The 40,940-nt window shown below is 41.5% G+C and carries 41 protein-coding genes, 1 pseudogene and 1 riboswitch (1 of these 43 only partly in view); of the genes and pseudogenes, 16 read left to right on the top strand and 26 right to left on the bottom strand.

Annotated elements, in window-relative coordinates; translation table 11 throughout:
• The first annotated feature begins 501 nt into the window (after positions 1–501).
• From E2R51_RS16745 to E2R51_RS16710, 8 genes are all read left to right on the top strand, one after another.
• Positions 502–888, top strand: coding sequence for a GntR family transcriptional regulator (locus E2R51_RS16745; RefSeq protein WP_133378231.1), 387 nt, complete (start codon positions 502–504; stop codon positions 886–888).
• Positions 881–1,783: an ABC transporter ATP-binding protein gene (locus tag E2R51_RS16740; protein WP_133378230.1), complete on the top strand. Its 903-nt coding sequence runs from the start codon at positions 881–883 to the stop codon at positions 1,781–1,783. Before E2R51_RS16745 ends, E2R51_RS16740 begins: the two co-directional genes overlap by 8 nt.
• A complete protein-coding gene (locus E2R51_RS16735) occupies positions 1,755–3,713 on the top strand; it encodes a hypothetical protein (RefSeq protein ID WP_133378229.1) in 1,959 nt (652 codons plus the stop codon). The genes E2R51_RS16740 and E2R51_RS16735 overlap by 29 nt, the downstream gene beginning before the upstream one ends.
• Positions 3,714–3,795: 82 nt before the next feature.
• Complete coding sequence (locus E2R51_RS16730) at positions 3,796–4,488, top strand: ABC transporter ATP-binding protein (protein WP_133378228.1); 693 nt, start codon at positions 3,796–3,798, stop codon at positions 4,486–4,488.
• Positions 4,485–5,828, top strand: coding sequence for an ABC transporter permease (locus E2R51_RS16725; protein ID WP_133378227.1), 1,344 nt, complete (start codon positions 4,485–4,487; stop codon positions 5,826–5,828). Before E2R51_RS16730 ends, E2R51_RS16725 begins: the two co-directional genes overlap by 4 nt.
• A gap of 443 nt (positions 5,829–6,271) precedes the next feature.
• Complete coding sequence (gene mgtE, locus E2R51_RS16720) at positions 6,272–7,633, top strand: magnesium transporter (RefSeq protein WP_133378226.1); 1,362 nt, start codon at positions 6,272–6,274, stop codon at positions 7,631–7,633.
• 87 nt (positions 7,634–7,720) lie between these two features.
• Entirely contained in the window at positions 7,721–8,113 is a 393-nt protein-coding gene (locus E2R51_RS16715) for a DUF2512 family protein (protein ID WP_240733121.1), read from the top strand.
• 174 nt (positions 8,114–8,287) lie between these two features.
• Positions 8,288–9,553, top strand: coding sequence for a M48 family metallopeptidase (locus E2R51_RS16710; RefSeq protein ID WP_133378224.1), 1,266 nt, complete (start codon positions 8,288–8,290; stop codon positions 9,551–9,553).
• A 156-nt stretch (positions 9,554–9,709) separates the two neighbouring features.
• Here the strand turns inward: E2R51_RS16710 and E2R51_RS16705 are convergent, their stop codons facing one another.
• Entirely contained in the window at positions 9,710–10,045 is a 336-nt protein-coding gene (locus E2R51_RS16705) for a L,D-transpeptidase (RefSeq protein WP_133378223.1), read from the bottom strand.
• A 211-nt stretch (positions 10,046–10,256) separates the two neighbouring features.
• On the opposite strand from E2R51_RS16705, the gene E2R51_RS16700 reads away from it, so the two are divergent.
• Positions 10,257–11,090: a glycerophosphodiester phosphodiesterase gene (locus tag E2R51_RS16700; protein ID WP_133378222.1), complete on the top strand. Its 834-nt coding sequence runs from the start codon at positions 10,257–10,259 to the stop codon at positions 11,088–11,090.
• A gap of 91 nt (positions 11,091–11,181) precedes the next feature.
• Here the strand turns inward: E2R51_RS16700 and E2R51_RS16695 are convergent, their stop codons facing one another.
• Together E2R51_RS16695 and E2R51_RS16690 are read right to left on the bottom strand one after the other, a co-directional pair.
• Positions 11,182–11,814, bottom strand: a complete 633-nt coding sequence (locus tag E2R51_RS16695) for a YczE/YyaS/YitT family protein (RefSeq protein ID WP_133378221.1) — start codon at positions 11,812–11,814, stop codon at positions 11,182–11,184.
• Positions 11,815–11,957: 143 nt separating this feature from the next.
• Positions 11,958–12,593: a YczE/YyaS/YitT family protein gene (locus tag E2R51_RS16690; protein WP_165967252.1), complete on the bottom strand. Its 636-nt coding sequence runs from the start codon at positions 12,591–12,593 to the stop codon at positions 11,958–11,960.
• Between the two features lie 292 nt (positions 12,594–12,885).
• On the opposite strand from E2R51_RS16690, the gene mbcS reads away from it, so the two are divergent.
• The gene (gene mbcS, locus E2R51_RS16685) at positions 12,886–14,457 is read left to right on the top strand and encodes an acyl-CoA synthetase MbcS (RefSeq protein ID WP_133378220.1); all 1,572 of its coding nucleotides are present in this window, start codon (positions 12,886–12,888) and stop codon (positions 14,455–14,457) included.
• A 307-nt stretch (positions 14,458–14,764) separates the two neighbouring features.
• Here the strand turns inward: mbcS and E2R51_RS16680 are convergent.
• The 13 genes and pseudogenes from E2R51_RS16680 to E2R51_RS16620 all read right to left on the bottom strand — a co-directional run bounded on the left by E2R51_RS16680 (position 14,765) and on the right by E2R51_RS16620 (position 27,278).
• Positions 14,765–15,225: pseudogene (locus tag E2R51_RS16680) on the bottom strand (acyl-CoA thioesterase).
• Between the two features lie 153 nt (positions 15,226–15,378).
• A riboswitch (cobalamin riboswitch) is annotated at positions 15,379–15,554 on the bottom strand.
• Between the two features lie 106 nt (positions 15,555–15,660).
• Positions 15,661–16,995: a copper amine oxidase gene (locus E2R51_RS16675; protein ID WP_133378219.1), complete on the bottom strand. Its 1,335-nt coding sequence runs from the start codon at positions 16,993–16,995 to the stop codon at positions 15,661–15,663.
• 183 nt (positions 16,996–17,178) lie between these two features.
• On the bottom strand, positions 17,179–17,664 hold the full coding sequence (locus E2R51_RS16670; RefSeq protein WP_133378218.1) for a FixH family protein: 486 nt from the start codon (positions 17,662–17,664) through the stop codon (positions 17,179–17,181).
• 14 nt (positions 17,665–17,678) lie between these two features.
• Positions 17,679–19,100 (bottom strand): PepSY-associated TM helix domain-containing protein, encoded by a 1,422-nt coding sequence (locus E2R51_RS16665; protein ID WP_133378217.1) that lies wholly within the window; start codon positions 19,098–19,100, stop codon positions 17,679–17,681.
• Positions 19,101–19,350: 250 nt separating this feature from the next.
• On the bottom strand, positions 19,351–19,923 hold the full coding sequence (locus E2R51_RS16660) for an SCO family protein (RefSeq protein ID WP_240733120.1): 573 nt from the start codon (positions 19,921–19,923) through the stop codon (positions 19,351–19,353).
• On the bottom strand, positions 19,916–21,286 hold the full coding sequence (locus E2R51_RS16655; protein WP_240733119.1) for a sensor histidine kinase: 1,371 nt from the start codon (positions 21,284–21,286) through the stop codon (positions 19,916–19,918). The genes E2R51_RS16660 and E2R51_RS16655 overlap by 8 nt, the downstream gene beginning before the upstream one ends.
• 66 nt (positions 21,287–21,352) lie before the next feature.
• Positions 21,353–22,027, bottom strand: a complete 675-nt coding sequence (locus E2R51_RS16650; protein WP_133378214.1) for a response regulator transcription factor — start codon at positions 22,025–22,027, stop codon at positions 21,353–21,355.
• Between the two features lie 331 nt (positions 22,028–22,358).
• Positions 22,359–23,081: an amino acid ABC transporter ATP-binding protein gene (locus E2R51_RS16645; protein ID WP_133378213.1), complete on the bottom strand. Its 723-nt coding sequence runs from the start codon at positions 23,079–23,081 to the stop codon at positions 22,359–22,361.
• A gap of 14 nt (positions 23,082–23,095) precedes the next feature.
• Positions 23,096–23,764, bottom strand: coding sequence for an amino acid ABC transporter permease (locus E2R51_RS16640; protein ID WP_133378212.1), 669 nt, complete (start codon positions 23,762–23,764; stop codon positions 23,096–23,098).
• A 27-nt stretch (positions 23,765–23,791) separates the two neighbouring features.
• Positions 23,792–24,631: a transporter substrate-binding domain-containing protein gene (locus E2R51_RS16635; RefSeq protein ID WP_133378211.1), complete on the bottom strand. Its 840-nt coding sequence runs from the start codon at positions 24,629–24,631 to the stop codon at positions 23,792–23,794.
• 75 nt (positions 24,632–24,706) lie between these two features.
• A complete protein-coding gene (locus E2R51_RS16630) occupies positions 24,707–25,552 on the bottom strand; it encodes a MurR/RpiR family transcriptional regulator (protein WP_133378210.1) in 846 nt (281 codons plus the stop codon).
• 251 nt (positions 25,553–25,803) lie between these two features.
• Positions 25,804–26,370, bottom strand: a complete 567-nt coding sequence (locus E2R51_RS16625; protein ID WP_133378209.1) for a GNAT family N-acetyltransferase — start codon at positions 26,368–26,370, stop codon at positions 25,804–25,806.
• Positions 26,371–26,444: 74 nt separating this feature from the next.
• Complete coding sequence (locus E2R51_RS16620) at positions 26,445–27,278, bottom strand: SDR family oxidoreductase (protein ID WP_133378208.1); 834 nt, start codon at positions 27,276–27,278, stop codon at positions 26,445–26,447.
• A gap of 130 nt (positions 27,279–27,408) precedes the next feature.
• Here E2R51_RS16620 and E2R51_RS16615 point away from each other — a divergent pair, with 130 nt between their 5' ends.
• The 4 genes from E2R51_RS16615 (at position 27,409) to E2R51_RS16600 (ending at position 29,819) form a co-directional block, all read left to right on the top strand.
• On the top strand, positions 27,409–27,639 hold the full coding sequence (locus E2R51_RS16615; protein ID WP_133378207.1) for a hypothetical protein: 231 nt from the start codon (positions 27,409–27,411) through the stop codon (positions 27,637–27,639).
• Positions 27,636–28,058: a GNAT family N-acetyltransferase gene (locus E2R51_RS16610; protein ID WP_133378206.1), complete on the top strand. Its 423-nt coding sequence runs from the start codon at positions 27,636–27,638 to the stop codon at positions 28,056–28,058. Before E2R51_RS16615 ends, E2R51_RS16610 begins: the two co-directional genes overlap by 4 nt.
• 395 nt (positions 28,059–28,453) lie before the next feature.
• A complete protein-coding gene (locus tag E2R51_RS16605; RefSeq protein ID WP_133378205.1) occupies positions 28,454–28,801 on the top strand; it encodes a PadR family transcriptional regulator in 348 nt (115 codons plus the stop codon).
• On the top strand, positions 28,788–29,819 hold the full coding sequence (locus E2R51_RS16600; RefSeq protein ID WP_133378204.1) for an HAAS signaling domain-containing protein: 1,032 nt from the start codon (positions 28,788–28,790) through the stop codon (positions 29,817–29,819). The genes E2R51_RS16605 and E2R51_RS16600 overlap by 14 nt, the downstream gene beginning before the upstream one ends.
• Positions 29,820–29,986: 167 nt before the next feature.
• On the opposite strand, the gene E2R51_RS16595 is transcribed toward E2R51_RS16600, so the two are convergent.
• The 8 genes from E2R51_RS16595 to E2R51_RS16560 form a co-directional block, all read right to left on the bottom strand.
• Positions 29,987–30,460: a divergent PAP2 family protein gene (locus E2R51_RS16595; RefSeq protein ID WP_133378203.1), complete on the bottom strand. Its 474-nt coding sequence runs from the start codon at positions 30,458–30,460 to the stop codon at positions 29,987–29,989.
• 215 nt (positions 30,461–30,675) lie between these two features.
• Positions 30,676–31,020 carry a hypothetical protein gene (locus E2R51_RS16590; RefSeq protein WP_133378202.1) on the bottom strand — a complete coding sequence of 115 codons (345 nt, stop codon included), beginning with the start codon at positions 31,018–31,020 and terminating at the stop codon, positions 30,676–30,678.
• On the bottom strand, positions 31,007–32,893 hold the full coding sequence (locus E2R51_RS16585) for a DUF6792 domain-containing protein (RefSeq protein WP_133378201.1): 1,887 nt from the start codon (positions 32,891–32,893) through the stop codon (positions 31,007–31,009). Before E2R51_RS16585 ends, E2R51_RS16590 begins: the two co-directional genes overlap by 14 nt.
• A gap of 15 nt (positions 32,894–32,908) precedes the next feature.
• The gene (locus E2R51_RS16580) at positions 32,909–33,499 is read right to left on the bottom strand and encodes a hypothetical protein (protein WP_133378200.1); all 591 of its coding nucleotides are present in this window, start codon (positions 33,497–33,499) and stop codon (positions 32,909–32,911) included.
• A gap of 214 nt (positions 33,500–33,713) precedes the next feature.
• Positions 33,714–35,108: a DUF6792 domain-containing protein gene (locus E2R51_RS16575; RefSeq protein WP_133378199.1), complete on the bottom strand. Its 1,395-nt coding sequence runs from the start codon at positions 35,106–35,108 to the stop codon at positions 33,714–33,716.
• Positions 35,105–35,698, bottom strand: a complete 594-nt coding sequence (locus E2R51_RS16570; protein ID WP_133378198.1) for a hypothetical protein — start codon at positions 35,696–35,698, stop codon at positions 35,105–35,107. Before E2R51_RS16570 ends, E2R51_RS16575 begins: the two co-directional genes overlap by 4 nt.
• Positions 35,699–35,844: 146 nt before the next feature.
• A complete protein-coding gene (locus E2R51_RS16565; protein ID WP_133378197.1) occupies positions 35,845–36,873 on the bottom strand; it encodes a phosphotransferase enzyme family protein in 1,029 nt (342 codons plus the stop codon).
• A 182-nt stretch (positions 36,874–37,055) separates the two neighbouring features.
• Entirely contained in the window at positions 37,056–37,451 is a 396-nt protein-coding gene (locus E2R51_RS16560) for a YhfM domain-containing protein (RefSeq protein ID WP_133378196.1), read from the bottom strand.
• A gap of 148 nt (positions 37,452–37,599) precedes the next feature.
• Between E2R51_RS16560 and E2R51_RS16555 the strand changes: the two genes are divergently transcribed.
• On the top strand, positions 37,600–38,268 hold the full coding sequence (locus E2R51_RS16555) for a haloacid dehalogenase type II (protein WP_133378195.1): 669 nt from the start codon (positions 37,600–37,602) through the stop codon (positions 38,266–38,268).
• A gap of 147 nt (positions 38,269–38,415) precedes the next feature.
• Here the strand turns inward: E2R51_RS16555 and E2R51_RS16550 are convergent, their stop codons facing one another.
• A complete protein-coding gene (locus E2R51_RS16550; RefSeq protein WP_133378194.1) occupies positions 38,416–39,147 on the bottom strand; it encodes a MerR family transcriptional regulator in 732 nt (243 codons plus the stop codon).
• Positions 39,148–39,373: 226 nt separating this feature from the next.
• On the bottom strand, positions 39,374–39,943 hold the full coding sequence (locus E2R51_RS16545; RefSeq protein ID WP_133378193.1) for a cysteine hydrolase family protein: 570 nt from the start codon (positions 39,941–39,943) through the stop codon (positions 39,374–39,376).
• A 377-nt stretch (positions 39,944–40,320) separates the two neighbouring features.
• Here E2R51_RS16545 and E2R51_RS16540 point away from each other — a divergent pair, with 377 nt between their 5' ends.
• Positions 40,321–40,940: the 5' portion of a citrate synthase/methylcitrate synthase gene (locus tag E2R51_RS16540; RefSeq protein ID WP_133378192.1), read on the top strand. 481 nt of this gene lie beyond the right edge of the window; 620 of the gene's 1,101 nt are visible here — the first part of the coding sequence; the start codon lies at positions 40,321–40,323; its stop codon lies beyond the right edge, outside the window.

Genomic DNA, 40,940 nt, shown 5'->3' with positions numbered 1-40,940 from the left:
TTTTCGGAAGAAGTAGAAAATTTGTCATGAAGCGCGGATTAGAGGCATCCACCTTTCGATTCGGCAGCTATACCCGCGGATTGAACACCAATACCCTTCGATCCAGAGCCTGCACCCGCGGATTCACTCCACCAACGCTTCGATTCACACACGCCACATTTAAAATACAGGAAACTTGAAACGGATCGAGTGCGTCCAGTTTATTAGGCAGGAAATTAGTCACTAGGCGCGGATTGGAGGCATCCACCCTTCGATTCGGCAGCTCTACCCGCGGATTGAACACCAATACCCTTCGATCCAGAGCCTGCACCCGCGGATTCACACCACCAAGGCTTCGATACTCGCACGCCAATTGACATGCTCGTTGCACAGCATTCCACCCTCCATCCCCCCGCGCCAAACTTCCAAGAAAATAATTACAATTTTGCCTATTGACCATCCGTACTAACCGTATTACAATAGGTAGTACAGATAGTACATTTTAAGATGAGGAGGGTGCGGATGTTTACGTTAGACACCAGAAGCCGGATCCCTATTTATGAACAGCTGATTGACCAGCTTAAAAAATTAATGATGCGTGATGTGATGCAGGTGGATGAACAGCTTCCTTCTGTTCGCAGCTTGGCCCAGGAGTTAACGATTAATCCGAATACAATTCAAAAAGCGTATCGGGAGCTTGAGCGTGAGGGCTTTATCTATTCAATTCCTGGTAAGGGAAGTTTTGTGGCACCATTCCAGATTGATGCGAATAAGGAGCGATTGGAGATGCTTAAACAGGATTTAGAAAAAATCGTGAGTGAGATTTTGTTTTTGGGCGGTTCTAAGGATGAATTAATTGAAATGATTGAAAAAGTGAAAGTGGCAGAGAGGGAGGATAAGCATGATTAAAGCAACAGCTGTTGATAAAAAGTTTGAAGATCTGCAGGCGGTCAATGACCTCTCCCTTCATGTTCGAAAAGGTTCCATCTACGGGCTGCTTGGATCAAATGGAGCGGGCAAGACGACGCTTTTAAAAATGATTGCCGGCATTTACAAACAGGATAAAGGAGATATAACCGTTTCTAATCAGCCTGTTTATGAAGTGCCTGAAAGCAAACAGCGGGTTTTGTTTATCCCTGACCAGCCCTACTTTCTTCATCAAACTTCACTTAACAACATGGGTACTTTTTATCAGCAGGTATACACGAAATGGAATCAAAAACGATTCAAACAGCTTACCACCCATTTCCGAATGGATCCTGATAAACATTTAAATCGTATGTCAAAAGGGATGCAGCGCCAGGCTTCTTTCATTCTAACTCTTTCCACAATGCCTGATGTGCTGATTTTGGATGAGCCATTTGATGGTTTGGATCCTGTCGTGCGCCAGCAAATGAAAAACCTGATTTTACAGGATGTGGCTGAACGCGGATTGACTCTTTTGGTTTCTTCCCACAACCTTCGTGAAATGGAGGATTTTTGTGACTATGTAGGCATCATGCATAAAGGTGCACTTTTGTTTGAACGGGACATGGATGAACTTAAAACGGATATTCACAAACTGCAAATTGCCTTTAAAAAGGTGCCTGACAAATCATTCCTTGATGGCATGGATGTTCTTCATTATGAAAAACGTGGCAGTGTGGTGCTTTGTATCGTTAAAGGAAAAGTAGAAGAAATTACCTCTTATGTAGAAACATATAATCCAGCTATTTTTGATTTACTGCCACTGACATTAGAAGAAATTTTCGTTTACGAACTGGGAGGTGTCGGCTATGAAATCCGGAATCTTATCGTTGAATAAAGGACTGTTTCAGCAGCAGGCCCGCTCGGTCAGCTGGATCGGCATCTTTTTTGCACTCGCTCTTATCATTGTGCTGCCGCTTAGTATTCTGATTCGCCATTTAACGATCTCAAACTCTTATTACGGGGGTCCAAACACATTTGCCTTTAACGCGGTTTTTGATTTTTCATTTCCGTTTCAGCTAATGGCATATGCTTCCTTCCCTGTATTACTGGCAATTATTTTAGTGAACTTTACCACTAAAAAGGCTGCGACCGATTTTATGCACAGTCTTCCTTTTACCCGGCAGACCATTTTAACGAACACCTATGTAGTTGGAGCGGCTGCATTGCTTATGCCGATTGTTCTGACAGGAGGTCTTTTATCGCTGTTGCGTTTTGTAATTACGGATAAATTTTATTCATTCCCTGAAATTGCCGAGTGGATGGGCATTTCTTTCTTGATTGTTCTGTTGATTTTTATTTTCACCATTATGATTGGCATGTTTGTTGGCAGCGGGCTTTTGCATGCAGGCTTAACATATCTAATGATTGTTGTTCCTGCTTCTCTCGTCGTACTCGTTCTTGTCAATCTTCAGTACTATGTAAATGGCCTGGCATTAAACCAGTATACTGATAAATTATTGACCAATGGGATCTTTCTGGTGCGGATGGCAGAATTGAATAATCGCCCCTTCACCGGACTGGAATACATGATTTACACATTGCTGGCTGCTGTGTTTGTAGCTGTATCCTATTTTGCTTACACAAAACGCCCTTCAGAAGCAACCGAGCAATCCATTGTGTTCCCGCTTTTCCGCTATGTGTTTTTATACGGTCTGACACTTTTTGTCATGCTGATCGGAGGCTTCTATTTCAGCGAAATCCAGCAGGGCGATTTTCTCTGGACAATCATTGGGTATTTACTTGGAGCTTTTATTGGCTACACCATACTTCAAATGATTCTGCAAAAAACACTTCGTCTTTCCTGGCCCTGGAAAGGATTCATTGTATATGGGGTTATCATTACGCTCTTGATTATTCCGGTTAATTTTGTGGCTGGATTTTATGAAAATGCTGTACCGGAGCCAGATGAAGTGGAATCGGTTGCTTTAAATGAACAATTTTCCGAACCAAAAGACCGCAAAACTTTGAATGATGAAACAGCGATTAATCAGGTTATTGATATTCATAATGAGCTAATTCATCATAAGCGCAGTGATATTTATAACTCTGTGAATATCTTTATTAAATATAATCTTAAAGATGGCAGCTCCATAAGTCGTGAGTATGAGGTAGATACTGCCTATCTGGAGGAGATATCACTTGACCTCCGCTCTAACGAAGCTGTCAAACAAACGTATGACCCGATTTCTCAGTTAAACAGTTTAACAGATCTAACTTTTGCTACGATATACGATAATTCATCTGCAAGGCCTGCCCGAATTTCTGACTTAGGGGAACTGGACGAATTAATTCAGGCACTCGAAAAGGATAGTAAAAACCTTCCGAGTCAATATTTGCTGCTTAATGCCCCGCGTGAATTTTTAGGGGACATCACCTTCTCCCGGGCTAAAGGAGAAGATATCTTTATCTCTCTTACTAAAGACTATGAACATACAATTAGCTGGCTGAAGGAAAACGGGTACAGTTCCTCTCTAATGCTGACTGAAAACATCGACAGCGCCACAATTGTAAAAGTTGCAGGTAACGAAAGCAAGATGGGTGAAATAGAACCTATTGTATACGAAGGGCGTGATCCTTCCCTCCTGCCAGAGCCAAAGATAGAAACAGTTGATAGCGATGAGATAAGTGAACTGCTAAATATTAGCCAGCCAAATTACTACGGAGAGTATATCGTGGTGTTTTCAATGGATGGAAATACGAATTATCAGTTTTACGGATTTGATCTTGCCGATGCTCCTGCTTTTATCACCGAATCTTTACAATAACGCTTTACTTAACTAAAGAAGGGATTCTCTCGTACGAGTCCCTTCTTTTTTATTGCCAAATTTAGCTTAGGAGGAATTAAAAATGATAAATGTAAATCAAATTACCCATCATTTCGTTTTAGGAAAAAAGGGTAACAAAACGATTGTGCCTGTTCTAAAAAATATTTCATTTCAGGTAAATCAAGGTGAAATCGTTACGATCGTAGGTAGAAGCGGATCCGGAAAATCCACTCTGTTAAATCTGATCAGCGGGTTTATTCATCCAACAGAGGGCGAGATTATCATTCAGGATAAAAAAGTAAGTGAGTTTAATGAGACCGAGTTTGCTGACTTCCGCCTGCAGCATATGGGGTTTATCTTTCAAAACTTTCAGCTCATTCCAAGCATGACTGCTTTTCAAAATATCGAACTGCCGCTGATTTTAAAAGGAATGAGCGAAAATGCCCGGAGAAAAACGACGGCAGACATGCTAAAAAAAGTTGGGCTTGAAGACTTTGGAGAGCATTATCCCAGTGAATTATCCGGCGGCCAGCAGCAGCGGGTGTCCATTGCGAGGGCTCTTGTATTGGAACCACCTCTTATCCTGGCAGATGAGCCGACCGGAAGCCTTGACAGTGAAACCGAACAGGATTTACTTCAATTTATTCGGGAACTGAACAGGGATCTTGGCGTCACGTTCCTTATTATCACGCATGATGATGAAGTAGCCCGTATCGGTGACCGCACCATTGCTTTGGCGGATGGAAAAATTGTAGAAAGCGGTGTTTTTGCATGAAAGTAAAAGATCAATTTCGATTCATTATCCAAAATATGAAAAAAAATAAAGTGCGCGTTTTTATGACTGTTCTTGCCACTGCTATGGGATGCGCTTTTTTAATTGTTCTCGCCTCCGTAGCTTTTGGACTTCATGACACTGTTTTAAAAGATACAATGGAAAGCGGTGAAGTTACTCAGATCCAGGTTCATGGCTATGAAGAAAGTGAAACATCATACCGTGCGATTAATGATGAGGATATTAAATTATTTGAAGATCTCGAAGGGGTAAATGCCGTTACACGTCAAAAATCCATTCTGCAGGAAGTCACCTTTTCAACAGAAGGTTATGAAGTACCCGCTCCTGCAGTTTCCGCCCACTTCCCTTCTGAGGAAAAATCCGGACTGGAACTGGCAGAAGGCCGTTTGCCAGAGGCGCCAAATGAAGTGGTTGTTGGCCATCATTTTGCATCTTCATTAATTCCAGAAGGACAAAGCGCCGAAGAACTCTATGATGAGCAGGGTTTAGTGAAAGAGGAATTCCGCTACGATGAAAATATTATTGGTGAGCCGTTTAATCTTAAACTGAAAAAAATAGCAGATGGCAAAGAATCCTCTGGTGATTTTGACGTTACCATTGTGGGCGTCATGGAAGCCCCCGCTCGAGAATGGGAGTGGGATCAAAATGTCTATCTGACGGATCATTTATTAACTGAATTAGAGGACTTTACGGGAACACCCAATGCAGAGCTGTATGATCCTTCTGAGATGGAAGTCACAGAAACGTCAGAGACTTCCTATGATAACGTCACCGTCTACGCCGCGAATGTTGAAGCGGTAAAGGCGGTCTCGGACAAACTGAAGGAAGAAAAGTATGCCACTTACTCAGTCGTCAATGAAATGAAGCAGCTAAATATGCTTTTTAATGTCGCTAAGGCTGGATTAATTTTCATTGGTACCATTGCTATTTTAATTGCTTCAATTGGTATTTATAATACGATGACGATGGCCGTGACCGAACGCGCACCAGATATTGGCATTATGAAAGCAATAGGAGCTAGCCCAAAGGTAATTAAACGCATCTTTTTATTGGAGAGCAGCTATATTGGCCTGATTGGTGCAGCAATCGGAATCGCAGCTGCCTATGCCATCAGTGTGGCTGTTAACCTTGCTCTGCCGATGATTTTAGAAGCGGTATTTGATGAAAAGCTACCGTCCGGTCTGAGATTTTCTTCAATTCCCTTCTCGCTGATTTTGATTGCGGTTATTATTTGTTTAACGGTTACTATTTTGTCAGGCTTGCGTCCGGCTAAACGCGCAACAGAAATCGATGTGCTGAAGGCGATGCGCAGAGAAATATAATTCAAGGCAAGAGGCTGGGACATAATGGAGCCCCTTCCAAAAACGAACGGTTCATTTCCGAGTGGCTCACCCTTCCCGCTTTATTACGCAGGAGTCGCCGCCTTCCGCTCCAATGAACCTAAGCGTGCAACGGTTTTACAGATAATAAAAAAGATATATGATTCAGTTTAAAATAAAGAATGCCTTCATGAATAAGTACATGAAGGCATTCTCTTTGTAATGTAATGAGTTTTGGCCCAGCACTTTGTTTTTCTCAGCTCCAAACACACTAAGCCGCCGTTTGATGATTAAGCTTACAATTCAAACAAACAATTGTTTAAATGCCAGAGCCCTTGATAGAGCTTTTCCCCCCGCTCCCCTACCTTCCTAAATTCACAAAAATGATTTTACGCTGGTATTTATAAAATATGATACGATCACAGTAGCAGACGAGGTGATTTGATATGAATGAGATGGTTTATGAGAAATTGGAAGAGACTTTGCAGAGCATTCTCCAATCAGGAAATGCAGTTGAATTAGAAACATTTACAAATGATTTGCGTCCGTTTGATAGAGGGCGGTTATTTGAAGAAATAGAGAATCCTGATTCAAGAAAAGTTTTTATTGAATCTCTGCATAGTTCAAATGCGGCAGATCTTCTTGGCCACTTATCCCCTGATTGTCAGGCGATTGCCATTTCACTTATTGAACGGTACAGACTTGGACGCATATTGGATGACATGGAAAATGATGATCTGGCGAAGATGCTTGACCGTCTGCAGCAGGATGATGCTGCAGCCCTGGTTGAAGTCATGTCCCCGGAAGAAGCTTCGGTCGTGCAGCAAATAATGACCTATCCCGCTGAGTCTGCCGGACGCCTGATGACGAATCGATTTGTGTGGATTTATCCTGAAATGAGTGTGAATGAATCAGTTGAAAAACTTCGTCAGTACTCCAGGGTATTTGAAACCATTCATTACTTATATGTGGTAAATAATAAGCATCAGGTGGTTGGCGTCGTTTCGTTTCGCGACTTGCTGCTTGCTGATGCTGAATCACTGATCGGTTCGATTATGAGCGGGGATGTTATGACAGTGAAGCCGGCTGTTGACCAGGAGGAAGTTGCCCGCTTAATCGAACAATACGATTTAATTGCTATGCCGGTTATCGATGACCACGATAAGCTTATTGGAATCATCACAGTCGATGACGTCATTGATGTATTAATTCAAGAAGCAACAGAAGATATTGAAAGGCTTTCTGGTTCAGGTAAGGAAATAACGTTTAAAACAAGAGCGGTCGTGGCTTTTGCCAGACGTTTGCCATGGCTGGTTATGCTTCTTTTAATCGGAGTGGTTTCAGGGACGATCATCAGTGAATTTGAAGAGACGCTGGCTACTGTTGTAGCACTTGCCTTTTTTATGCCTATGATTGCCGGAATGACTGGAAATACAGGCACGCAGTCCTTGGCTGTCGTGGTTAGGGGTCTGACAACCAATCGTATTGACAAAAAAACAGTATCCAAGCTGATTCTTAGAGAATTAATGGTCGGGGTAATGATCGGACTGTCCTGTGGTCTTCTAATTGCCATGATCGCGTATTTTTGGCAGGGAAGCATGACGCTCGGTTTCATTGTGGGTCTCTCCTTGCTCACCACCTTAATTATCGGCACATTGGCAGGGACCATTATTCCGCTGATTTTAAACAAATTTAAGATAGACCCGGCCATTGCTTCCGGCCCCTTAATTACTACCTTAAACGATATTTTGTCTTTGCTTATATATTTCGGGATTGCCACCGCTTTAATCGCGCGCTTTCCACTTTAATTCTGCGTCCGGAAAAGGAGAATTTATGTTTACATATTTTACAAATGTGGAAATTATGTAATAAATTCACTGAAGGAGGAGAAAATGATGAATCATGGCAAAGCGGTCGTCATAAAAGCAATGCTGGTTTTACCTGTTGTATGGATTATCCTTACCCTTTTTAATGACGTGCGTTTTCTGGATTCAACTATTATTGGTCTTGGGCTGCTGATCATCTCTTATATCGGCGGTGATCTGGTGACGCTTCCAAAAACAGGAAATATCGTCAGTACCATTGCTGATTTAGTATTAGCTTACATAATTGTGTGGGGCGGTTTAGAGCTTCTTGGATATACAGACACAGTTTCGAATTCGCTTGTTACCGCTGTGATAGTGGCTGCTGGTGAATATTTATTTCATATATGGTTATTTAACAATGTTTATAATAACCCTAATTATTCCACTCACTCAGGAACAATTAATAAGACCTCTGCCAGTTAATCAGTGCACTAATTAGTCACCCTCAACCTTTTGATCGGTTGAGGGTTTTTTAAATCCTTTGCCTTTCCTCAATAAATAGTCTTTGGATTCCTGTTTTTTATATTGACCATCCGATTTTCTTCGCTTACATTTTATTATGGATGTAATTTTAATCCATCATAAGGAGGAAATGGTTTGCAAGAAGCAATTAAGTCTGAGCGCGAGACGGTATATTTTATTATAAGCGCAATTTTTAGTGGAATTATTTATTTTCTAGCAGCAATATCGATTATCGGGATCGGCATTGCACTTGCCATCCTTGCAGTAATGTTATTTTTAAATGCGATGATGCTGGGGTCAATTCGTGGAAATGGCATTCGCATTAGCCAGCAGCAATTTCCCGACGTATATATCAGGGTGACTCATCTATCCCAAAAAATGGGCTTGAAAACAATTCCTGATGTATTTGTTATTCAATCAGAAGGTGCCCTTAATGCATTCGCTGCACGTTTTTTCGGAAGAAATATGGTTGTGCTGTATTCAGAAGTATTTGAACTGGCACGCCAACAGGGGGAAGATGAGCTTGATTTCATCATCGCACATGAACTTTCCCATATTAAACGCAGGCATGTGTGGAAGAACATGCTTATTATGCCTGCTCAATTCATTCCATTTCTATCTCAGGCTTACAGCCGGTCCTGCGAGTACACCTGTGACCGTGAAGCCGCCTTCATGATTCAAAATGCGGCAGCTGCTAAACGGGCGTTGACCATACTGGGTGTCGGCAAACTGCTGGCTGTTGAAGTAAATGAAGATGCTTATTTAGAACAGATAAGCTCTGAATCAAACGGACCAGTATGGCTGAGTGAAGTGCTCTCTACACATCCGCGGCTGCCTAAACGAATACAATCAATAGGTCAGTTTATGAATCCTGAAACATCCCCCCTCTACTCCCCTAAAACGGGCAAAATTGTTTTAGGAGCCGGGATGTTGTTTGGAGGAATATTTGCTGCTTACCTGGCAGTAATTTTTTCCTTCTCCTTTGGAGGAGCCGTTGTGGCCTCTATTTTCTCACCTGATCTATGGGAGGATGAATCCTATGATTCTCCTTTATTTACAGCAATAGATGAAGGGAACCTCGCAGCTGTAGAAGAATTGATTGAAGAAGGAACTGATTTAGAAGAAACCGCTTTTGATGGCTCTACCCCTCTTCTTCACGCGGTCTACAGCTATCAGCCGGAAATTGCTGAAGCCCTTTTGCAAGCCGGCGCGGATCCAAACGCGTCAGACGATTATGGAACCCCATTAACGATTGCTCTTTCGCAGGAAACCTATGATTTAGCTCTGCTGTTATTCGAAAATGGTGCAAACCCATCTATAGAAGACAGTATAGGTGACAGTGGATATTCCCTTTTAGGCGTTACAAATGATGAAGACTTTATAAAGAAGCTTGAGAACTGATTGTAAAGTTTAATAACCCCGCACATAAAAAGATGCCCTAACGAACGTATTATTGTTCGCAGGGCATCTTTTTGATGAGCTTTATGCCAGCCTCTTTCTTATGTTTTTTTCGTAATTATGAAAACGGTTATTCGATTGTTTGAATAAACTTTTCTGTTATTTGTGGATATACACATTTGTCCCAAGCGGCACTAAAGCGGATAGCTCCACCACGTCTTCATTGTACATCCGAATGCACCCCTGAGAAGCTTCAGTGCCGATTGAACTCGGGTTATCAGTGCCGTGAATACCGTAATGAGGCTTTGATAGCCCCATCCACAAAGCTCCATACGGGCCTCCCGGATTATCCTCTTTATTTACAATCATATAGTTGCCTGTTGGCGTTGGCGTCAGCATTTTGCCTACTGCAATGGGATAGCGCTTAATGACAATACTCGCATCATAAAGGATTAACTGACGCTTCCCTACACCAACATCAATCCACAATGTCATCTTCTCACCTCCTAACAGTGTCTTTAAAACAATGTATGAAAGGATCTAATGATTTATTTAGCAGACCGGCTTTGCTTTGCAGTTACGACATACTGAATAAATACCTTTCCCATCTATGTAAAATAATCTTAATAATAACGATACAAGCGATCAATATTTTCCAGGTAAAATAAAAGAGTAAGAAAAAATTACCAATGGAGGCGATTGATTAATGAAGAGGAGAACATTTTTAAGCACAGGTTTTGCTTTAATTTTGCTGTTTAGTTTGTTTACCCCTAACTTTGCTTCAGCTTCTGCTGCAGAAGGAAAAAAAGTGGACAATGTAGCTCACCGCGGCGCTTCAGGATATGCACCTGAAAATACAATTGCAGCTTTTGATAAAGCAGTAGACATGAAAGCAGACTATATCGAAATTGATGTACAGCAAAGCAAAGATGGCCAACTGGTGGTCATTCACGATACCTCCGTAGACAGAACAACCGATGGTACAGGATACATAAGTGATTTAACCTTGGAGGAACTAAGAAGCCTTGATGCAGGCAGCTGGAAAGGCGAAGAATTTACAGGCGAGAAAATCCCGACGTTTGAAGAAGTATTAGATCGTTATCGGGGGAAAATTGGTATACTAATTGAATTAAAATCACCTGAGCTTTACCCAGGCATGGAAGAAAGTATTGCCTTGAAATTAAAGGAGCGTAATCTTGATAAACCACGTAATGAGAAAATAATCATTCAGTCTTTTAACTTTGAATCAATGAAATTGACAAACTCTCTATTGCCAAGAGTTCCGATTGGTGTTCTTACCTCCTCCAGTAAAGACACAACTGAGCAGGCACTTAGGGAATTCAGCACGTACGCAGATTATTTTAACCCAAGCTACAGGTTGGTTACGAAGGATCTGGTTAATCGGGTTCACTCGATTGGAATGAAGATTTCATCCTGGACAGTGCGAAGCCAGGAAACGGCTGATTTCCTTTTGGAATCAGGTGTGGATGCCATTATTACGGATTACCCTGATTATGTTAATCCAAGAAAATCAAATTAATTCTATTATTTAGTTCCCTGTACAAGATCCTGTACAGGGTTTTTTGTATTAAAAAACTCAACCCCAGACAGTTCAGGGGTTGAGCCAGCGTCTAACTTAATACGACTTCCTTTTGATGAGTCAGCCGTTTGCGAATATTGGTAACCGGCGTGATAAACAGCTGAATCAGCGGTCCCATGCCAAACGCCACCAGCAGGGTTCCAAGTCCAATCGGTCCGCCAAATAAAAATGCCAGAATTAATACACTGACTTCCATCATCGTTTTTGATACGGCCAGGCTTTTTCCAGAACGGAATTGAATAGCCATCATCAGGCTGTCAATTGGATTGCGGGCAAAATCAGCCTGAAGATAACAGGTTATCCCAATGGCGATAATCACAACTCCAGCTGCAAGCATGACAGCGCGAACCGGCATGGCAAGTGAATCCAGCCCCGCAAATGCAACCAGCAGCCAGAAATCCATAAAAACCCCAATCAAAAAGATTGTAATAATGGCCAGAAAATCAGGCACTCTCTTCATCAGATACCCGTTAAGCAAAATTAAGATAATCCCTAAAATGAATACCCAGGTGCCGACTGTAAAACCAATCGTCTCAGAAAGCCCTACATATAGTGCATCCCACGGGCCCACCCCGATATCTGCCACAATCATAATGCTGATTCCCAGCGACAAAAACAACAATCCGGTTAAATAAAACATACCTATAATGAACCCATTTCTCATGGCTGCACCTCTTCTATTAAAAATCTCACCCGCTTATCTTAACACGGCAATAGAGGTACGTACCACAATAAGTTTTTGCCAAATCGAAATCGCTTACAAAAATGAACGATACTATGAACAGCAAGCCTTGAATCGGGTAAATATTATTTTGATGCTGCATCCGGGGCAAGCACCATTTTGGATTTTATTTTTGACACCGGAACAAAAAACAACTGAATTAACGGCCCTATTCCAAAAGCAACAATGACAGTGCCAACTCCTATGGGACCTCCAATTATTAAGGCAATTACCATAACAGCTACTTCAAGAACGGTTTTTGATTTCGACAGACTTAAACCCGTTCGAACGTTTACAGCCATCATTAATCCATCAATTGGATTAGGGGCAAAGTTTGCCTGGAGATAAAGAGATACACCTGCTGCAATAATTAATATACTTCCGGCGAGCATGGCTATTCTTGAACCAGTATCGGGTACAATCAGGTCTGCAAAAGCGAAAAGAAGCCAGAAATCAATAAAAAATCCCATTATGAAAATAGTAATTACAGCAAAAAAATCAGGCATTCTTTTAAGTAAAAATGCATTTAACAGGATTAACAGGAAACCAACGATTAAAATCCAAGTGCCCACCGTAAAGCCAAGAATATCTGCTAAAGCCACATAGAGCGCGTCCCATGGCCCCGCTCCAAGATCTGCTAAAATCATCATGCTAATGCCAAAGGATAACAGCACTAAACCAATCGTGTAAAACAGCCCAAGCGTAACTTTTGTTTTCAACATTCCACCTTCTTTTCTATACAGACTCACTTTTTCTAGTGTATCAAAAATATTCCAACTGGAATAGAACATTTACCACTCAGGAGAATGAACAACATCTGTCAATCATCCCAAATGACATTTGTCATTATTGTCCGAAAATTAAATTAACATCCTTGACGAGCATTTTTACGTACGTTTACAATCAATAAGAAGTCTATTTTCCGAATATAAGAAGTTGGAAAAAAATTTACCGGTCACAATACTGGCATGCCAACAACTGCAGGAAGTTGGCATCGTTTTGGAGGAGTAAAAAATGTCATTTCAGCATCTGATTGCACCTGATCAATACAATATCGCAAGCGAAGTAGAGCAATATTCAAAAGATACGAACCGAATGGCGATCCGCTGGCAGGATGAAAAAAACAATCGCCGCGAGGTGTCCTACAAAGAACTGATAGATAAAACAAACCAGTTCGCACAGGCATTTTTGAGCCTGGGGATTCAAAAAGGAGATAAGCTGCTTATCATATTGCCCAGAGTTCCTGAAGCGTATATGGCTTATCTTGCCTGCTTAAAGGCCGGCATAGTCGCGATTCCATGTTCCGATATGCTGCGGAAAAAAGATTTAATTTATCGGATAAATCACGCAAAAGCCAAAGGGGTCATTGCTTATCACGAAACAACAGGTGAAATTAATGCAATAGATGAGGACCTCCCCTCCCTGCAGACGAAGCTCATTGTAGGGGGAAAGGAAGACGGCTGGCAGCCGCTTGAAGCTCTTGCTTCCGAACAAAGCACTACCTATCACGGTGCACAGACAAGCCGTCATGATACAGCGATCTTATCCTACACATCCGGAACGACAGGTAATCCCAAAGGGGTTGTACATACGCACGGATGGGGCTATGCACATGTCCGCACCGCGGCAAAAGAATGGCTCGGTGTGACAGAGGGAGATCTTGTCTGGGCAACAGCAGCTCCCGGATGGCAAAAATGGATTTGGAGTCCGTTTCTTTCAACTATTACGCTGGGCGCTACTGCCTTTGTTTATAATGGCAGCTTTGATGCTCACACGTATCTTGGCATTCTGGAAAAAGAACAAATTCAGGTACTGTGCTGTACGCCAACAGAATACCGGTTGATGGCAAAGGTTGATCATTTAAATGCCTATCAGCTGCCACATCTGAAAAGTGCCGTATCCGCAGGAGAACCGTTAAACCGGCCGGTTATTGATGCATTTCAGAAAGCATTTGGCATTAACCTCCGGGACGGGTATGGTCAGACAGAAAATACACTGCTTGTCTGCAACCTTCAAAATATGGAGGTCAAACCGGGATCTATGGGGAAGCCCACCCCTGGGAATCCCGTGGACATAATAAATGATTTAGGCCAGCCGGCTGCAGCAGGTGAAGTTGGAGATATTGCTGTTCATAAGGACTGTCCTGCCCTATTTAAAGAGTATCTTAATGACTATGAACGCACTCAGTCAGCTTTCCGGGGAGACTGGTACTTAACTGGGGACCAGGCCACACGGGACGAAGACGGTTATTTCTGGTTTGAAGGTCGGAGCGACGACATCATTATCAGCTCAGGCTATACCATTGGACCATTTGAAGTCGAGGATGCCCTTCTTAAGCATCCCGCAGTCCGCGAATGCGCAGTGGTTGCAGCACCGGATGAAATACGGGGAAATATCGTCAAAGCGTTTGTCGTTTTACGTGATCGTGAAACCCTTGCTGATGAAGGACTCGTTAAGCAGCTTCAGGATCATACAAAAGAAATGACGGCTCCCTATAAATATCCGCGTAAAATTGAATTTATCGATGAGCTGCCTAAGACGGCTTCCGGCAAGATCAGGAGAGTTGAATTGCGCAAAAACCCATGATTTTTCCCCCGCTGTTTATTTAAGCAGCGGGGTTTTTTTGTTTTGTTGAAGATCCTGGGTTGGACGGTGGTGAATTCGCTGGTTCAGGCGCCGGACCGGAGGCTGGGGCTGCGCAAGCGGCGGAATCGAAGCCTTGCGCTCCGGAATCCGCGGGTTCAATCGCTCAATCGAAACCTGCATCTCTCCTATCAGCGGGTTTCGTCCGCGAATCGAAGCCTCTGCCCCCTCAATCAGCGGGTCGTGACAATTTACCTGCTTCTCACCACAAATCCAACACAGTTCACAAAGACTTCTACCTACTATTTCTTTAACCTGGCATCGGGGCTCTTAATTTTCGATGTTCTTTTCTTGCGGCAGCTCCATGAATCAGACGCCGTTCCTCCTCTGTCTCCGCAATTACTGCCGGAACCTCAACAGGAAGGCGCCCTTTTCATCCACAGCCACCATGGTTAAGAATGATTGTGTTGTTATCCTTTCTTCTTTTGTCAGCAAATTTTTTGATCGCACTCGAACGAATACTTCCATAGACGATCTGCCTGTGGAGCTTATAACGGCATCTAGTTCCAGTACATCCCCCACTCTGGCAGATGATAAAAAATCCACAGAATCAATCGATGCTGTTACGACAACCCGGTTTGCGTGTTTCATTGCTGTAATGGCGGCGATCTCATCAATGTATGACAGCACCTTTCCCCCAAATATAGTTTGAAGGTGGTTAGTATCCGGCGGCAGAACGAGCTTAGACTGGATGGTTCTTGATTGACTCATTGGCAGTTTCGTTTGCAATGTTTCTTCCTCTTTTCCTTTTGGGAAGACAAAAAAGCTCTCCCCGTTTTAAGGAGAGAGCCTGATATCACAAAAAAGTATTCACAAATCCCCGTTGAATACAGCTGATATCACCCTTCCCTATTTCGCGTAGGTACATTGTGCATACAATAGGCAGGTCTCCTGACTCCGATTCACTGTACATATCCCCTTCCCATCCTGTGGACAGTGGAATAATATGTACTCCTCGATACAGTGGCGCGACCGTGCCAGACTTTCACTGGCTTCCCTTTTAAACGAAAAATTTCGTCACCTATTGCTTGAATAGTATGAAATTAGTAATTCCTTTTTATCATAGCTTGAAAGCATTTACCTGTCTACTTAATTTTCCCACAGAAAAACCCCGCGCACACTTTGTGTACACGGGGACTGAATGGTTTATGATTGATCTTGAGTTTTACGGCGTAGCATGAAGAATGCTGCTGCCAGTACTGAAGCTGCTGCACTTACTCCTACCCATACTACTGTAGAAGATTCCTGCTGGCTTCCGCCCATACCTGTGTTTGGCATTTCTTCAGGCATTTCAGACCCTTTAAACTGATCTGGATTTTGTGCAACGATTGCGTTGCCTAACGCTTCACCAACACCAAACATATATTTATATCCTTCACGAAGGGAAGATACAGATGCTGCATAGTCACCTTCTACGTGAGAGGCAAGTGCTGCTTGTTTTAATTCTTCATGTCCCCATACTGCTGCTTGAGCATCAGCTGTAGGAAGGTTCTCTTCTGTTGCTGTTCCAAGGAAGGCACCAAAGTCGTTAGAGAATGTTTGAAATTGTTCTTTAGCTGCTGAAATGGCTTCTTCATCTTCTGCAATGTAAGCAGATACTAATTCACCTTCTGCTTCAATGTGGTTGGCAGTCCATACTTTTTCAAAGCCTGCTGCTCCTTCTTCCCCATAAATTGAACCAATTGCTGCTTTAAAATCTTCTGTATGCATATCCTCAGCCCATGTTACGAAATCGTAGTCTGCTGCTCCGTCAACACCGCTTGTTAGTCCCATAACTGCAAGTGCATGGTGCTCTGCAGCAAGATTATTTAATGTTGAACGAAGATCTGATTGAGGAGAATCTACTTTATTGTCTTCAAATTTATCCGGGAATTGAGCGACAATCGCTCCGGATAGTGCTCCAGAAATATCATACATACGGTCATAACCTTCACGGAAATGAGTGTAAGCTCCTTCATAATCTTCTTCTACATAGCTGTCAAAGAATGAAAGAACATCCATCTCATGTGCACGAATGGCTTCTTCAGCTGCTTCCTGAGGAAGGTTTCCTTCTGTTGCAGTGTCAAGGAAAGCTGAAAATTCTACTACAAATTCTTCTACTTCATCTTCAGCTGCTGCACGAGCTTCTTCATCACCAGTTTGAGCTGCTTCTACTAAGTCAGCCGTGTAATCATTATGGCCGCGGAAGATCCGTTCAAATTCTGCTGCTCCTTCATCACCGTAGATAGAGGCAATAGCCGGTGTCATATCTGCTGCGTTTTGATCGAGCGCCTCATTGTAAGCCTCTGCATCCGGTGCATCCATATAATCTTTAACCATTGCGTTTGTTGCAAGTACAAAGTGTTCAGACAGCAAGTAGTCCAAATCAGCTCTTAAATCTGAAGCCGGGTTGGTAACACCCATTCCCTCCTCTGCTTGTCCTACCGTTGGCACTAATAGTGAGAGACCTAATACTGATGCTGCAATTTTTTTCATCTTCATTTTCTGTCACACTCCTTTTTCTTTTTTGTCTGTTTTTTTAAATACACTAAGTAAACGGAGACAATTAATCGTTAGATCACTTTTTTTAAAAAAAGTTTTTATTTATTCATACATCTTATTTTTCTGCATAAAAAAAGCTTACCGGCTGCAGTGAGCTGGTAAGCTTTAGAAAGATTATTAAAGTTAATGTTCATGGCCGTCATGGTCACCGGATTCCATAAACGTGCTGCTTTGATTGCGGGCATTTTCCTCAGCTGTATTGATTTGTTCTTCTGTTACTTCGCCCACTGCAAATTGTCTTTTTGGCATGACATGCATGTCTCTTGCGGTTACATGGGTTTGCAGTGAATAAAGTGATGTTTCCTCAAAAGTCATCTTAATCTCATAAATTCCATCACCAACGTGAGATGCATCATGAGTTTCGCTTTCTCCACCCTCTACATCATTCCAAATTTCAAACATTACATCGTTTGCATCCTCTACGGGCTCACCGTCTTGCGATAATTTTACCTGAAGAACCGTTTCTTCATTAGGCTCAATTGTGTCCGGAATAATAATATCTGCTTCTACCACTTTAGGAGCTTCTTCACTTTGGGAATTCTCCCCCCCGTTGCATGCGGTTAGTAGTAAAATCGCCGATGCGAGGAGGAAAGTCATTTGTTTCTTCATTTTATACTTCCTTTCTATGCAGTTCGTCCATGAAACCAGCGTTTCAATGGCGGAATACGCTTGACTATTACTAAGTCAAAGATAAGAACGATTAAAATTGACAGACCGACAAGCGGCATTAGGATGCCGCCAATAATCATAAGAACAAAAACAGTTCGTGTTACTTTTTTACTTACCGGTTTTTTGGGACTGCCTAAACCATCCGGCTTTCTTTTTCGCCACATCACAAATGAACTAATGACAATTCCCATAATGGCAAGACATGTAATTAAACCAAGCGCCTGGTTGAACCACCCAAATAATCTGCCTTCATGCAAGGCAATACCTGCAGTAATTCCCTGCGCCATAATTCCCCATTCATTAAAGCGGACGTCCGACAGCACCCCGCCACTGTATTGATCCACATGTAAAGTCGCATTATCCCAGGGAGCTGAATGAGAAGTAGCGATGGTATAGACGCCTTCCTCTCCTACTGGCATGGAAATCGTGTAAGGCTTCGCCACTTTTTCCATTGAGGCAATCATGGTTACGTCATCCATGGAAATGGTTTGATAGCCTCCAACTGCAGACGTTGGAACCTCACTATTTTGAGAAGCCCATGGTACATCTTCCGCTACGTCATCTGCACGAACAGCAGATTGAGGCTTTTCAGCAAACGTTGTAGCAAAAGCCGGATAGCCGCTGTTTGTGGAGTTTGCCAGCCGGTCGATTTGTCCACCCATTACACCAGACCATGGAAGTCCTGTTGCGATTAATATAACAATCATAATGGAAAACCAAAAGGCAGGGACTGCATGAAGATCACGCCAAAATGTCCGTCCCTTTGACCGAAAACGCGGCAAAACCGTTCCCCAAATCGACTTGCGGTTTCGCGGCCACCACATATACAGACCTGTAACCAATAGCAGGATTGTCCAGCACGCGGCTAGTTCCACTAATCGATTGGCAAACGTTCCGCCCACAATAAGCTCACTGTGAAGCTTTTTAAAGATTTCTGTGAATTTCTCACTAACGATTAACTCACCCTGAACATCACCTGTATAAGGATTTACATATACGGATTTTGGTGTTTCTCCATCCATTATGCTCATTTCTACGGTTCTGGATTCTTCATCATACACTTTATAGCTTGATATCACTGCATCAGGATATGCTTCCTGAACCGCCCCTATCAAACTGGAAGATGGCAAACTTTGGCTCCCCATCTCATCTGCCATATATTGATCCTGATAAAGAAATCCTTCTATTTGAGGCTTAAACAAGTACACCGCTCCACTAAACGCAAGAATCAGCAGAAAAGGGGCAGCGAATAATCCAGCGTAAAAATGCCAGCGCCATACAGCTTGATACCAGGCAGCTTTAGTCGTTTTAGGTTTCGTGGGTTCAGTGGAAGTCAAACGGTCAGTTTGTTCGGTTGCTGCTTTCAATTCTTTCATCGTTATTCTCCTTTTATATCATTCCATTTATCACTTATTCTCCAGCGTGCTCACCCTGGGGAAATAGTATTCATTTCACCAAGTTTTAAAAGCTTATTTATTGCTTGAAACGCTGCAGGGTGCACTAAATTTCTTTCCATTAATACAATACGAGATAAATGTGAAGTAATAATGAAGAATAACGTTTTACTAGAATTATTAGCTAACTGTTCACATAAAAACAGAGCTGCAGCTTTCACAGCTCCCCATTTTAAGAGGCATACTTCTCGATTTCCTCCACCATCTTATCGATTAACTCAGGGTCCGTAAAGCTAAATTCGTTCACTACTGCTCCGTCTTGATCAATAATATAAAAATTCACGCCATGCAGGACCTGGTCGGATCCGGAGGGTTTGTTTACAAGTGTTTCGAACTCATCCAAAGCAAACGTCTCAATCCGCTCCTGTGGATAACCTGTTAACAAGTTCCAATTAGAGTCATCATCTGTGAATTTGGCCAGGTAATCATTAAGTCGTTCCGGGGTATCTACCTCAGGGTCTACACTAAATGAGACAATCTCTATATCTAAACCCTTTGCCTTAAGCTCTTTTTGAACCGCTGCCAATTTCGCCGTCATCGGCGGACATATAGTTTCACAGTTTGTAAATATAAAGTCCGCTATCCACACTTTCCCTTCAAGTTGTTCAAGGCCAAATTCCTCATTATGCTGGTTGATAAACGTAAAGTTGTCCACCACAGGACCTTGCTTTTGGAAGGGTGAACACGCCGCCAGCCCAATAGCAGCCAACAGAAGTACGAAAACAAATTTACCCTTTTTACTCACTGTTTTCACCCTCTCCTTTAAGTCGGTCTTCGTTAAGCGGAAGCTCAACAATCGCTTTAATTTGACCGCTTTCCGTACTGTTAATGGAAAACGTGCCATTTTGAATGCGTATAATTTCTTTTACGATCGACAGGCCCAGTCCCGTCCCGCCGGTACCCCTGTTCCTTGCTTTATCCGTACGAAAAAAACGTTCTCCTATCCGGTCCAGATCTTCCGGCGAGATCGTCAGTCCGGTGTTGGCCACTTTAAATGCCACCTGGCTGCCATCGGAATTTAAAGAAACATAAATGACACTTTCTTTATGAGAGTATTTAACTGCGTTATCAATTAAGTTATAGAAAATCTGCTGGATGCGTTTGGCATCGTTGTAGATAATCAGTTCTTCATCAATATCCATGTCAAAAGATATATTTTTTTGAACAGATAAAATACGGAAAAGGTCTACGGTGTCATGCAGCAGCTGCCCGAGCGCAATCGGTTCATATTCAAAGTGATACACATCATCCTGCAGATGATTTAACTCAATAAGATCGGAAAGAAGTTTTTTTAACCGGTCTACTTCGCGTTCGATTGTTTCCAGGTATTGTTTTTCTTCTGCCGGCGTCTTGTACAGCTTGTTTTTAAGCACTTCTGTATAGCCATTGATGTAGGTTAATGGCGTCCTTAGTTCATGCACCACGTTAGAAAGAAACTCTTTTTTTCGCTCTTCCTGATGTTCCAGCGCTTCACTCATTTCATTAAATGCCGCTGACATTTGGCCAATTTCATCCATTTGATCAATGCTTAATCGATTTTTGTAATTGCCTTTTGAAACTTCTCTTGATAATTGCTGAATGGACACCAATGGTTTAAAAAGTGATTTTCTGATACGGTTAATCACATAGATTAACAGCAGGAAGAAAAGAGTCCCGATTAGAAACAAGACCGGAATACTGGTGCCAAAAACCTGTGATAATCCCGCCAAAGGGACATAGATGTAGATGTAGCCTATCACCTCACTGCCATCATTGATCGGATATATCGCTCCAATTACTTCACGCTGCAAATCCTCAACGAACCCTTCTTTCATAAGCGACTTGCCTGACAGCAGCACATCCCGATCTTCATCTGTCACCAAGCTTTCATTGCCAATCTTATATGGAAAAGAAAGATTCAGCTCATCCATCTCATCTACAACAATCACTTCGTACTCAGATACCACATTGTACCATTGTATTTTTTCGATGATATCATCGGTCAATTCTCCATAATGGTAGTGGGCGGCAGTCCTTTCACCCTGATACTCAACTGATTCACGTACTGTATTCAGATAGAGATCCTTGTATAAAAAGTGAAAAAAAACGAACGAAAAAAGAAAAGACAATGCAACACTTCCTGCAAGAAGCAATATTATTTTCCGGCTAAAATTCAATTTACCTTTTATCAACCTCTACACCTCAAGTTTGTATCCTAATCCCCATACCGTTTTGATTAGCTCTCCATGCTGCTTCATCTTCATCCGAAGCGTTTTTATATGTGTATCAACCGTCCGCTCAGTCCCGCTGTATTCAAGCCCCCACACTGTTTCCATTAAGTAGTCCCGTGTAACCAGGCTGTTTTTATTGGTGACAAGAAGAGAAAGCAGCTTGTACTCTTTCATCGTCAGCGACAGCTCCTCATTTTCAAGAAAAACGCGATAGCTTGTTAGATCGAGTGAAATTGGTCCGGCTTTCATCAAATTGCTTTTGTGAAAATGCGGATCGCTTCTTCTCAGCACCGTTTCAATTCTGGCAATGAGCTCGCCTGAATGAAAAGGTTTAACAAGATAATCATCTCCCCCAATCTTAAGGCCTTTCACTTTATCCCATTCCTCTCCTTTAGCAGAAAGAAAAATAATAGGTGTATCTGCGGTTTTTCTTATCTCTTCAGTAAAAACATACCCATCCATAAAAGGCATCATCACGTCTACCAGCATCAAATCAGGGGGATCGTTTTTGGCAATTTTTAATGCTTCCATTCCGTTTGCCGCCTCCGTCACTACGTAGCCCTCAGATACAAGAAAGGATCTTATCAAATTTCTCATAGCAGCTTCATCGTCCACGATTAATATCTTTCGAACGCTCATGTTGATTCCTCGTTTCAATACACTTTGGTCAGTTTATCTTTATTTTAGCAGGTGGCTGTGAAAAGAGTGTGAAGGAAAATAGACAATTAACGGAAGAAATTCTATTGCCTGATAGGATTGATCGAGCGTCAAGACCTCCACCTCACAACCATTATTGCCGTTTTTCTCTAAATAAAGTAGGTGTGTGGACAATAAGAGACCCTAAAAAAATTACTCTGTGATGGAATTGGATCATTTCCGCTACCCTGAGCTTTCTTATAATAATAGAGTGTAATCAAAAAAAGCTCTTACGAACATGTTCGGTTCGTAAGAGCTTTTTACTGATTTTTGTCTACTCCACCAGCTGGATAAACTGCTTGGTTCGTTCATGCTCAGGGTTTTCAAAAAATGTTTTCGGATCATTTGATTCAATAATCCTCCCCTGATCCAGCATGATGATGCGGTCTGCAACTTCTCTCGCAAATCTCATTTCATGTGTTACGACAACCATCGTCATCCCTTCTTGTGCCAGCTGTTTCATTACTGCAAGTACTTCGCTGACGAGTTCTGGATCAAGAGCCGATGTGGGTTCATCAAACAGCATGACCTTTGGTTCCATTGCAAGAGATCTTGCGATGGCAACACGCTGCTTTTGGCCGCCCGACAATTTGCTTGGGTAAACATCCGCTTTTTCTGCAAGACCGACCTTTTCAAGCAGCTGTCTTCCATGCTTGATTGCTTCCTGTTTCCCTTTTTTCTTTACCTGCATCGGTGCTTCAATGATGTTTTCAAGCACTGTTTTATGAGGAAACAAGTTAAAATGCTGAAAAACCATTCCTACTTCAGCACGTATTTTATTTAAATTATCTTTTTTAGGGTTTATCGTTTTCCCATCAATCGCAATTTCTCCATGATTAATCATTTCCAAAAAATTAAAACAGCGCAAAAGTGTACTTTTACCTGAACCGCTGACACCTACAAGTACAACAACTTCTTTTGGTGCTACATGGAGGTCAATTCCTTTTAGCACTTCTAAATCTCCAAATGATTTGTGGATATTTTTTGCAATAATCATATGCGACCTCCTCTCTAATCCTTATCAACGTCAAGTTTGTTTTCGTATAGTTTTAACAAATAGCTAAAGATCATAACCAGTACTAAATAATAGAGTCCTACTACCAGATAGGTTTCAAAGGGCTGAAAGGACTGAGCGGCCTCCCTGTTGGCAAGAGAGAAGAGCTCGGCTACACCGATAACATAGACAAGGGAAGAATCCTTCAACGCAATAATAAACTGATTTCCAAGAGGTGGAATGGACCTTTTTAACGCCTGTGGAAATACAATGCGTTTCATGCTTTGCGCTTTGGTCATTCCAAGCGAGCTGCTGGCCTCTGACTGTCCTTTATCAATTCCCTGAATCGCACCCCGGAAAATCTCTGCAATATAGGCACCATTATGAACACCCAAAGCAATGGCTCCCGCCCAAAAGTTTGTAAGAGTAATAAATTCAGTAATCCCAAAATACAAAAAGGTTATTTGAACAATTAATGGCGTTCCGCGAATGATCGTGATATATACATTTGCAATAAACTGCAATGGCTTTGATTTAGATAGCTTTAACAGGGCAAAGAACAGCCCAAGCAAACAGCCCAGAACAATTCCAATTGCTGTAAGCTGCAGTGTAATAACCGTTGCGTCCAAAAATCCTGATAATGTACGCGTAAATACCTCTGATAATGTAACAATAATTTCTGGCATGCTGCACCTTCCTAACACTTGGACTTATTATTCTAAAACTTCAATTCCTTCTATATCCGTTTCTAAAAGATTTCGATCAAATAGATTGGTTGAAATCTCATCATAAGTCCCATCCTCTTGAATTTCCTTGAGCGCTCCATTTATTGCTTCAAGCAGTTCAGGATTGTCTTTATTAACCGCAATGGCTGCTTTTTCAATCCACAAAGGCTCCCCTACTTCTTTAATTTCAAGACCTGCTGCAATGGCTTCGTATCCAACAACATCCGCTGTGATCACAGCATCCAGGCGTCCTTCTATTTCCAGATCATTCAACGCCACCACGTCACTGTTATAGTATTGAATATTAGAAGAATCTGTATATTCCTGCGCTGCACTATCGTAGGTACTCTGTGCGACCACCCCAATTTTTTTCCCTTTTAAATCCTCCGCTGATGTAATTTCGTTATTTCCTTCTGCTACAAAAACCATTCCACCAGAATAATAATAGGGATCCGAGAAGTCCACCTGCTCTGCCCGGTCATTCGTGATGGCCATGCTGCCGATGATCGCGTCAAAACGTTCTCCCGTCAGTCCCTGCAGGATCGTTTCCCATGGCGTCGTAATTGGATTTGGCTCGAGGCCCAATTTCTCAGCAATTGCGTAGCCGATTTCCACATCAAACCCTTTCAGCTCGCCGCTTTCTTCATAGTTAAAAGGCTTGTACAATCCGCTTGATGCCCACGTAAGTTTTCCGTCTTCAAATAAATTATATTCACTTCCTGCATTATCAGAGGAACCGGATGTTTCTTCCGCTTCGTCCCCTCCTCCACAGGCCGCCAAAATAAGACTTGTCGATAACATTGCACCTAAAATCGATAGCTTTTTCATTGTTAACTCTCCCCTTTTTATATAGTTAACCTATTAAACTGAAAAACAGGTTATCAACAAACAAGTAGTTCTTATTTAAGAACGATGAAATATTCCTTTTTCCTGGTACATTCTCTCCACACTTCTTAAATTTTCATTTACTTTTTCATAATCCTTAACTGAGATGAATCTCATAATAGCTGTCAGAAGAGATAGCACCGCCGTAAAAGAATCGATGTTGAGATTTGAATTAATAGTAGCCTCCAGTAAAATATCTGAATGGTCGGCAATCGGAGAATCAGCTTGGTCTGTTATTGAAATAACAGTGGCGCCCTGCGCTTTTGAAGTCTTAACCGTTTCAATAACATTATTTGTGTAACGCGGTAAAACCAATGAGATTAATACATCCTGGTTATTCATCTTGGAAAGTTGATGATAATATTGAATGTCGCCCTGCATGAGCATTTCGGTATTATCCAGCACCATATTCAGCCAATGTGCAAATAAATGGCTAAGACCATAACTAAACATATTACTTGTTACGTAGATTTTTCTTGCTTTGCTGATATGCTGCACCACTTGAAGCAGGGTTTCTTCCTTTAGTGACTCTTTCAATCTGGAAATGTTTGCAATATCAGCTTCCAGCAGATTATGAAGAAAGCTTTGTTTTTCCCTGGAACCAAATCCCGGCTGTGGTTTTAACCAACGCTCCTCAGCCAGCTTTCTTTGAATAATGTGCTGCACCTCGGTGTAGCCTTTGTAGCCGATTTTTTGAGTGAGCCGGATGACTGTTGATTCACTGACATGAACGTGCCGGCCCGTTTCAAGTGCTGACGAAAATGCGATGATGCTGGGTTCTTCAAAAAACAATGCTGCAACCTTCTTTTGCCCTGTGCTTAAAAGATGATAAGAGTCCTCCAATTTTTGCAGTATTTCCTGCATTTATAAGCCTCCAAATGACAATAAAATCACTAAACCTAGTAATATTGTACCTTTTTGCAGGAAACCCTGCAAGTTAATATCAGAATTTTCGTTTTTATCAAACTAATTAACGTAGTGTTTATAAGGTTTGATGCGACTATAAAAAAAGCTTCCAGAAAACCTTTTAAGGTTTACCGGAAGCTCGCACGTAATCATATGTACCATTTGTCAATCAGCGGAACAACCAGATTATTCAGCTGCCCTTCAATTGTTTAATTTTCAGCAATTTTAGCAAAAACACAAGTATCCGCCGATTCGTTTAATACTTCATCAAACAGATCGTTTCTTAATACACCTTCCAGTGTATAGGCAAGTTTTTCAGGAATTTTTATGCTGTTGCTATTTTTGCTGTTGCACCTGATTTCCACTCTTTTTGCTTTAAGCGTGGAGAAAGCAAAGTCCGTAATACCCTCGACTGCTTCTGTCATATACCCTTTCCCGCTCATACGGCTGTCGATCCAATAGCCAATTTCAAACTTTGGAATGTCCCAATTAATGCGGTGCAGTCCGGACGAGCCCACAAATTGACCTGTATCTTTTAAAAATACCAGCAGACGAAGATCCTCCCTTGATAAAAATCTAATCTGTGATTCCCGTATGTTTGCTTCTACCGCTTCTTTTGTTTCTTCTTTTGAAGCAAAATGAAGCCATGGCTTTAAATCCGCTCTTGATGCGTTGATGGCTTCCCAGACAGCTTCTCCGTCCCCTGGTTTTGGCGCGCGGATCAGCAATCGATCAGTTGAGAATTCTTCTGGAAAATCAAGCAGAATTGGGTTCACTCCTATTCCTCCCTTCCTGATTTTTTATAGACAGTAGGACCAGCAAGCCTGCTGGTCCTACTGTCTAACGGTATTTAAAGGCCAACACGTTCTTCGCTCCAGCCCCATAATTCTTCAGCCAGCCACTCATTTTTAGCATCCTCTGAAACGTCAACTTCCTTCATTTTATAAAAGTAACGTCCGGAAACATCCGCCACTTCATTGCTGGTAGCTAAATATACAGCTGTTTTAGCACCCTCTTCAGCTGTTTGGAAAAACGGCTTTAATACACGGGTAATGCTCCGGCCAAATTCCGTTTTGCGGTTAACACCCAGGTTAGTTGCAACTGCACCCGGGTGAACGGCATTTACAGTTACATTAGTTCCTTCCAAACGCTTCGCTAGTGCTTTAGTAAATAATATATTGGCAAGCTTGGAACGACCGTAACCTTTTGCCACATTGTATCCTTTTTCAAAATGCGGATCGTCAAAGTCAATTTTGCCCCATTTATGAGCACCCGAACTGACAACAATGATTCTGCCTGCCTGCGACTTTTTTAATTCATCCAATAACAGATTCGTTAATAAAAAATGTCCAAGATGATTAACGCCCAGCTGCGATTCAAATCCGTCATCAGTCAGCTGTCTTTTCAGTGACACAACACCTGCGTTATTCACTAAAATATCCAAGTGATCAAACTTCTTTTTAAATTCAGCTGCAAATTCCCGAATGCTTTCCATTGAACCAAGATCAGCGTTCATCAGTGTAATTTCCTGTGAGCGACTTTGCTCTTTTGCAGAAATCCATGCCACTTTCCCCTTGCGAGGATTTCGGCACAGCATCACCACATGCATACCCTGCTTTGCCAATTCAACTGTTGTGGCCAATCCCATTCCTGAATTGGCACCCGTTACTAATGCAATTTTCATCCAATCACCTCTTTACGATAGTGTACAGCTTTTTCTTCTTCTGGAAAAGGATGAATCCTAAATAGGTATTTTCCTGTTATAGGAAACTTTTTGCCTTTGAAATCGTAATTCCTATCAGGAGGTGGAAAACTTGAAACGGTTTATACTATTTATTGCCAGTTTTATTGTCCTTATTATAGGATTCCAGCTGCTGTCAGGTATTCTTTTGACTGCATTTTTTACACCGGTATTATCTGCGCCTCAGACTCTGCAGCAGCAAGTCTCATTTGGAGAAACGACAATGCCTTTTTTACTTCTTCTGCCCGCGGCTGCGATTGCTTATATGATTTCCAGAATACCGAAAAGGAGAACGAGCCTATGACCTTACATATCACAAAAGAACACATCAAGACTGAGGAAAATCAGATTCATCACAAGTTATATGAATTTAATGCCTCTCATTTTCCTGAGGATTTAAGAGGCAGGTATGAGGAAATGAAATTATTCTTAAAGGATGCTGAGGGAAATGTTAAGGGCGGACTTTTAGGTGAGTTCTGCTGGAACTGGCTTGAAATTCACACTTTAATTCTTGATGAGAATCTTCGGGGCACAGGGTACGGTTCAAAGCTTTTAAACGAAGCAGAGCAGCTGGCACGTGAAAAACACTGTGATTTTATCAAACTGGACACCTTGAGCTTTCAGGCATTGGATTTTTATAAAAAACATGGCTATTCAGTGTACGGAACGCTTGATAATGTCGGAAGAGACTTTAGCCATTATTATATGAAGAAAGATCTTTAGTGCCGGTTTAGATGCGAAAAAAGAGAGTCCGATCCAACTCTATAAAATGCCCCGGGAACATGACATGTTCCAGGGGCATTTTTTGTTCAGCACCATTTGTATGTTTGCGGAATCGGGGACTACAGTGCAGCTGCAGACGAGGGTTTCGGTTTAATGATAAATAGGTGAAAGGTCACATCCGCCGATAGAGGGGGCAAAGGCTGTGATAAGTGGTGAAAACCCGCCGGTAGCGTTCCCAAAGGCTTCGATTCGGCCCAAAACCCGCGGATTAAATGTCTGAAGGGTTCGATCCCGACATTATGAGGATTGCCAACAGTTCTTATTCACAAATTTCAATTGTTGGTAATATTATAATAGTGTATGAAATACAGTATAAAGAGAAATGAGGTGAAGGGATGAGCGATCTGTTATCTTCCTTGACGACCGAATTAAGGCGGGGGACGCTGACGCTGGCCGTTTTAAGCCAGTTACAAACGCCGCAATACGGCTATTCACTGGTACAGTTATTGGAGAAATCGGGGATTGTCATTGACCAGAGTACACTTTACCCCCTTCTGAGGCGATTGGAAAAACAAAAACTGGTGACAAGTTCATGGGATACAACAGAGAGCAGACCAAGAAAATATTATGTGCTGAGTGATTTCGGGACTGAGCTGTTTCTGCAATTAAAACAGGAATGGGAAAAGACGTCGTTAGAGCTTCAACAACTATTGGAAGGAGAGAAGAAAAATGAACTTGATTGATCTTTACGTACACGAAGTGACGCGGCTGCTGCCTGAAAAGAATCGTGAAGACATTGCGCTTGAACTCCAATCGACGATCCAGGATATGCTTCCTGACAACCCGACAGAAGATGAAATTAAAGCAGCACTTTCTAAGCTTGGTGACCCTGCAAAATTAGCTGGACAGTACCGTGATATTCCCCGTTATTTGATTGGACCCGCTCTCTACGATCATTATTTAACCATTTTAAAAATGACTTTCCCCATTGTATTAGCTGTTGTTCTGATTACGCAGGTATTAACAAATATTATTAATTATGCTGGAGAAGCAACTATTATTGAAATGATTCTCGCTTTGTCGTTTAGCATTGTCGGAGCAGCTTTTAATGTAGGTGTTCAAACATTATTCTGGATAACGCTTGTTTTCTTTGTGCTGGAGCGCTCCGGTGCAGTGAAGGAATCATTCCCCCAATCCACAATCGGGGCACCCTGGAAGCCTGAAGATTTAAAATATCTTTCATCCATTCCAAAAAAGAAAGCCATATCAAAATCTCAAGTTTTATTCAGTCTGATTTGGACAGCTGTCTGGGCTGGCGTGTATTTTAATGCTGTGAATATTATTGCTGTTTATGAGCGCGACAGCACATCTGGGTTTAACTATGTTACGCCGATTTTTAATGAAGAGACGCTTCTTTCTTTCTGGCCATTTGTTTGTCTTCTTATCGCAATCGAAATTGCCCTTGCTATTTTTAAATGGGTGCTTGGCCAATGGACCCCCCGGCTGGCTGTGATTAACGCCTTTTATAACGCGGTTTATATCCTGGTATTTATTTTCCTCGCAAGCAGTTCGAATTTATTTAATCCCTCGTTTGTTGATTATCAGGTGCAGCTGTTTAACAGTACTGCAGACGATGTAATGAATGTCGTTAATGGTGCTGTCTGGACGTCTATTGTGATCGCCATCATCATTTCTGTATTGGATTCCTATGAGGGGTTTAAAAAAGCAAGAATCTCTCTGACAAAGCTCTTTAATAAGTAGAAAAACAAGCGTCTAACCCTTCCCGCTACAATGAAGCTACGTTTCAATGAATTATCGGGATATTAAAAAAGACAATAACTCTTTACAGATAAAAAGAATGCTCTCCCGGAATTTACCGTGAGAGCATTCTGATCTGGTTTTGCGAAATGCTTATTACATATGTACCCTTACGCCCGTCCCATTTTGCGATCTTCAATTTTAGCGGCAATGATGCCGTATGCGATGCCAAAAAGCGCTCCGCCTAACACTTCAATCGGCTGATGGCCTAAAAGCTCTTTTAAGTCTTTTTCGCGTTTTACATAGTCAAGACTCGGGTAATCTCCGGAGATTACTTCAAAATTATTTTCAAGTTCATTAACAAGGCGGGCAATTTCACCGGTATGCCGTCTGATTCCCTGTGCGTCATACATGACGATGGAACCAAAAACAACTGCAATAGCCGTTTCAGTATGGCGCGTACCCCGGTTCGCCGCCGTATACGCTGCCAATGAAGCTACCCCTGCTGAGTGGGAGCTCGGCATCCCGCCAGTTTGCAGAATTGGCTTCCAGTCCCATTTCCCTGTGAGCTTTTTGTTCGTAAATACTTTTAGCCCCTGTGCAATCACAATTGCAGAAAGCGCTGTAAACATTCCTCTGTTCATTATTTCATCCTCACTTTCTAATAGCTGACTGATTGGCCTTTTTATGTCTTTTACCCTTCTGAGCATGAATTATTCTATATTAACCGTAATAATAACTAATTTCCCCCTGTTATTTTGTATCATTATGTCCATAACTCAAAATGAACTTACATGTTAGTGATTTTCCTGCTTGCGCTAATAAAAAAAGTGCCCCGGGAAGGTTGCCCTGAGTCACTTTAAAAAGCAGATGACAGATTGTTTTTATAATAGATCGTCATATTTTGTGTCTTCATTGCATCTACCTGTTCGTCAAAACGTTTAATGGCCTGATCGATGGTTGATTCTGCACTGTTCAGGATAATATTTTGACTGGTTCGCTGCTGGTTTGCTTTTTCCTCCATTGCTTCGATCGTCTTACCTGAACTGCCTCCTTCTGAACCAAACCTTTTTACTAATTGCTGAAGCTGCTGATCCACTTCCGCAATGCGGTCAAGAGCAGATATAAAGGACTGTTTTCGGTACAGCTGATCTTCTGTCGGCAGGATTTGCTCTGTTATTGAAATTGATTCATCTGAGGGCAACTTTTTCTCCTCCTTGTCCATAATCAAATAATTGAGCCACATGCTCATCCTTCTCAAAGATCTTTTCAATTGCTTCTCTGGAGGATGTTAGAAAATCATCTGTATTCTGTATCGTAGTTAATAGATTTGAATAAAGATCATCAAAAGAAATGCCGGTTAACGGCTGAAAAGAATCCTGAATGGCAATACGGGTAATGGATTTGTCCAAACGCGGAAAATAAACGTATTTACGAAGCACGTTTGTATAACTGACAGGATTGCCTTCAATTTCATTAATTTTGGCTATGACCTTTGACTTCTCCTCCTCATATCCATCCAGCAGCTCGACTTGGGATGTGCTCATAACCGCTTCAACTGCGCTTCGCTTCTCTTCAAGTAAAGCCTGTCCTTCCTGATACATGCGTACTGCCGCAGAAATGTTGACCCTGATTTCGCTGCCGTTTTGCCGGCCAATCATAATCATGTCATTTCCTTGATATTGGCGCCCGTTTTCCATCCCTAAGGCATTTAACATTTCTTCAATGCTGTGGCTGTGACCTATTTCTTCAAGTACCGGCCCCAGTATCCGGCTGAACTCGTCACCGCTTTTTGTTAGGTCTTCCATCAGTCCCTTCAAACGCAGTGCTCCGCTGGCGTCAGCCCCAAAAATAGCCGTCCCGGTATTGCCCACCATTTCACCGTCGCGGTATATGCTTAATGTGTTTAGAATCTCGATCATTTCATCCAGTTTTCCGCCAGCCGTATCCATCTCGGAAACAAGAATATTTTTTTCCGCTTCGGTAATAAAACCATTTTTGACAAATGCTCCGAATATCTGTTCACCATTTTTCGTAATATTTTCAACTGTTTCAAGCAGTACCGGTATTTTTTCATTCATATCGACAATCATGTTATCGAGTTCTTTACTGCTTGTAAAATAGTTTTTTATTATTCCAACAAAAGAAGGATCTTCAGCAAATTTATCGATAACATTTACATCAACGCCAGTAAGATCCTGTATCCCCTTGGATGAACCCCCTTTTTCAAAGGCGAGGGAATATTGAACGGCAAGCTGTTGAAAGTCTGCAATGACCTCATCCGGCACGCTGTCCACCATCGCCCGAAGTCCGCTCATCTCCGGGTTAGTATCTACCATCGTCACATCCCCTACTGTAAAGAAACCTCTTGCTCCGCTTCCTCCATAGAGAGGATCATCCTCCGAAATGAGCTGGTGTATACCTGTTGTCATATCCTGATAGTAATTTTCAGTAAAAACTTTTAACTTTTCAGGAGAAACAGAAAATAATTCATCAGGATTTGCTCCGATGGAAAATTCGCGATTTATTGCCTGTCTAAATTTCACATCGGCCTTATAAAGGTGATAGGCAGTCGGCTGAGCCCCGTTGACGCTGTAGATCTCATCGAAAACGCCGGTAACCAGCTGTACGCTTGAGTTATTATGGTGGGCCAGGGAATGGGAAAGGCCTATAACAACAGGCTCCTGTAAATCGTTTTTCTGTTCAAAGTATTTTTTTGACTCATTAACAAAAGTAAAGGTGCTCTCAAACTGATTAACCTCCTGACCGGCAAATATACCGCGCAGATTATAGTCCCAATCTCCCGCATCAGCAGACCCCTGGGAGATCACATATACCTCATTAATAGCGCCATCGTCAGAGTACAGATTGACCGCTGTCCCGTCGTAGCTGGATCCATTCGATTCAGTTAAAGCATCCGATTGAACAATTTCAACATTTGCTTCCAGTGCTGTACCCGTTTCTTCTAAGTATATTCTTTTTATCTCCTGCTCAAATTTATCTTCATCTAAATTTTGATATTGAAGATCTATTATTCTTAATCTTACATTTTCATTATCAAAGATTAATTGACCCATATCATCATTCACTTTCTATTTTGATTTAAATTCGATTGTTTCCAAAAAGGTTCTCATTTCCTGTCTGACCTCTTCTTCCTGCTGATCACAGCTGGAGTCTTCGTTACATGCTGATGTAAGGATTACTCTTAGTCCCGCTTTATTTTCCGTATTGCCTATGAATGCAGCTAAGCCTATTACATCATCTTCATAAGTAAAAGGTGCTGTATGCATTTCTTTTTTGTCCGTTACTTCTTTCTTAAAATCCAGCTCTTCCCCTACTCTCTCTTCCAGGAATAAGAGCGTATTTTCGTTAAATGAGGCATCCCGGTCAAACTGGATATCAAACTGAGAGATCAGACTTTCGCTTTCTGCCCCCACCAGAAAAGATTCGGAAACATTTTCCTCTCTTGAATAAAACCCTTCAGCAATGGTCCCGTTTTCAGGAAATAACATGGTGAATTCCCCTGTTCCCGATTCAAACGTATAATATCCGTCTGCAGCTTCTTCCGTTGATTTCATGAACCCTCGCGTAAACTCATCCTCAAAAGCCCTTACATCCGGCAATTCATCTACGCTCATTTCACTTGGTTTCAACTGTTCTTCCCCGTTATTTCCATTCGCCATTTGACAACCTCCCGCCAACAAGATGCTTATCAATAGTAAGAACATTTTAGCCTTCGTTAAAGTTAACATCTCATTCCTCCAATAGAATATCCTTACATTTATTGTAGCATAGGATCCGTTGAATCATTGATTTTTACTTGCTAATTTACCCCCAGTTAACAGCATTTCGTACCAATTATCACTGCAAATGGAGATATACTATTAACATCTTAATCTACTGCCTCTCCAATGCATCGAGCATTTCAGGAATATTATGACTGGATACAAATTCGGTGAATAAAGGGTGGAGAGTTACTTTCATTTTGTCAAAGCTCTTTCTCATCTTTTTCGTAAGAAAATAAAGGCGAAGTCCGTAATACAGATCTGTCACCGGCATCCATCTCGCGCGGCTCTGCGCTGGCAGCTTCGGATATTCACTAAGGTTTCTTCTGCTGTTCATTTTCCCTATAATGTCGAGCGCTTTTCCAATGTTTTGTTCAATTTCTGCTGTCTCCCGTATCAGAATGATTTTCTCTTTGGCATTAATATAGTTATTTTCCAAAAACGCTCCCCATATCAGCTCTCTTGTTTGGGTTACTTTTTTTAATGATTCATAGAGCGGAGGAAGTCTTTCATTCATATTTCTGATCATGGCATCAATTTCAGCTGCGGATGTAAAATAGACTTTTAAAAAACCTGCAATGTTCGTTACATCTGAAAACAATTCAATATTCAACCCGGTAAAAGCTTCAATTCCTTGACGGGTATTTCCGCTCCGAAAAGCAATCGCATACTGCTGGGCAATGAGTTGAAAGTGAGCAACTGCTCTGTCCGGAATCCTGTCAACCATCGAGCGTAAGCCGCTTCTCTCAGGATTCGTATCAATCAGCCTTACATCCCCTATTGTGAAAAATCCTCTTGTGCCGCTCAGTGCATAGATGGGGTCATCTTTTGATATTACCTGGTAAATGTCGTGTGATTTTCCTTCATAATGTTTTTCTGCAAAATCTTTTAATTCATTTGGTGAAATGGTATAGATTGCATTGGGATCAACTAAGATTTGCGGAAATGTCATAATCAGTACGCTTCGAAACTCCCGGTCGGTTCTTGCAAGCTGGTATACATTGGTTTGCGCTCCATTTACGCTGTACAGCCTGTTAAATTCACTATAAATTAATTGTGCTGTGGCATTGTTATTGTGGGCGAGTGAATGGGCAAGCCCTATGATTAGGGATGGTGTTGCAGGGTTAAATGTTTTAACTGCTTCAGCTGTAAAAATTCTTGCGCTGTTCGCCTGATATGCCTGATCTCCTCCAAAAAGCGAACTGATATTATAATACCAGTCATTTATATCATTACTTCCTTGTGAAATAATATAAATTTGATCCATACTAACACGCTCATTTGAACGGAAATGAATAGCTGTCCCATTGTACCCTGACGTATCGTCTTTTAAAGCCTTCACCTCCGAAGATGAAAGCACCTCTATCTCCGCGTTTAATGGCATTGAGGTTTCTTTTAAATATAGATCGGTAAGTTCATCAATAAATGCTTCTTTCGGCAACCCAAGATATTCCAAATCAATGACCCGAAGTCTGAGTTTATCAGTATAAAGCCATTCATTATTCATATTTCCTCACCTTCTAACACGGAAAGAAACTTTATGGAAAAAATTAATTTCTGTATCTTCTTTTTTTCCTCAGCTTTTAGTTCCTCACAGGATACAGCGTTGCCTTTGTCACAAAAGGTATCATAATAAATCTGTATACCACCTGTACCTGCCCTGTTTTGCAAATAAGCAACATATCCAATTCGCTGCAAATCAATTAATATGTTGGGTTGTGCAGGTGCAAAATACAGATCCCTGTCTTCCATTTCTGTTTTATTAAAAGCCAGCTCTTCTCCTGCATGAGATTGAGTGATCTTTAAGTAGTCTTGAATAAAGCGCGCGTCATTGATGGAGATGAACGTGATCTGCAGGTGGGACAAACTGCCGTCAGGATGATAAATATACAGTAAAAACGATTCATAATCGTTGTTGCCTTCCAATGAATAGCCAATTCCATCCATGACTGCTTCACCGGGAATCATCATCTCAAACTTCCTTGTTCCAGACTCGAAAAGGTAATAGCCCTGCTCAACTTCCTGCGACGACTGAACAAACTGGCGGGTGAATGGATCTTGAAATACTCGCGCCTTCGGCAGATTTTCATTCTTCATGTGAATAACCTCCCTTTAAGCTAAACTGGTAAACAATTACTGTATGTATATTCCATTAATTGTATCATAAATGCGAATTAACAAATAATTCTGTTGATTCCTTATACAAAAAAACTGGCGGTAATGGTTTCGCCAGTTTTTTACTATTAGTCTTTCATTTGATAGGCCAGCTGAAGAACTTCACCGAAATTAAAATCCACTACCAGTTCATCCCTTATAAGCCGTTGGCGTATATCTGCCACAAGCTTTTGTTCCCGCTCATTTCCACTTTCAAGATCTACTTTTTTATGGAAAACACCGTATAAGCAATAATCACGCAGCTTCAAAAAATCAGGAAGACGCTGAATCCATGTTTCTTCAATCTTATTTTCTTTTAAATATCCCTTCAGGAAATGGGTTAAAAATCTTTTCCCAAAGACAGAACGTGCCTCCAGACTGCTGTTTTGATGTTTCCACCAGGAAGCGTAATAGAGGGGAATCGCAATATCACTTATGTAATAAAAATACATGCTGTCATCAAAGTCGAACACATGGACTTCTTTATTATGGAGAAAGAAGTTGCCTGAGTGAATGTCGGAATGAATTAAACCAAAGGCTTCTTTTGTTTCAGGAAATTCACCTATCTTTTTAACCAGCTCGTCATTTCCCTCTATAATTATAGCATCCTTCTTTTGATCCAAATAAGGACTTAAATCGATTAAATCATCTTTTGTCCAGTGAGCCCGTTTGGCCGTACCCTCTTGATAATTCATGGTTACACGATGCATTTTACCCGTCATTTCTCCCCATTTCTCAAATAAATCCGGGCCAAAATCCGGATCATTCATTTTAACAGGATTGCCTGGGGCTTTATCAAAAAGACATACTAAAAAGGAAGAGTCTCCAAGCTGCATTTCTTCCACCAGTTCGCCATTTAGTGATCTGTGCACGAGTGAAGCGTTAATACCATTATGGTAAAGATAATTAATCCATTCTAATTCTGCCAGCACTTCACTTTTACTGCGGTGTGAAGAATGCGTTAAACGCAAAATATACGGTTGATTTTCTTTGTAAACTTCATACACGTAATTCTCAAAATCCCCAAGTTTTTTTGCATTTGCTGCATTCGCTCCATATCTGTCTGCTGCTTTTGCCAATACTTCCTTTGAAAATAACTTTTCCACCCACTGCTCCATCGTCCGCACCTCTTTTTATCGTTTATGTCTTAATCTAAACCATTTCTTCCATTATATCTCAACTATCAGGAAATTGATGCTGGATCTGCAGATAGTCTTCTTAAAAAACAGCTATTAATCTTCACAAAAAAAAGTGAGTGAAAAATGCTTCACTCACCTTCAGGAAAATTGGGTTTTATACGTTATTTAATTAGATCCTTTAGCTCACCTTTGGAATCATTATCTTTTAATGAAAAAGTCCCTTCCCGATCCTGACTGGTAAAGATGGTATACTGCCCGCTCTCTTCCCATAAATAAATTTTTTCCTGCTTATTATCCTCATAAAACAGAGTCAATTTCAGGTTTGCCGATTGTGCCATTTCAGATTGATGATTTTCATGAATAGAGTCATTTAATATTTTTCTTATCTTTTTTAAGGTCGATTTATCATTTATATAGATCGCTTCTTCATACCCGCTTATATCCTGACTCCAATGCTGGATACTGATTTTCTCCATTTTAGTGAATGTATTGGATGCCAATATAATGCTGGCAAGTGCAAAAAATAATACGATAGCAGCAAGTACCGATTTTCTCATCGTTCTTATCTCCTTTACCTTTCTCTCGATATGCTGACGGATATGTGACGAAAAATGTTACAGCTATTTTATTCGCAACTGCGTATTTTTTGAGGAACAGGGAACAAAGAATAACAGAAGATATTTTTCCCTGGAAGGAGCTTCCGTTATGAAGCCAGTTATAAAGGCATTTGTTTTTGATGCATACGGAACACTGTTTGATGTTCATTCGGTTACCAAAGCCTGCGATAAGTGGTTTCCGGGAAAAGGCAAGGCCATCAGCCTCTCATGGCGTAAAAAACAGCTTGAATATTTTTTCCTCAGACAGCTCATGGGGAGGTATAAACCCTTTGACCAGATTACCCTGAGTTCATTAATCTATGCCGTTAAAGAACAGGGGGAGTCCTTGACACCTGAACAGGAGCAGGAACTGCTGGATGCCTATAAAAAATTAACTGCTTTTCATGAAACCGAAGAAGTTTTAAAAGCTCTTCACGAAAAACAAACACTTGTCTTTTCTAACGGCACGCCTGATATGCTAAACCCATTGATTGATAATGCCGGTTTTTCACCATTGTTTGATGGCATCGTCAGTGTGGATGAAATAAAACAATACAAACCGACACCAGCCTCTTATCATCTTGTTCTTGAAAAGACCGGTCTGAAACGGGAAGAGATCTTATTTATGTCTTCAAATGGATGGGATATTACGGGTGCTAAAAGCTTCGGCTTCCATACTGCATGGATCAACCGCAATGGGCTGCCGGCAGAAGAATTAGGCTTTGCTCCCGATAAGATTTACACAGACTTAAACGGCATCCTGGAGTGGCTTGATTAAGGGGAAGCAGCAATCAGGCTTCTTCATTTTTCAAGTTGAAGGCGGACCAGGCGTAAACTCCTGTTCAAATACCCTCCTTCCTTAAAATCGTTACCCTTATGCTATTTTTGACAGAATTATAAAATAATAATCTTTTGCAACTTAACTTTAAGCCGATTCTGCATTTGACATTGCCTCATTCAGAAAATGAATGATCTTTTCATTAATCGGATATAATCCGAGCTCTTCAGAAGCTTCCGGGGACTTACGCACCTCCCAAAACTTCTCCATCAATTGTTCATCTCCGTTAAAAGTCTCCATAGACAATAATTCTATATCTTCAATGATGAGTTGAGCGGTTTCGGATTTGGGGCTTTCCTTTGCTTGAATACACAGCTCTATCCTCTTTAATAGATTCATCCATTTTTTTGTAGTAATATTGGCACTTTCTAATTTCGGAAGTCTGTCAGCAAGAATCAGATTCTCCTCCTGATTAAAATAGTGCTGCCAATTTTGTTTATCCGCTTTTTTCACTACAAGTTTTAAAAGCATTTTCCAGTCAATTGTGTTTTCAATCTTGAGTGTATGTAATAAGGAATTAGTCTGTGAAATGGAATGGTCAATTTCTTTGAACTGCTGTTCTAAGGCTGATTTATGCGCGGTTAATATCGAGTGGGTTGAATTTTCCAGAAGTACTTTTCGGCTGTCTTCCAAAGAAAGGGATAACGATTTTAAAAGGAGAATTTTCTCCAGTTGAACCATATCTTCTTCACTGTAAAATCGCTTGCCGTAATCGTCTTTTCGTGAGGGCTCTGCCAGACCGATCTGGTCATAATATCTTAATGTACGAACCGATACCTGCAGCTGCCGTGCGGCTTCCCCAGTTGAAAGTAATGTCATATCGTTTTCCTCCAAAAAGCTTGCGCGTGACGTTGCGTCACCAAGTAAGCTTATTTTACCACAATTTTCTGGAGGGTTATAGATGAAAAAAAATTATAATTTTAACAGATTTTGCACAGGTGTTGCTGCATGGGAGATATAACGGTCTTGCAGTGATCTTGACAGCATCCCCGTAACTGCCAAAAACCCCCCAGTATGTATCTGGAGGGTTACCGGGAGGCGGGTGTTAAGCATGATTCTTTTCTTCAATTTTCTTTAAATCCAGCTCTGCTGCAGGCGTCGTATCAGCCATCAGCGACCGTTTGATGATCTGGATAGCGTTGTCGTTATCACTATCCTTCTCGGAGGCCATACAATCCTTTGGTACATATAATTTATACTCACGCATGTAGGCATCATTGGCAGTGAAGAGAACACAGATATTGCCTGCAATGCCAGTGAGAATTAAATTATCAATACCCAGTTGATGAAGAAGGATATCAAGCTGTGTCCCAAAAAAACCTGAATGCTTCGGCTTAATGATAAAGTAATCATCTTCATCCGGCAGAATTTTTTCAATCACTTCTTTTCCCGGTTTTTTCCGGCATTCTTCAATAATGTTTTCTGCGTTGTCCTGCCACTGTCCGAAGTTATCATTTACATATATTACAGGAATGCCAGCTTCTTTTACGCGATTTTTAAGAGCGACCAGGCGATCCACCATAGGGAGAGTATTCGTTAATAAATCCTCTCCTCCATCAAAATCCATTTTATTCATCATATCGATGATCAGCATCGCTGTTTTTGGATGACTCATATTCACTCGGCTCCTTTTGTAAAAATACCCTTTTCTTTACTATTCCTCTAAAGCACCTTTTATAAAACGTTTAGGGAAATCTATTTTTTAACGGTCAATGATTTATTTTACTAAATGATCAATGCGAACGGCATACCACGTCGCATATCACCTTCTCCCAGCCGGAATGCCACTTGAATACTCAGCCAGACCTCATCATATACATAAGGAGGGGCTTTCTAAACTCCTTCCTCCATATCCTTTCATATAATGAAGCCTTCTTCACTCTCCCTTATCTAAAGAAGAATGACCATTTTCCCCTGGTAACGAATAACAAATGTCCGGATTGTGCGTTTACAATATTCCGTTCATGCAATTAACAGACTGGAGTGAGCAAAATGACCGTCCAATGGAGCAAGGGCCTGGAAGGGATAATTGCAGCTAAAACGTCAATTAGCCTGGTAGATGGAGAGAACGGCCGGTTAATCTATAGAGGACACGATGCAAAGAAGTTATCCTTGCATCATACATTTGAAGAAGTTAGCTACCTTTTGTGGCACGGCACCCTTCCTAATGCGCAGAAATTACAATCTCTTCAAGACCGCTTCAAAAAAAGCCGGGTATTGCCCGGGCACCTTCTTGCTATCATGAAACAGCTCCCTGCCAGGATGTCATTGATGGGTGTTATACGAACCTGTCTGTCTTCAATGGAAGACCAATCCTATCAATGGCCGCCCACAATCGATCAAGCGATTGCAGTTACAGCTGTCATACCTGCCATCATAACAACAAGATTTGCTCTGCTGAATGGAAATAAACCGGTGGATCCGGATTCTTCGCTAAACCATATTGAAAACTATTTATATATGCTGCATGGGAAGACCCCGTCTGATGCTCATGTAAAAGCTTTAACCGCCTATTCAATCCTCACGATGGAACATGGAATGAATGCTTCGACCTTTACTGCAAGGGTCATCGCTTCATCAGAATCTGACTTGGTATCGAGTGTTGCCGGTGC

The organism is Jeotgalibacillus sp. S-D1 (assembly GCF_004358665.1).
Taxonomy (GTDB): domain Bacteria; phylum Bacillota; class Bacilli; order Bacillales; family Jeotgalibacillaceae; genus Jeotgalibacillus.
The sequence above is the reverse complement of the archived record's forward strand: the minus strand, read 5'-3'. Positions and strand labels throughout refer to the sequence as shown.

Bases quoted from the DNA above. Each gene is read 5' to 3' on its own strand.
- E2R51_RS16645 (WP_133378213.1), bottom strand. From the start codon at position 23,081: ATGATTATTGCAAAAAATATCCACAAATCATTTGGAGATTTAGAAGTG.
- E2R51_RS16670 (WP_133378218.1), bottom strand. From the start codon at position 17,664: ATGAAGAAACAAATGACTTTCCTCCTCGCATCGGCGATTTTACTACTA.
- E2R51_RS16735 (WP_133378229.1), top strand. From the start codon at position 1,755: ATGAAATCCGGAATCTTATCGTTGAATAAAGGACTGTTTCAGCAGCAG.
- E2R51_RS16650 (WP_133378214.1), bottom strand. From the start codon at position 22,027: ATGAGCGTTCGAAAGATATTAATCGTGGACGATGAAGCTGCTATGAGA.
- E2R51_RS16740 (WP_133378230.1), top strand. From the start codon at position 881: ATGATTAAAGCAACAGCTGTTGATAAAAAGTTTGAAGATCTGCAGGCG.
- E2R51_RS16730 (WP_133378228.1), top strand. From the start codon at position 3,796: ATGATAAATGTAAATCAAATTACCCATCATTTCGTTTTAGGAAAAAAG.
- E2R51_RS16620 (WP_133378208.1), bottom strand. From the start codon at position 27,278: ATGAAAATTGCATTAGTAACGGGTGCCAATTCAGGAATGGGATTGGCC.
- E2R51_RS16640 (WP_133378212.1), bottom strand. From the start codon at position 23,764: ATGCCAGAAATTATTGTTACATTATCAGAGGTATTTACGCGTACATTA.
- E2R51_RS16630 (WP_133378210.1), bottom strand. From the start codon at position 25,552: ATGCAGGAAATACTGCAAAAATTGGAGGACTCTTATCATCTTTTAAGC.
- E2R51_RS16690 (WP_165967252.1), bottom strand. From the start codon at position 12,593: ATGTTGAAAACAAAAGTTACGCTTGGGCTGTTTTACACGATTGGTTTA.
- E2R51_RS16545 (WP_133378193.1), bottom strand. From the start codon at position 39,943: ATGAGTCATCCAAAAACAGCGATGCTGATCATCGATATGATGAATAAA.
- E2R51_RS16580 (WP_133378200.1), bottom strand. From the start codon at position 33,499: ATGGCGAATGGAAATAACGGGGAAGAACAGTTGAAACCAAGTGAAATG.
- E2R51_RS16560 (WP_133378196.1), bottom strand. From the start codon at position 37,451: ATGAGAAAATCGGTACTTGCTGCTATCGTATTATTTTTTGCACTTGCC.
- E2R51_RS16745 (WP_133378231.1), top strand. From the start codon at position 502: ATGTTTACGTTAGACACCAGAAGCCGGATCCCTATTTATGAACAGCTG.
- E2R51_RS16675 (WP_133378219.1), bottom strand. From the start codon at position 16,995: ATGAAGATGAAAAAAATTGCAGCATCAGTATTAGGTCTCTCACTATTA.
- E2R51_RS16565 (WP_133378197.1), bottom strand. From the start codon at position 36,873: ATGGAGCAGTGGGTGGAAAAGTTATTTTCAAAGGAAGTATTGGCAAAA.
- E2R51_RS16610 (WP_133378206.1), top strand. From the start codon at position 27,636: ATGACCTTACATATCACAAAAGAACACATCAAGACTGAGGAAAATCAG.
- mbcS (WP_133378220.1), top strand. From the start codon at position 12,886: ATGTCATTTCAGCATCTGATTGCACCTGATCAATACAATATCGCAAGC.
- E2R51_RS16550 (WP_133378194.1), bottom strand. From the start codon at position 39,147: ATGACATTACTTTCAACTGGGGAAGCCGCACGGCAGCTGCAGGTATCG.
- E2R51_RS16605 (WP_133378205.1), top strand. From the start codon at position 28,454: ATGAGCGATCTGTTATCTTCCTTGACGACCGAATTAAGGCGGGGGACG.
- E2R51_RS16595 (WP_133378203.1), bottom strand. From the start codon at position 30,460: ATGAACAGAGGAATGTTTACAGCGCTTTCTGCAATTGTGATTGCACAG.
- E2R51_RS16700 (WP_133378222.1), top strand. From the start codon at position 10,257: ATGAAGAGGAGAACATTTTTAAGCACAGGTTTTGCTTTAATTTTGCTG.
- E2R51_RS16705 (WP_133378223.1), bottom strand. From the start codon at position 10,045: ATGACATTGTGGATTGATGTTGGTGTAGGGAAGCGTCAGTTAATCCTT.
- mgtE (WP_133378226.1), top strand. From the start codon at position 6,272: ATGAATGAGATGGTTTATGAGAAATTGGAAGAGACTTTGCAGAGCATT.
- E2R51_RS16665 (WP_133378217.1), bottom strand. From the start codon at position 19,100: ATGAAAGAATTGAAAGCAGCAACCGAACAAACTGACCGTTTGACTTCC.
- E2R51_RS16575 (WP_133378199.1), bottom strand. From the start codon at position 35,108: ATGAATAATGAATGGCTTTATACTGATAAACTCAGACTTCGGGTCATT.
- E2R51_RS16695 (WP_133378221.1), bottom strand. From the start codon at position 11,814: ATGAGAAATGGGTTCATTATAGGTATGTTTTATTTAACCGGATTGTTG.
- E2R51_RS16570 (WP_133378198.1), bottom strand. From the start codon at position 35,698: ATGAAGAATGAAAATCTGCCGAAGGCGCGAGTATTTCAAGATCCATTC.
- E2R51_RS16725 (WP_133378227.1), top strand. From the start codon at position 4,485: ATGAAAGTAAAAGATCAATTTCGATTCATTATCCAAAATATGAAAAAA.
- E2R51_RS16555 (WP_133378195.1), top strand. From the start codon at position 37,600: ATGAAGCCAGTTATAAAGGCATTTGTTTTTGATGCATACGGAACACTG.
- E2R51_RS16600 (WP_133378204.1), top strand. From the start codon at position 28,788: ATGAACTTGATTGATCTTTACGTACACGAAGTGACGCGGCTGCTGCCT.
- E2R51_RS16635 (WP_133378211.1), bottom strand. From the start codon at position 24,631: ATGAAAAAGCTATCGATTTTAGGTGCAATGTTATCGACAAGTCTTATT.
- E2R51_RS16715 (WP_240733121.1), top strand. From the start codon at position 7,721: ATGAATCATGGCAAAGCGGTCGTCATAAAAGCAATGCTGGTTTTACCT.
- E2R51_RS16585 (WP_133378201.1), bottom strand. From the start codon at position 32,893: ATGGGTCAATTAATCTTTGATAATGAAAATGTAAGATTAAGAATAATA.